Here is a 57,671-nt window from a genome sequence, read left to right as displayed (position 1 = left end):
TTATGCCAAATCTTTCTTAGGCTATGAGGATATCATGTTAGAGCAGCGTGGTCTAACTTTACTTGAGAATTCGGTAGACTTGGATGATGAAGAAAGCATGAGACTATCAAATTTGGTGAGTCATTTCTACACCGAGCACCTTGTCGAAATAGATATAGCCAGCGATGAGCTCGCCAATAATTTTCGCAATAATTATGATTATTGGACACAGCAAGATTGGTTTTTGGAATTCGCATTTGGAGAAAATGATAGAACCGCTTTTTCGGATTTTGCTATTGATAATATGGCATTTAAAAAAAGGGTGGGAGCCTATTATATCCTGTATTCCATATACGTGACTGAACTCATTCGTTTCCGGTCAGAAGCACTTACAATTATCGATGAAATTGATGGATACTTAACCCCCCAGAAATGAAAAGAATCCTCTCTATACTCAAAGAAAAATGGCCAGAATATATCTTGGAGATTCTGGTGATTACCATCGGTATTTTGGGGGCTTTTGCACTGAATAACTGGAATGAAAACTCCAAAAACAGAAGTCTTGTACAGGATTATTATTGCAGATTTTTGGCAGACCTTAAGCAAGATGAAATCCAACTGAATATCCTACTGGAGGAAAGCGAACTCCGATTGACCAAAAGCAATGAATTACTTCGAGAGTTACTTTTAGATTCTCCCGAAAAGGAAAAATCCATCCAGTTAATGCTTCAAGCAACTTCAAAGATAAGTTACGAATTCAACCCGATTTCTGCCGGGTATAGCGACCTTAAGTCTAGTGGAAATCTCAATACATTTACCGATCAAACTATCGTGGATCAGGTAGGGACATATCTCCAAGAAGCAGAAGGTCTGGCAAATAATATCTCCACCAATGGCCGAATTGGCCTTGATGAAATGTTTGAAATCGATGACTTTTATGCCATAGGTTTTATTGATAACACCTTTATGAAAGAAGGACTTGACACGACGATTGTCCAGCAAGAGTTGCTCGACCGAAATCCACTAACCCCTCTTCAACTGAAAGAACTCAAACACGTGGCATCCTTACTGATCGCCGTCAATTATAGAAATAACCTCCACTATGGTTCTATTTTGACCAAGATCAAGGACCTTACTCCACTACTTGAAAACAAGTGCACTTTGTCCCAGAATTGATTTTCCATAGAATATATGATCTAATTTTTTCGTAAAATCCGACAAACCCTCCTATCCCAAAATCGGATCACTCGGTATTTGGTTTATGCTCTTGGAGAAATCCTCTTGGTAACGGTCGGAATATTGATCGCCTTGCAGGTGAATACCTGGAATGAACAACGAAAGGCCAAACACAAAGAGAGCTCCATCCTGCTGGGTCTCTACACCGAATCCATCGGGAACAGGGAAAAATTAAAGACCGTTATCCAGCATCATCAAGCGCTTTTAGAAACCACCAAGGGTATGATGAATCTTTTTTTTCTTCCAGATTCAGGGTTGAATGAGTACAATTTGGATAGTCTGATTGAGAGAACATTAGACTTCAGAGACTTTAGCCCCTCTAAATCTGTAATCCAGGACCTAATCTCATCCGGAAATCTTGGTTTAATCTCCTCAGAAAATCTGCGGGCTTTGATTTTCGAATGGGAAAGAGAAACGGAGGAGTTAAAAGAAAGCTATGAAACCCTGGATGAGGGTGCCGCCCAGTTATTCGTGCCTTATTTGACCAAAAATGCATCAATGAAAAACATTGATCGGTATGGACCTTTAAATTGGGAGGAAAAATCAAGGTTCAATTCACCAACGCATCGCCTGTTTCAGGACTTGGAATTTGAAAACCTCTTGGACAATCATGCTTGGGGGCTCGCCAATTACCTACGGGCTTTAGATAAATTAGAGGAAATCATCGAAAAAATCATTTCTGAAACCAATCTAGACCCTGCTCCTGAAAAATGATCTCCTTCTTCCGAAAAATCCGCCAATCTCTCCTCTCTCAAAATCGAGTCACTCGCTACCTGGTGTATGCATTGGGTGAAATACTCCTCGTTACGATCGGAATCCTGATTGCCTTACAATTCAATACTTGGAAAGAGGAAAGGCGAAATCAAGTAAGCGAACAGACTTTCTACCAGACCATTTTGGATGATTTGGAGAATGATCAAAAAAAGCTGGAGCAGCTTTCCGAGTTTTACGAATCCCGGATCGATAATCTTACCTGGTTGCTTGCTCACGTGAGAAATCCAAGTCTCGGAGTTAGCCCTGCTGAATTTGGAATCCATACCGAACCGCTTTATTACAATGAGTCGGCTATCAGCTTTGATGCAACCTATGAAGCAGCTAAAAGTGGTGGAGCTTTTGAAAATTTTTCCAATAAAGAGCTCCTTAAAAAACTTGTGGAATACTATTCCAATTTTAAGCAAATAGATGATATCCTTACCTCTAGTCTTCGTTTTTTGGAATCATCCTTCGAGCCCCTGATGGCTTCAGTTCCCAATGATTTTTTAAATTCTGCAACATCTGGACAGGTAATTACCAGCGAGGGGAACAAAGGTTTTTATTCCTTGCTCGATTCCGTCCCAGACCAACGGAAACTGGCATCGCAGAAGGAACTCGATGCCTTTTTACAAAAAACTGAGTTTGAGTCCTATCTTATCGGAGATCTCGGCAGGTCTTTCAATATGACCAACGAGTTGGAACTCCGATCCGCCCGAACAAAGTCCCTTCAGGAAGAAATCAAATCCTTTATCCATGATTAGTTTTTTCAGAAAAATCCGCCAAAAGCTCCTCCAGCAAAACCGGGTGACCCAGTACCTGACCTATGCTATAGGTGAGATCGCACTAGTAATGATTGGAATTCTATTGGCGCTGCAGGTTAATAACTGGAATGAAAACCGGAAAGCCAGAACCTTTGAAACCGAAATACTTTCACTGATTGATCAAAATCTAACTCGAGATTCTGTCTTGATCGCTACTGAACTTCAAAATGCCATTCTAGCCGTTCAATTGACAGATTCAATTTTAAATCAGATAGAGCGAGGTATTTATGATGAGCGATTAAATGTCTGGATGGGAAAAGTAGTCACCTTCGAGCGATTCAAGTCTCAATCGAGTGCCTTTGAAGTATTGAAGTCAAAGGGAATTGGAACGATCTCAGACAAGGATCTTCAGTTGAATCTGATCTCCTATTATGACGAAACTTTATTCAGGGTCTATGAGGCATTAAACGATGTAGAAGACTTTTTTAATGGTGATTGGATCCCGGTGATCAAAAATGAATTTAATGATTTCTCCTACAGAGTGCGAATGGAACCTAGAAATCCAATCCTATTTTTTGAAAATCCCAGCAGTATAGTCCTATTTAAACTCTACAAAGATAATCGAGAGCAGGGGTCTGTCCGTCGAATGAAAACTGCACTAGATGAGATTTCTAAGCTGAGAATCTTGATTAAAAAACAGAATCCATGATCTCCTTCCTCCGCAAAATACGCCAGAAACTGCTTTCCCAGAATAGGGTCACTCGATACCTAGCTTATGCTGTAGGGGAAATAGCACTAGTGATGATCGGGATTTTATTGGCACTCCAAGTCAATAACTGGAATGAAGAAAGAAAAGATAAGAAAAAAGAGGAAGCCTTTCTGAATCAAATCCATATCGAGTTTACCGAAAACAAAATCCAATTCGAAAAAGTAAGAGGTTTCCATAGTAAATCTCTGAAGAGTTGCGATTGGATGCTTGCAAATCAACCTTTTAAGTCAGTTTCTCTAGATTCACTACGATACCATTCTCTATGGTCAAGAGTTGCATATACATTTGACCCTTCCCAAAGTAGCATTGAGTCTTTGGTGAATACAGGTAATATAAATCTCATTCAAGACATAGCGCTGCGAAAGGCCTTAATTGGTTGGCAGGACCTTATTATTGATTATTTGGAAGAGGAAAAGGAAATGAGAGAGTTCACCACAACACATGTAATCCCCTTCTCCATGGATAATTTTAAGCTCTATAATGAAGCCGAGCGTTTTGATGCGGTCCTCAGTTTTGATCAAAAACAACTTGATAAATACTTGAATCTGATCGCGAGAAAGAAACGAATTCTTCAAGCTATCTTATATGGATTTGTGGAACAAGACTTAAAGGAAGATAGGCAAACGGAGGTTGAGAAAGTGGTAAAAGCAATGGATTTAATTATTGACCAAACTAAATAAATTTCAATGATTTCCTTCTTTAGAAAAATCCGCCAAAAACTCCTCCAGCAAAACCAGGTGACGAGATACCTAGTCTATGCCTTAGGGGAAATAGTACTGGTAGTGATTGGTATTTTGATAGCCCTACAAGTCAATAATTGGAACATCGAACGAAATGATCGAATCGCAGAAAAAAATGCACTGCAGGATTTGAAAGAGGAATTTTCAGACCAAGCAAAGAAGCTCGCTAATGCCCAGAAAAGACGAGAATTATCCATTGACTTTTTTTCAAGGAAACTGAATTATATGAAATCAGGAATGCTTGATTCCTTGATAGTCTATCATCCAATTCTGAACCTTGGAAATACCACCCTCAATGCACCAAATGGCGTGATCAATAGCCTGATTTCCTCCGGACAGATTAATCTGATTTCCAATGATTCCCTTAAATACCGGCTAGCATCCTGGTCAGAAGCTGTCGAGGATGTCCGAGAGGAAGAGGATAATCATTTTCGGTTTGTTGGAACAGAATTTCTGCCCTATCTCGAACGCAATCTGCCTCTGACCATCGTGAATTTTCAACTAGTGAATGAAAACGGGGAACAACTGTTTTATTCCGAAAATCAAGTGAAAGACTTCTATGCAAAAATGATTCGGGATCTTGAGTATCAAAACCTTTGCATCATGAACAGCAATTGGAATCAGATAGCAATTTTAGAATACAGTGATTTGCAGAAGGACCTAGATCACATTCGGACTTTGATAGAAAATGAACTTGAGAAATAGGTGTATTTTCCAAAAACTATAAGTGACATATGATCTCCTTCTTCCGCAAAATCCGAAAAAAACTTCTCCCACAAAATAGGGTCAGCCGGTATTTGGTCTATGCCTTTGGGTGAAATTTTCCTGGTGGTGATCCAAAAGAGTAGTCCCTTTAGGGACTTGATATTGGTAGAACAAACAAATGACAAAATCCCCTCCCTGCCTTTAGGTACGGGATAAAATTTATAATCATGGCAAATACCTATACACAAATTCAAATTGTATTTGCAGTTCAAAATCGAATATTACTTCCTGATGAAGAATGTGGTACGATGCGCTGGATCGGGATTTTAGAATGAATGCGAGGAGGTAGCTTTTCTATAAGCTTCCTTGGCGCCTACAATTTCTGATTACCTTAACCGTCACGTCACATACAAAAAAATACTAAAATTTAAACCCAATAATCATGATCAAAGTAACGGTCCTTTACGGACACCCCACAGATCCTTCCGCTTTTGAAAGCTACTATGGCACCACACATATGCCTTTGGTAGGCAGAATCAATGGCTTGGCAAAAGCAGAAGTCACCAAATTTTTACCCAATGCGGATGGTTCAAATCCGGAATATTATCGAATGGCTGAGCTCTGGTTTGATACACCTGCTGCGATGGAGGAAGCGCTAGGTTCTCCAGAGGGCAAAACCATCACGGATGACTTGGCAAACTTTGCTAGCGGCGGGGTGAAAATGCTCGTTGGGATGGTTGGATAAATAGTTTTCCTTACCAAAAATAAGGTTATCGCTAGTATAGTGAGTGTCCTGTCGCCTGAGGCTGTGGGAATACTCACTTTTTTTATCCCAAAAATCATGTGTAGCGGTTCCAATACAACTCTCGACCACATCACTTTTTCCCATAGAGGTCTTCCTGCCAGAATAATCCCGTATTATTTTTTACGTTTTTTCCTTACAGGAAAGGAAAAGTAGCAGTTAGGACATTTTTAGGATAGGCTTGTCCTTATCTAATTTTTAGACATGTTAATTAGGTTTATTTTCAGACACTAAAACTATTTTTCTAATCTTTTAACAAATCAAACATGAAAAGTTTAAAACAGAATGCTTTGCTGGCAATGCTAATATTGCTGACTCCTATTCTTTCGATGGCACAAGTAGTGACCCTAGAATTTGCAAATGCAGCTACTGCCCTGGAAGTAGCACAGAATTACAGCAAAGCCTTACAGGCTGGGGATGTTGCTAAAATGGATGCGCAGCTCGCCCCCGGAGCTATGGTTTATGGTTTGAATGGAGCCCTAGACTCCCTTACCAAAGCAGCTCATAAGGAGTATTACACGACGAGTACAGGGACTTACAAACACACGCTCACCAATGAGCTTTTCCTTCCTGTGAAAGTAACTGATAACTGGAATGAAGGTGAGTGGGTACTGAGCTGGGGTATCAATACCATTACGGATAAATCTACTGGCAAAACCCTCAAAGTTCCTTACCATACTGCCTCTTTGATCATGAATGGTAAAGTAGTCAGAATGAATTATTGGTATGATCGGGTAAATATCATGGCTATGCAGGGCTATCAAATGATACCACCTTCCAATTAATTATCGATTTAAAACATTGATATCAAGAGTGAGTGAATTAACGGTTTGAGTTAGTTCACTCACTTTATTTTATGTATGTCTATCTCCTCTAACCTTTTTAAAACCTTTAAAGTCTCTTCAATCAAGCAGCGATAAAAAAAAGCCTCAACTGAATGGTCTCTGAACAATAACTAAATTCTTTTTTAATAACATTTATGAAAATTCTCTTACTACAAATTTTATTATTCGTGATGGTCACGAGTGCTTTTTCCCAGGGAATTATTCAGGGAAAAGTGACAAATCTTCAATCCAATGAAGTTCCCTACGCTAATGTACTATTGCGAAATTTACCCGATTCTACATTAATTAAGGGAGCAATCACAGATGAATCTGGGGTCTTTTCTTTTTCAAATATTCCAAAAGGGGAATATTTTATTGAAACCTCTTTCCTCGGTTATACTAAAGCCTACAGCCCAGTGTTCAATTTTTCGGGAGTGGAAAAGCATGATTTAGACCCAATCACGTTAACTGAGGAAGCAAGTAACCTAGACGAGGTGACTGTAAGCGCCACAAAGCCTCTTTTCGAAATGGAAATGGGGAAAATGGTGGTCAATGTCGCAAATAGCGTGACTTCAGCGGGCTTTTCTGTCATTGACCTGTTGGAAAGATCCCCAGGTGTAATGGTCAACAGACAAAACAATACCATGTCCCTGGCCGGGAAAAACGGGGTGGTGATTCTGATGAACGGGAAACGATTCCGAATGCCTGTGGAAGCTGCGTTTCAGATGTTGGCTGGGCTGAATTCCAGTGATGTGGAAAAACTTGAGATTATAACTGTACCTCCGGCAAACTATGATGCAGATGGCGATGCGGGATTTATCAATGTCGTCATGAAACGAAACAATGGCATGATCGGCACCAATGGTTCGGTCACAGTGGGTCAAGGCTATGGCTCTGGATATCAGGGAAACTTGAGTTTTAATATTAATCATCAGGGACCAAAATTCAGCTGGTTTGCGCTTGTAGCTCCCAGCGTTGTAAATCAGTCACAAATTTGGGAAAGCCAACGAAGTAATAATGATGGATTTCAGGACATTTTTATTAACACTGTCTCGGATGATCGGGCGAGAACTGGAAAAACAATTAACTATCAGGCAGGATTTGACTATTCGATTAGTAAGAATACCACCCTGAGCACATTGGTCAGTGGGTATGAAAATAGATGGAATCAGGTGGTACCCATACTTACAGAAGCCCAGTATTCCATTTCGCCAGATACAACTATAGACATGACCCTGACTGAAAAAAACTACTGGAGTCACATTATGGGCAATATTAACCTCCAACATACTTTTCAAAATGGACAGGTACTCAATGTAGATTTAGATTTTCTCAGATACGATAATGCCAATCCAACCTGGTACACAACCACCTTTTTTGATGAATCGGATAATGTGATTGATTCAGAAGTATTTAGAATCTCAAAAGATACGCCGATTGACATGTGGGTGGGCAGTGTAAATCACTCGATGAAGATCGGAAAATCAGTTAAGGTGGATTCAGGGATCAAGGGCACTTTTTCAGAATTAAGCAATACGGTGGTTTTTGAAGAGCAATTTTGATCAGAATGGATCGTCAATCCCACCTACAGCAGCGACGGGATACTGACAGAGGATATTATGGCAGCCTTCTCTACGGCAGCTGTTGTATTCAATGATAAAACTTCGCTAAATGCAGGACTTCGCTATGAGAACACAAAAACAAATCTTACCTCACTTTCCGGTGAAGAGCTGGTCAATCGTCACTACGGTGATTTCTTCCCCACCGTACAATTAGCCAGAAAAATGGGCGAGAATAGCCAAACTACCTTTAGCTATGGAAGAAGAATCACCCGTCCGACGTTTAACCAAATGGCACCTTTCGTTATTTTTTCGGATCGATATACCCTATTCGCAGGGAATATCAACATTCTTCCAACCTACACCAATAACCTAAAAGTCGACTATTCCTTTAAAAGTTTGATTGTTTCGGCCCAGTATAGTCATGACAAAAATGCAATTGCAGCATTTCAGCCTACTCTGGATGAAGAGACCAATACCACATTCCTGAAAACGGAGAATATTGACCAAATACAAACCATCTCCATCTTGTTTGCTTTTCCGCTACAGCTAACCTCCTGGTGGGAAATGCAAAATAACTTAACTGCCAATTTCCAAAGGGCTAATTCTGTTCTCAATGATGAGGCTTATGAAGTGGATCAAAAAAGCGTACAAGTGATTACGACCAACACGTTTACCCTTCCTAAAAAATACACCATCGAACTGGTCGGGTATTATAATTCCCCAACTATCAACGGATATTTCAATTGGCTTTCAAGAGGATTTGTCAATCTGGGAATCAAGAAAGATTTTGAAAAGGCTGGGGTATTGAGACTTTCTTGCAATGATATTTTTGAAACCACCCAATGGAGGTGGAAGTCCTTTGAAGGTTCCAATATTGGTTTTTCCGGAAGATATAAGTTTGATAAGCGGGTATTCATGGCAACCTATACCTATAAATTCGGAAACAATAAGGTCAAAGGAACGCGAAGCAGATCCGTAGGGTCTCAAGCCGAGCAGCGAAGAGTATCAAATTGATCAGTTGTTTACAATTTATATTTTAATTATCTCCTCTAACCTTTTTTAAACCATGAATACAATTCCTCACAAAACTGAACGATTACATTCTCTGGATTCTTTAAGAGCAATTATGATGCTCTTAGGCTTAGTGATTCATTCTTCTGTTACTTATGGAGCCGTGAATTATGGAGGTGCTTGGTTTCTCAAAGACCCAGGGACAACACACGTATCGAACGATTTCATTGTTTTCTTTATCCACGCATTTAGAATGCAAATATTTTTTATGGTTGCCGGTTTCTTTGGGGCGATGTTATTCTATGAACGGTCACCTATCAAGATGATAAAAAATCGTATTTCAAGAGTTGTTCTCCCATTTATTGTGTTTGTTTTGCTGCTTTACCCTTCAATAAAGTTTGGTATAGCATATACGAATCTTATCTTTCAAGGAGGTGTCAATGCTTTCATGGAAGCGCTTGCTACTTTGTCAAGTTGGGACACTCTTATTCCGTCGAGCACATTTCATTTATGGTTTCTGTATTACCTGGCGCTGATCACTTTTGTATCAGCAGGACTTGCATTCTTTTTTCAAAAGATGAATAAGATTTCAGCCGCCATTTCAGCAACATTCAATTGGTTAATTGTAAGGCCAGTCTTACGAGTCCTCTTTTTTGGTGTAATGACAGCCATGGTTTATTACATCATGGGCACCACTTCGTTAGCCACTCCCTTCTCATTTGTACCAGATGTCAATGCTTTCATTTACTACTTCTCCTTTTACATCGTTGGATGGGTCTTATTTAAGTCCAAACATCAACTAGATCAGATGATGAAGGCCGATTGGCTATGTGTGATTTTGGCTATTTCGTTGTTTTCAATTAATTTTTTCTTCCCTGGCTTTTTTAACTTTTTTGGACTCATAGCCATTAAATCATTGACGGTTTGGTTGTTTATTTTTGGCTTTACTGGACTATTTATTCGGTATGCCAGCAACCACTCTGCGATGATGCGGTATGTTTCAGATGCTTCCTATTGGGTATATCTGGTACATTTATCCATAGTTGTCCTCATTCCCAGCTTCATTGTCAATTGGCCAATCCCACCAACCTTGAAATTTCTTACGGTGCTCTCATTAACTGGCTTAATATGTTTTGTAAGTTATCACTACCTGGTGAGAACAACATTTATTGGCAAGTTTCTGAACGGTAGGAAATACAGCAGAAAACTCTCTGACATCCAAAAGCAAGAAGAACATTCAAAACCAAAAATGGCTCTGGGATGATAGTGGTTTCTCATGTCCTACCTGATATCACTCAGTTTATAATCCTCCTATTAAAAAACAAATCCTGCTTTGTAAGGAGCAGGATTTTGTAACTCTAGGTGCACTCCTCTAACCTTTTTTAAACCATGAACACAATTCCTAATAAAACCGAACGATTACATTCTCTGGATTCTTTAAGAGCAATTATGATGATGCTTGGAATTGTTCTCCATTCAGCGGTCCCTTATATGGTTACTGAATTTGGTTTCAGTAAAGACCCAAATGCGACACATCTATCCATCGATATCATTTTTTCTATAATACACTCCTTTCGCATGCCTACTTTTATGCTTGTAGCGGGCTTTTTTGCAGCAATGCTTTTTTATGAAAGATCACCTTTAAAAATGCTCAAAAACAGAGCTTCAAGGGTGCTTTTTCCCTTTATTGTATTTCTCTTGCTTCTTTATCCAACGCTTAAGTTTTCCAGGATCTATGCCGACGCAACCTTTGCCGGAAGTGATCATGCCCTGGAAGATGCTGCTGCATATTTCTCTGATTTCCTTACTTTTTTACCTAATTCCACATGGCATCTTTGGTTTTTGTACTACCTTATTTTCTTCACAATAATTTCAGTACTATTGGCTTTGGTGTTCCAAAAACTACCAGGTGTCTCCATCAAGATTTCACAGATCTTCAATTGGGTTTTTCAAAAGCCAATTTTAAGAGTTTTTGTTTTTGCGGGAATGACTGCTGTTATCTTTTTATCAATAGGTGATTCAACCCTGCCCCATTCTAATTCTTTAATACCTGATGTAAACGTCTTCATCTTCTATTTTTCTTTTTACATGGTGGGCTGGGTTTTATTCAAGTCCAAACAGCTCTTGGATAGTTTTAAGCAATTCGATTGGACCTGCACGATTTTAGCGCTTGTACTATTTGCTTTAGGCCTAGCTATAGGTCCGTTAAAACTTATAGATACAAATCCATACCAAGACATGGCCAATGCTATCGTTCAATCTCTAGTGATATGGTCCTTCATTTTCGGGATTACCGGATTATTTATTCGGTATACCAGTAGTTACTCTGCCAGAATGAGATACATTTCAGACGCATCATATTGGGTGTATTTGTTGCATTACACCTTAACTATTTTTATTGCCCCATTGCTTTTTGGTTGGGACGTTCACGCCATCATAAAGTTTTTGACTGTAATAATCAGTACAACTATTATATGCTTTGTCACTTATCATTATCTAGTTAGATCTACATTTATTGGGGAATTCTTGAACGGTAGAAAATACAGCCGAAAACTCTCTGACATTCAAAAGCAAGAAGAACTTTCGGAACAAAAAATGGCTCTGGGATGATAGTGGTTTCTCATGTCGTACCTGATATCGCTAAGTTTATAATCCTCCTATTAAAAAAGAAATCCTGCTTCGTAAGAAGCAGGATTTTGTAATTCTAGCTTTTCTTCTCTAATACCTTTTTGCTTAAAACCATTTCAATTCGACCCAATCCCAAAGAGATCCCTCGGATTCCAACTAGGTCTGTTTGGACTTTGTGCAATGGAATAGCTAATCAAGAAATTTAGCTGCACGTAGGTTTTGGCAGCAGCGAAATTGAAAATTCCATCCATGCCATCTGCCTATTGATGATATTACCTCTGTCTCCCAGATTAGTGTCCTCACCAACTACCTTTCTTATTTTTAAAACGAAAAATTCACCTTCAGCAAAAGCTGCCTAGGTCGTAATGGCAATTCTTGAACTCCTAAAATAAAGCCGCTCGAAAAATAACTTCTATAGACGTCCACATCCAAAATATTAGCACAAATAATGCTGAAATCTATTCTAGACTTAGGAGGTGTAAATCGATAACTAAAATCCAAAAAACTAATACGCTGAGGCGAGTTGCTATCCTTAATTTCATTTGAAACGTACTCAAAATCAGCTCTAAATAAATGATTTTGAATTGGAAACACATCGAGACCCATAGCTGTACTTACTTGTTTAATTTGTGCTATCCCACTTTGATTACTCTCCGAATTAATCAGATTAAGACTCGTCTTTATATCAAATCCAATGTAATTTTTTGGTTTAATCGCTATTTCAAAGTAAGATGTATTGATTCTATTGGAATAATCCAGAAGTACGTCATTGGTTACTTGAGGAAACTCTTGAAACTGAATCGTACTGCTGACAGTCAGGGTTGTATAGAGATTACTTAAATACTTACTCCCTCTTAAACTCAATGCTCGTCGAATAGTCTCATTATCAAAATCCACCAATGACCTAGTTGATCCACCAAAATCAGCCAATGAATACTGGGCAATTACATTTTCCGAGGTTTTAGAATAGGAAGCACTCAAGTCAAAAAACAATCCATTTACTGGATTCTTATAATTCAACCCATAGTTAACCCTTGACCTAACAGACTCAGGAAGACGACTGCCATTCACATCTATATTCCGAAAGCTCGTTATTATAGGATTGGGAAAAAAATCTTCACCAGTTCCAAACTCATTTGTTTTCGCAAATGATATAGAAGTTGAAATCTTACCACTAATCTGGTACCTCGCATTAAGGGAAGGTTCAAGATATACGCTTAAAAAACTGGAGGATTGCCTGGTAGAAATACTATTCCGGTCTAGGTATGCAACATAAAATGGTAGATCCGCTTTTAACTGAAAGCCACCCTTCTTGTACTCAACCGAATTTTTGATAAAAGTTGAAAGATTTGTAAAATCTGTCTTATTCCTTTCAACTGCAAACAATTTATTGCTAGATAAAGAATCAATCGAAAGGGTACTAGACAGCTTATCCATTAATGCACTTACCCCAATAGAAGATTGGACAGTTATTGCATTTCTTGTTTTGAATGTCAACCCAATTGAATTAGTTGTAAAGAATCTCTGGAAATCGATGGATTGCATGAGAAAATCGTACGACTGGCCTGGATTGCCTATACCATCATTTACCGAAGAGGTTAAGTTTAACGTTTGTTGTGTTTTCTGAAAAGAAACAGTTGACCGAACATCAAAGAGCCTATTTTTTATGGGAGTTAGCAGCTTCAGCTTATTTTCAATTCGAAGCATAGGCATTGATGCCGTCTCCATGATTGGGTTTTGATTAAAAAATACATTTCCATCAATTTCATTTTTGACCACTGCAAAAGATGTCGTGTTATCAAAATAATTACGCTTTGTGTTTCTATTCCAGTTCAATCCTCCCGATAGTTTTCTCCTAATATTCTCCAGCATGGTATTTTCCGCAAAGGAAATTGTATCAGCACCAGGCATAAAATAAGAAGTAAAACTACTTTTCTCTTGTAGCAAACTCTCTTGGTGAAAATCTATATTTAACCTAAACTCAGTTTCTTTACTATTCTTAGACAACATATTTGCGGATCCAAGGAAGCTCTCGTTAAATCTTGCTCTTTCCTTTGGTAAGCCAGACATCTCCAGCCCTGGAAATGTAAACCACTCTTTTATTGCTCTGTTGTTCAACAAATCCAGTAGGGCATCCATCGTCAAATTTCTCTGTTGATCTTCTAAATTCTCCCCTGCATTATTACCCTGAACAGTAAATAATGCTTGAAAATCGGTTCTAAAGACCATGGGAGAAAATTTAGCATCTAATAGAATTGGACTCCCTCCTACGCCTGCATTTCCAGTTCCAATCCAAGTATTCTTACGTTTTAGATTGATATTCAATGCGGCTCTATCAGAAAAAACCAAGGAATCCAGAATTTTAATAGGTTGATGGTTTTCCAAAAGATCCACTGATTCGATTGCGTCTATCGGTAGATTGTTATTTGCCAGATTATATCGTCCCTGTAATAAATCTAACCCTTCAACATAGAACTTGACCAGAGGTCTCCCCTGATATTGAATCATCCCATTACTCATAACTTCTATTCCAGGAAGACGCTTCAACACATCACTCAGAACTCGATCATTTACTGTAGAAAACCCACTTATATCATACGAAATGGTATCATTTCTTTGGGTTACAGGGTTCTTAATACCTTCAATAGTGAATTCTTTGAGGTCTAACGAGGAACTTGTTACTTCAATGACAACTGGTATTCCATTAGGAGAAAGGACTACTTGTTTCTTTTGGATGGTCATTGAGTTAATTGTCAAAAAAACACTATCCAATTCCGAGTTGAACTCTATCTCAAATTGCCCAGATTCATTGGTAAAGCCAAACGCAATTGTGGTTGAATCGAGTGGACTTTTGACCAATATATTTACTCCAAACACAGGAGTTTTTTTTGAGCCTTCAATAATTTTACCTCGAACTATGGACTGAGAAAAGCAGAACGCTGTTGTCAGCAAAAAAAATAAACTCGAGAATATTACCTTCATTTATCCACCACCAGTTCCAATGGATTATTTGATTTGTCATAACGTTCTTGAACCATCCTAATAGACTCATCAGAAGTAGAACCAGCAGGCTTTCCAAGTAGCGCCTTCCGAACATCTTTGTACAATGCCTTTTTTGTCAAAAAAAACTGGTTTTTGGAGAGCGAAATTGTCTTTGGCAGAACTCGCTTATCCATTTCTACAATAGATTTTTGCACTCCTACCAGTTCAAAACTATAATAATTCTGTGTATCCTTCACTTCTAAAATGAGCCCCGGAAGTCCATTAAAAACATATGGGCCGTCACTCATTGGAATATCTTCAGTAAACCAAGCAATAAAACTACGGCCTGAATAGTCTATGGATGCTTTCTGACATTTCAAACCTAAAATATCTTTGAATTCCTTTTCGATTTTCCACCCATTCATTTTGAGAGGTTGAATAAATACGTAGTTGTCAAAAAACAAATTTTGGTAAAATGTAATCTGCTCATCCTTCCAGGATTTATGAATTCTAAATTTATAGCTAGGTTTTTTCATAGACAAAACAGACCCTATTAAAGCATCCAAATTCACATCTTTCGGATTATTAGTTTTGGATGATGCCGCAGCTTGAACAGAGTCCAATTGGTATCCATAGTAACTCTCAAAAACGCTGTAGTTATCTCCTACCCACAAAACCATATAATCAGTTCCTTTGATAGTTATATTTGTGGAATCAGGCGTAAACGTCGCAGAATAAAAAAAGGCTTGATTGCTTGTTTGCCCATGCAAGCGTATGGATGAAATCAATACGAGGATAAAAGTAAATACAGAAAGATTTTTCATTTTTTTGTATTGAACTTTAAGAGTAGAAAAAAAGAGAGAAAATTCACTTCTATTACTTTTATGGGGCAATCGTTGGGCCACAATGGAATTCTTCCCAACTTATGACATCAGCCATGATTTCCCCAGTGGTACAACCCAAGTCTACTGCATGAGATCCGCAATTAGTATTGAAGGAAACAAAACAATATCCGAGGGATCACATCCTGTTGTTTTAGTTTCCATGTTTTCAGAAACGGAAGTCTCAGCGCCTGCAAATCCTGAAATTAGAAAGCAACCTAAAATCAGCTTTTTCATAATAAAATCCATTACGATTTACGACCAATACTAAAAGATTAAGATAACTTTTTTTACCCTAAAAACAAATTTTACAGTTAGTTTGAACTCAATCCAAACAAATCCCCCGGATTCCAGATCGGTCTGTTTGGACTTTGTGCAATGGAGTAGCTAATCAAGAAATTTAGCTGCACATAAGTTTTGGCAGCGGTGAAATTGAAAATCCCATCCATGCCATCGGCCGCTCGGTGGTAATATTTTGCACGCCATTCCTTGATAAAGGCATCCATATCAAAGCCCGGAATATTGGATTTATTGCCGTATTTGATATGCAGGGCAGGAATTCCACTCACCACAAAGCTGTATTGATCACTTCGTACAAAACGATTTTGCTCAGGCTCAGGGTCTGCTTCTATTTCCAACTTTAGGTAATCAGCAGCGAACCTCACATTGCCTATAATACTCGAATGCTCCGCTCCCAAGGGAACGATGGATAGCAAAGGAGCAATCACGGTAGGCATATCGGTATTCACATTGGCAACAATCGCAGATTTGGGTACTGTCGGATTAGAAGCAAAATAGGAGGAACCTACCAAGCCCATTTCCTCGGCGGTAACCATTACAATAAGAATAGAGCGCTTAGGCTTTGCTCCGCCTTTGGCATAAATTCGGGCAATCTCCAGCAAGGCAGCTACACCCGAGGCATTGTCATGCGCACCGTTGTAGATGGAGTCCCCATTTTCTGCTCTGCCTATTCCCACATGATCCAAATGCGCTGAATGCACCACGTATTCCGACTTCAGTTTCGGATCCGAACCTGGAATCAAACCAATTACATTTTCACTTTCAAACTCTGAAAAAGTATTGGAATAGCTCGCTGAAAGTGAAAAAGGAAACTCAAAGGAGGAATTTTTTCGAGATTTCATCGCTACCAAAGTCTCCTCAAGATTTTTTCCTGAATTCAAAAAGAGTTGGTTCAGGAATGATCGATTTGAAGTCAAAGCAAAATTCAGATTTCCATTGAAGCCTCTTCCATAAGCCACTGTTTTCTCAGGATTCAAAGCCACATTGGACTGAATTACCGGATTAGAATTCGCAAATGAATTCATCGGATACACTAGGATCGCACCAATTGCTCCTTTTTCAAAGGCAATAGTTAGCTTATTTCCCGGACTGGTGAAATGCGAAACCAAGGTGGAGGCAGGGATTCCATCGGGAACACCAGCGACCATAACCACTACTTTACCTGTGACTTCAAGGCCCTCGTAATCGGAATAAAAACCTGGGATATCTACGCCATAGCCCGCAAAAACAACTTTCCCTTCACCTTTAGATTGGGCAGCCATTGGGTTAGCATAGGGAAGAAAATCGGTTCCAAAAACCAGTGAATCTATATTTCCTTGCGCATCTGAAAGGAAAGCTTTGGCGCTGGAATTGTCAACAATGGTATTTCGTAGAATCAGTTTTTGAGTGTATTGACCAGGATCTCCGCCGGGCTGAACACCCATTTTTTTGAATTCATTGACTACATAATCCACTGCTAGCTGATAACCTTCCGTTCCGGGCTTTCTGCCTTTCAATTTATCATCAGCCAGGTAGGCAATGTGATTTCGAATAGTTAGCGTATCGATTTGATTCATGGCTCGCTTTACGGAACCGGGGATTTCTACTTTTTGGGCAAAAGCTCCAAATGAAATTGCCCAGAGAAGGATAAATAAATGTTTTTTCATTTGCTGTTGAGATTGAGTACTTTTTCCATTCTTAGACAATTTATCAAGCTGAACCTGATTATTATTGGTTCCTCAGACATGTTTCGAGGAGTTGAGAACAAGCAATTACTTCTGTCCAATATTGGTATTTTGTTTGAATAGCTAGTTATTCTATTTAAGTAAGTTTTCCTTCGGCAAAAAGTCTTCTGATCTCTTTTTTGTCAAATTTGCCAACGCTTGTTTTTGGGACTTCTTTGATAAAAATATAGTCTTTAGGAATCTGATATTTTACAAAGTCTCTCGATAGAAATTCAATTAATTCTTCCTCTAAAATCTTATCTTCTTCATTCACCAAGACGATGGAAGCCAAAGGTTTTTCTACCCATTTTTCGTCTGGGATTGCGATTACTGCAGCTTCTTTGATTTTAGGATGGGCCATTAGGGCAGATTCTAGCGCTACACTGGAGATCCATTCACCACCACTTTTTATAAGATCTTTGGTTCTATCCTTAATCTCCATATATCCATCTTCGTCAATGGTACTCACGTCACCAGTTTTAAACCAGCCGTCTTCTGTAAAGCTTTCAGAATTATTCGTTTTAAAATAGGAGCTCACGGTCCAAGCACCCTTTATTTGAAGTTCTCCCATGCTTTTGCCATCTGCCGGAGCCATCGTCCCGTCATCTGTTACAATCCGTATTTCTACCCCTGGAAATGCAGTGCCTTGCTTTGCACGAATAGCTAATTGTTCTTCGGCTGATAAGTGATCATGTTTAGGCTGTAATCGACTCACTGTTCCCAGAGGAGAAGTTTCAGTCATTCCCCAAGCTTGAACACCTCTTATTCCGAAATTTTTTTCAAACCCTTCAATCAGGCTCTTTGGTAGTGCAGAACCACCAACAAGGTATTCTTCGAGCGCTAATTTTTCTTTTGGAGGATTCTTTTTCATGGCATGATATACGCCAAGCCAAATGGTAGGAACACCGTTGGCCTTATTCACTTTTTCTGCGATGAGAATCTTAATGATAGCTTCAGGCTGTAAGTTGGAAGAGGGAAGTACCATGTTTGATCCAGACAACAGACACAAGTATGGGAAACCCCAAGCCATGACATGAAATTGTGGTACAATCAATAAAACAGTATCCCGATTGCTAAAATTTCCTGCATTTGGGGATATAATCGTTGTCGCGTGTAAAAAGGTGGACCGGTGGGAATACAAAACTCCTTTTGGCAATCCTGTGGTTCCACTGGTATAACACATACCACTAGCATCATTTTCATTTAACGCAGGCCACTCAAAATCTTCTGATTGGTCAGCCAGTAACTCTTCATAATGCAAGGTATTTGGCAAAGTGGTTGAAAAATCTTTAGGGGCATTTATCAACACATAGTGTGTTACAGTTTCGAGCAGTGGCGCTATTTTTTCTAAAAGGGGCACCAAACTGGCATCCACAAAAATCACTTTGTCCTCCGAGTTATTGATAATGTATTCGATCTGATTGAGTGATAATCGAATATTTATTGTGTGACAAACAGCCCCTACACCAGAAATCCCATAGTATAATTCTACATGAGGACCATGATTCCAGGCAAAAGTCCCCACCATATCGCCCTCTTTGATTCCCAACTTCTGGGTTAATGCATTGGCTAGCTTTTTACAGCGTTTATACATATCGCCAAAACTATACTCATGTCGCGATCCATCCGGTAGATAGGTGATTATCTTTTTGTGATGATAGACGCTGTTCCCATACTCCAGAATAGTAGTGGTCGTGAGTGGATAATTCATCATTAAGCCTTCCATATCTCAAAAATTTAGAGTGTTTTTATTAAATAGTGTTCCGCTTATTCCAGAATACTTCGATTAGTTTCTAGTTGTAAGTTGCTTAAATTTAGACTTTTACAATTAAATGAATTCCTAAATAATGTTTATGATTATCCGCTTTCTTACCAGTAGCTTGATTTAACGGCCTAAAAGGCCGATTGATCTCAGTTTTGGCAAACTTCGGTCTTCGGTCTTCTAGCCCAAAAATCAAATGAAATTTCCCTACTGGGGTAATTTCGGATATATATATATTATTTAATTCTTCCCATTCTTAAAACTCTTATCCGGATACGCTGGAGCTTGTGGAACTGGTCTTGGATCGGCCTTGATCAATGCCTTCAAATGCTCGATTGCTGCTTCCAATTGCGCATCTTTCCCTTCAAATGTCGCCTTCGGCAAATTGATCACCTCAATATCCGGGATAAATCCAACTCCTTCGATCAGCCATTCGCCTTCTTCACCATAGACACCATTCATTGGAGCCCGAGCGATGCCATTATCAGACAAGGTATTGGAACCGGAAAGCCAGACCTCTCCACCCCAAGTTCTACCACCAATGGCTTTGCCCATGCCCAGTCTTCGGAAGCCTTCGGCAAATGCTTCTCCATCGGAAGCGGTAAATTCATCGACCAACAAGACCAAATGACCTCGGAAGGCATACGGCATATTCCAATAAGGTTCGCCAGTTCTGCCTTTCCAATAGAAAAACACCTCACGCATCAGTTTCTCCAGAATAAAGGAATCAATATTCCCTCCCCGGTTTTGGCGCATGTCGATCACTAATCCCTCCTTTTTAAATTGAGGATAAAAGTCCCGATACCACTGCGAAATGTCTGATTCCGTCATCGCCCGAAGGTGTACATAACCCAGCGCTCCGTCGGATTTAGCTTCAGTTTCTAGTCTTCGAGTATATTCCCATTCGTTATAGCGGAGGTTGGACTCAGCTTGTGCAGACATAGGCTTGAGAATCTGATCTGATTTGGCTTTGCCATCAGCAGAAAGTAGGGAGATCCGAACTTGCTTGCCTGCCTTGTCTCTCAATAAATAATAGAGATCCGGTACTTCCATCACCGCTACGCCATCAATATGCGTGATGATATCACCTTCAGAAATAGTCAAATCTGGGTGCGCAAGTGGAGACATCTCATTTGGATAGTCTGGATCAGACAAGTAGATATGATCAATTGAATAGCCTTTCAGTTTTTCGTTTCGACCAAGTTTTGCCCCAAGCATCCCGAAATTAATATTGTCTTCTCCGTCTCTCAAGTCACCACCTCTTACGGAAGTGTGGAGCACGGAAAGTTCGCCTACCAGTTCACCAATCACATCCGAAAGCTCTGCTCGTGTAGTCACCCGATCTACCAAAGGAAGATACTTTTGATACATCGCATCCCAATCCACACCATGCATTCCGGCATCATAGAAATAATCGCGCTCCATTCTCCATGCATCGGTATAGATTTGCTTCCAATCCTCCCGAGGATCTATGGAATAAGTTACTCCACTGAAGTCAACTTTTGTTTTGGACAAGTCAGAAACTGGTGATGTTCCCAATTCCACGACAGAATAATTTGATCCGCTTCGGACCAGAATGTATTTATTATTGAGCGAAACAGTATAGTTTCTGACATTATCGATAAAAGCTTTTGGCTCGGGCTTATTAGAAATCGGTACCATCATAAGTGGTGCTTTGTCATCGCCACTCGCACCTGCACCATAGATTACGCCCATTCCAGGACCGATTTCATGGAAATAGATTGCTTTGTCTGTTACGATAAGATTTGTATAATTTCCAGCTGAAACAGGCACTTCCCGAAGTCGAGCTTGAAGTCCATTTTCCTCGATCGTTACGGTCACTTTTTCGGGAGCTTTTTCTGCTTCCTTTTGCAACTCATTGTTGAAAAAGAAAGGAGAAACCAAGCCAGACTTCAATCCGATTTGATAGATTTTCATCTGCTTCTCCCAGAAAGGCTCCGGCTGACGGGTTCCCCAAGGGCTTCCGATGACAGTTTCAAAATTTCGATCCGAAAGAAAATACAACCAATTACCATCTGTACTCCACTGTGGGCTTAGACTGTTTGCCCGATCGGAAGTCATTGCAATTCGCTTCTTGCTGTCAATGTTGAAAGCATGGATTTGCGAAAAAGTATTGCTTGCCGCTTGTGCATAGGCAAGCCATTTGCCGTCAGGAGACCAAGCCATGCTTGAGGTAATACTTTCATCTGAATCAGTCACTTTGGTTTGAGCTCCAGTGGCTTTATCCATGATCCAAATAGTCTCATTCAAATCTCGATAAGCTATTTTTGATCCGTCCGGAGAAGGACGCATATCAAATTTCAGTGTAGTTCCATTCTTGGAAATTTGCTTTCCTTGATCCATTCCCAGACTGTTGTACTCATGGATTTCAAACTCCGAACTTTCATCAGAGAAGGTTAAAATCGATTTTCCGTCAGGAGAAAAAATAGCATCCCGATAGCGCACGCCGTCTTTACGGCTGAGGCGGACGGTTCGACCATCTTTCACCGGAACAGAAAACACACGGCCACGTGTGGTCATCACCACCCGTTCGCCATCGTTGGACACTGCCATATTTGTAAGATTGGACATGGGATTATCCACCCATTTTTCACGAAGCTGATCAAAGTCTGAGACGAGCTGAATCGCAAGAGTCTTTGCACTAGCAGTTCCTAAGTCCATCAATTTTAAATCTGCTCCGACGCGGTAGACTAGTTGATTTCCGGAAATAGAAAATTCACGTACATCGAAGCTTGGCTCTTTGGTGATTTGGGTAAGGGAACCCCCGTTCTCATCCATACTCCAGACATTTACAATGCCATCGCGAGAGGAGAGAAAGAAAACTTTGCCCTGATGAGGAACAGGGTGATGATCCTCACCTTTATAATCTTTTGTCAATTTTACTGCCTCAGCAGCTCCATCACTGTACTTCCATAGTTGGCGAGCGGTTCCTCCCTCGTAGCGCTTGGTGACATTATTGTGAAACGTCGGGCGAACAAAAAAGTAAGTAGAGCCATCTGCAGAGAAGCTTCCTTCAGCGGCCATTTCCAAAGGGAGAAGTTTTTTCGCTCCATTTGACACATTGACTGTAACTGTGTTGAGTTTTGGCAGAGTAGAATATTGGTTGGTGACATAGGCAATTTCTGTAGCCGATTTCCAAGCAGTGGGAATCGAGGAAGAAGGTTCAAAAGTCAATCGCTTTGGAAGCCCACCTTCGATTGGCATCACATAGACTTCAGTAGGTCCTTCATAACTGGCAGCATAGGCGACCCATTTGCCATCGGGGGAAATCTTTGGATCCGACTCATCACCGGGATGTGAAGTCAATCGTATGGCGTTTCCACCGGAAGTAGGCACTCGCCAGATATCTCCTTCAGCGACAAAGACCAATTGATCTCCTTTGAGATCCGGATGCATAAAATAGCCTCTAGTAGTTTGTGCAATAGAAAAATTGCAAATGAGGAGTAATAGTGGAAGAAAGAATTTTGACATGGTTTCTAGATTTTATCAGAAAAGACTCAATCTAATTGATCTGGTAGAATTCCCCATGCCTTTGGTATAAAATTCAATCTTACTATGATTTACTAGGTCTCGAATAGAGGCTTTAATTCAAGAGTTTAAAAAAAAATGCAAAAAATCGACAGTCGATATACTTAATCCAAGTTCGATCTTGTATTTTGAACATATCAAACATGATTATTTAAGTCTCCAGTTAAGTTAATTTTTTAACCATGATTTCATTTTTCCGGAAAATCCGCAAATCCCTGTTTCAGGCTAACACGGTCACTCGATACCTAGCTTACGTGATTGGAGAGATGCAATTGTTAGTAATAGGAATATTTTGTCCCGTTAGGGACTCACTATGGGTAGCATTTCAACAAGTGTTTTTTTACAATTGTGCCGTTAGGTACAACATATAAAATGGCCATGGCTAATACCTACACACAAATTCACATTCAAGCAGTATTTGCGGTACAAAATTGCCAAAGCCTCATTTCAGAGGAATGGAAAGATCAGCTTTACCGGTACATCTCCGGAATAATCCAGCAAAATGGCCACAAATTGCTTCAAATTAATGGAATGCCGGACCACATTCATGTGCTTTTCGGAATGAGACCCATTCAATCAATGTCGGACTTGATGAAACAGGTAAAACAGGATTCATCTAAATGGATTAACCTTAATAAATTATCAACCGGGAAGTTCTCTTGGCAGGAAGGCTATGGAGAATTTCCTTATTCAAAAAGCCAAGTCCCGAGGATCATCCATTACATTCAGGATCAACAAGAACACCATAAAAAGCAATCCTTTTCAGAAGAATATTTATCTCTGCTAAGAATCCACGATATTGACTATGATGAAAGATTTCTTTTCAAGCCAATTGATCCCTAAAGAAATGGATTATTTCTCCTTTTATATGGCGTACCTACGGCACGACTTGTTATTGTCTCAATGGCTTTTCTACCCATCGGTAATCCCTACGGGATTATTAAGAACACATAAATACTATAGACCTCAATTTTTCCAATACTAATGATCTCCTTTTTCCGCAAAATCCGTCAAAAACTACTTCAACAAAACACGGTTACCCGCTATCTAGCATATGCAGCTGGAGAAATCATTTTAGTTGTTATTGGGATTTTGATTGCACTTCAGGTAAATAATTGGAATGAAGGTAGAAAGCAAAAAAATGAGGAACGTCATTATCTGGCAGCTTTGCGCACTGATTTCAAGTCAGCAGAATCATCATTTCGGTTCATCTTAGGTGCAGTACAGGAGCAACTTGACCACAATGAACGTCTTCTTTCCCTTCTTGCCGAAACCCCTGGCAGCATACCTAGTGACAGCATTGTCGGCATGCTACGCAAGTCGTTCATCGATGTCCCCTTTGGAGTTGAGGTTCCAGCCTATACCGACCTTAATAACTCAGGTAAACTTTCCATTCTTCAAAGTGAACAGCTACGGAGAGCCTTGTCTGAATTCGAGACAGCCAACTCCCTTGCAAACGGGTATGCAGAAAGGGCTGCAGAACAATGGGCTGGGCAGGTAACAGAGTTCTTTATAGCTAGATTCAATGTCAGCTCCATCTATGGTAGCGAATCAGATGTCAATTGGGATTATCCCGGTCTCCCTGGTTCTCCAGGTTATAAAAATACTCCTGTCAACAGGCGCTTCTCATCGGATGAGGAAGCGATTTGGGGACGAGAACTCGCCAATCGGATTGCAATCAAAAACGTGCTACTTGAAGACGCAGCCCACTCGGCAAGATATGTCCTCCAATTCATCGAGAAGATATTCACGCATATTGATGCTTCGCTCGAGCAATCCCCAAAATAAAGTCCCTTATAAGAAGAAAAATACCGAAAGAGAATGATCTCATTTTTCCGCAAAATCCGCCAAAAACTCCTCTTCCAGAACCGGGTCACTAGATACTTGGTCTACGCCTTGAGGGAAATCCTGCTAGTTGTGATTGGGATTTTGATTGCCCTGCAAGTAAATAATTGGAATGAAGGTAGAAAGACCTTGGAGCAAGAAAGACGGATCTTAATCGCCCTGCATAATGAGTTTGACGAAAACCTAAACGAATTAAACAGAGACATCGCTAGGATAGATTCTCAGTTGGTAGCGAGCAGGCAAATATTAGATTTTTTTGGAGAGGCCACGTCTCCTGACGAATTTTTACTCGATAGTCTGATTCTAATGTCTTTTCCCAATTTCACTTGGAACCCAAGTTCATACGTCTTGAATGATTTGAAAAATTCCGGTCAAATTTCCCGGCTTTCAGATGAGAAGGTTCAATTACTTCTTTTTGGATGGGAACGACACTATGAAAATTTGGAGGAATTAAAATCAGAAGGCCAAAAGAGTTCTGATGCCTTTATCGAATACCTTCGCGAATATAGCTCACTCCGAAATATTGATAACACAGGTTCCATAGGCAGTGAATTATTTAATCGATCCAAATTAGGGTTCAGTAATCAAGAATTACTAAAAGATCGCCGTTTTGAAAACATTGTAGATGACAAGCTGGCAACGGCTGCAGTCCTAAAGCTTCAATATGAAATTACCATTGGAAAGATCGAAGAAATCCTCAAAGCAACCCAGAAATTATGATCTCCTTCTTTCGCAAAATCCGCCAAAACTCCTACTGTAAAACTGGGTGACCCGGTACCTGGCCTACGCAATCGGGGAAATATTTTTGGTGGGAATCGGGACTTTGATCGAAGTTGATCTGAAATAATAAATCAAGCTCAACTTCCTTCGAAAACTTTGACTAAAGAGCATTTATAAGAAATCCTTCAAATTGCCTATTAGTGAAACCAATTTGGAATTTTAAAACCTTGAAGATCAAATTGAAAAAATACAATTTTTAGCTAGTCTAAAGCGGAATTTTTGGCATAATCCTTTATTTTGAGGAGAATAAGGTTTATGTTGAAATAGTATTATTTTTAGATATGACTAAAATAACATTTGCTACATTTTTTTCAAGTCTCGATCCTCCAATCAAGCCATTCAAATACTATTTAAGTCTAAATCAATTCTTTTTTAGCATTTTAATAAAGCAACCGCCTGATTACTAATTTCTCTCGATTCCCGACTCAATCTTTTTTAAAATCTTAGATTATATGATATCCACAAAATTAACAGCAAGAGTTAGTCTAGTAAAGTTCCTTCCAATTTTACTCCTTTTCTTCTTTGTGTCGAACCTGAAAGCTCAGGAAATTCAGCTAGAAACCATCTCTATTTCCAATGGCCTTGCCTCGCCTCAGGTAATGGATGTGATGCAGGATAGCTATGGACTTATTTGGATAGGTACCGCCAATGGTTTGCAGCGCTATGATGGCTATACCTGGAAAAACTACCGAAATGTCCTAGGCGATTCGACTAGCCTTCCGCACAATCTCGTGTGGGATATTGTAGAAGATCAAGATCGAAATCTGTGGATTGCTACGGAGCTTGGAGTGTCCTTTTTGGACAGAGCTAAAAATACGTTTAGGAATTACAATTTTTTGGAGCTTTTTGAAATCCCTGGAGGCGGCAGGGTTTTTAATATTCTGAGTGATTCACAGGGGAGAGTCTGGGCATCGACTATTTCGCAGGATATTATTCGCTATGATTCTGAAAATGACACTTGGGTAAGAGCCCCTTTTGCCAATGTCAATGGGGAAAAAGCAATTCATGATGGAATGTCTATGGTGCTCTATGAAGACAAAGCCGGAACGATCTGGGGAGGATCTTCGACTCATGGCCTAATGAGTCTGGCAAAGAATTCTGAAACTTTCATTCCTGTAAAATTCAAAGAAGAAAATGATTTGAATACCCTTGAGAATTCCATATCTGAACTCTACGAAGACAAAGACGGGACAATCTGGATAACTGCTCGACAGGGTATCTACAAATACAGTCCCAAGACGAATGAGCTAAGAACGATTGTTACCTATGACTACAACAATATCGATATCGCGAATTTTTTAAATTCCATCAAAGAGGATAGAGAAGGCAATATCTGGGTCTTGAACAATTTCAGAGGAGTCTTGAAGTTTGAAGGGAATTCAGATAACTATCAGGAAATCATCATCCCAGACAATAGAAAAGTAACAGCAGGAGGTTGGACGATTCGATTTACCGAGTTGATTTTAGATAAAAGTGGGATATTTTGGTTCGGATCTTCCTCTAATGGACTTTTCAAATACGATCCTGTAAATAAACCTTTCAAATATTACAGCCATGACCCTCAAAATCCCAACTCGCTAAGTGAAGGAGGTACATTTGGGCTTTTTGCCTCCAAAATCACCCCGGGAAAAGTCTTCGTCGGAACCCGTGGAAATGGGGTCAATATTCTTAATGAAACTGATCAATCTATTCAAAAAGTAAACTTCGCTTCTTCTGCTGATATGTTTGGTGGATCTGCCAGATCCATGTACGAGCAAAATGACGGGACACTTTGGGTAGGCACTTGGGGAGATGGATTGATCAAAATGGATAAGAATTACAAAGAGGTCAAACGATTTAAACGTGACCCCGATGATAAGAATAGCCTCGTCAATGATCAGGTGCGGGTGATTCGGGAAGATCGGACAGGCAAACTCTGGGTGGGTACCAATGGTGGGCTTACCATTTTGGATCCAAAGAGCGAATCCTTCAATGAACTGGTGAGCAAATATGTCAGAACCTATCCGGATGAAATCCTGGCACAGACCAAAAAATGGCTAGAAAATAAGGAAGCACTCGCCATTATCGAAAAGGTCACCCAAAACCAGGAACTCACTCAAGAATTTCAAATCACCGAAAAAGGTACTTACTATGTAGTCTGGGTAGGAGAAGGAGATCTGGCAAGTATGGTAGATTATGGATGGCTTCAGAATGCTACGGGTGAATCCATCCAGCGGGTAGAGACCATAGATGACACCTTCTGGGCAGGGGGAAGTATCAAAAACCGACTCCAAATTACCCAAACCGAATTGAATCCCGGCACTTATGCACTTCGATATTCTTCAGACGACAGCCATCATTACGATAGCTGGAATGCTCCCGAGCCTGAATTTCTTCCGCTCTATGGTATCGCAATTTTCAAGCAAGAAGACCGGATAGAAAGCCAATCTCTTGTGGTGAATGTCAATGAGCAAAAAGCCGAAATCATTATTCAGGATGGGAATATCTCAGATATCGAGATCGGTAAAAAATACATCTGGGTAGCAAGTGCCAATGCCGGAGTCACCCGGATCGATCCCGAAACCAACGCTGTCCAATATTACATCAGCGACCCTGCTGATCCTGCGACCTTGAGTAGTCCACAAGTCTTGGATGTCCTGGAAGATGAAAATGGATTGCTATGGATGGCTACCTACGGAGGTATTAATGTCTTGGATATCGCCAGTGGTGTGATCACCAAATACACTGAGCAGGATGGCTTGTCTACCAATATTTTAGAAACAGTTTTGCCAGGGGAAAATGGAGAAATGTGGTTTTCTACCCAAAGCGGGTTGATCCAAATGATGCAAAATGATGCATTGGACAAAGTTACTTTCATCAACTACAACGAAGACGATGGATTGGGTGGAGAATCATTTCTTTCGCTTGCTGCAGACAAAACCCCAGACGGCAATTTTTACTTTGGGGGTGATCATGGATTGACCACATTTTCGACTATCGCCTCTAATAAAATCCCGCCTTCTATAATTATTTCCAATCTTTTAATTTCCAATCGCTCAGTCTATGATATGGGTGAGAGTTCGCCATTGGAAGTTGATCTGCTTTCCGCTGATGAAATCACCCTGCGCCATGATCAGAATGATCTGAGCTTTGAATTTGCGGCGCTTCATTATGCAAACCCAACCAAAAATCAATACGCTCATATGCTTGAAGGTTTGGATCAAGACTGGATCTATGACAACCGAAACTTTGCGGCATATACCAATCTCGAGCCTGGAACCTATACCTTCAAAGTGATCGCGTCCAATGCTTATGGCGTATGGAATGACGTTGGAAAATCTCTTTCGGTCGTTGTGCTTCCACCTTGGTGGAAAACTTGGTGGGCTTATACACTTTATTTCTTATTCATCGGATTGATGGTTTTCGTCGGGTACTCTGGTTTGAAAAGACGAATTAAAATGATGGAGCGAGCGAAAAACCTGGAGCGGGAGGTGGCCCAATCCAAAGAAATCGAGAAGGCCTACACGGATTTGAAGGCAACCCAGTCACAACTTATACAGGCAGAGAAAATGGCCTCTCTCGGTGAGCTTACCGCAGGTATAGCCCATGAGATTCAAAACCCGCTGAATTTTGTGAATAACTTCTCCGAAGTAAGTGAAGAACTAATTGATGAAATGAGGGAGGAGATCGAAAAAGGAAATATGAAAATGGTCTTGGAAATATCTGATGACCTGAAAGAGAATCTCTCCAAGATCAAACACCACGGAAGGCGAGCTGATGGTATTGTAAAAGGTATGCTGGAGCATAGCCGAAGTAATGCAAGTGACAAAAAACCGACTAATCTAAATGCCCTTGCCGAGGAGTTTTTACGATTGAGTTATCATGGGCTTCGCGCCAAAGACAAAAGCTTTACCGCTGACTTTGATTCGGAATTAGATTTTAATCTTCCACATGTAAATGTAGTCGCACAGGATGTGGGTCGGGTGATTTTGAACCTGATCAATAATGCCTTTTATGCGGTAGGCAAAAAAGCCAATGACTTAAAAGATGCGGGCAATGTGGATGTGACCTACAAACCAAAAGTGACTATTCAGACTCGACTCGTCGAACTAGCAGGTGATGCAGGAGGAGTAGAAATCTGCATCAAAGACAACGGTGGAGGAATTCCCAAAGCGATCAAAGACAAAATCTTCCAACCTTTTTTTACCACCAAACCCACCGGAAGTGGTACTGGCCTTGGCTTAAGCCTGAGCTATGATATCATCAAAGCACACGGTGGGGATTTAAGAGTGAAGAGTATCGAAGGCGAGGGAACTGAAATGATCATCTTTTTACCGATCAAATAAAGATTTAAATGAAGATTACTGAAGCAATAAAAGCTGAGCTAACCCAATGGCTCGACACTTTCTGGAAGACTTATATCAATGGTGACTATGATCACTGGGCCACCTTTGTTGCGGATGATTACTATAATATCGGTGGGACTAAAGAAGAGATCTGGCATAGCAAACAGGAAATTCTGGAGTATAGCTATGCTATGCAGGATCAAATGGTCGGTCAGGCGGAGTTCCGCAATCGAACGATAGAAGTCCTACCTTATCGTGACTATTTGATGGTCAATGAGTTTACCGATCTCTATGTGAAAATAGAGGGGGAATGGACTTTTTACGGCCCTTTTCGAATGTCTTCCCTTATGTCAAAAACAGATACTGGTTGGATTGCTTTGCATCAGCATGGATCTTATCCAGATATGAAGGCCACTGAAGGAGAAGCATTTGCCGCAGATGCACTCAAAGCTGAAAACAAGCGTCTTCAAGCCGCAGTGGATCAACGGACCTCTGAGCTGCAAGGAAAAAATCAAGAGCTGGCGATTGAAACGGCTCTGGAAAAAGTACGAGCAGTGGCTATGGGCATGAAAACTCCCGATGATATGCTTCAGGTCTGTCGGATTATTGCCGAGCAATTGGAGGCTTTTGGCGTAGGTCAGATCCGAAATTTGCAAACCGCACTCATCGAATCAAAGGAAGAGATTTACCTGTGCTATCAATATTTCCCAAGCTACGACCGAGACATCATCGAGCGAACTGAATACCGCAAAAGCCCCGTGGAGCAGCAAATGGTCGATCAGATGCTTGCCGCTCGCGATAGTCACTTTTTGGGAGCATTGACTGGGAAGGAGCTAGCTGATTTTCGTACGCATCGCAAGCGGGAAAAACATTTGGATGATCCGCTTTTGGATAAGTCAGAGGAGCTGGGGTATTGTTTTCTTTCGATTGGAGAAGGCGGTCTTGGGATCACGCTTTATCGATCCTTGGACGAACAAAGTTTGGCTTTATTCAAGCGTTTCCATCAAGTGTTTTCCTTAGCCTATCAGCGATTTCGGGATATTCAAAAAGCAGAAAAACAAGCAAGGGAATCAGAAATCGAATTGGCACTAGAGCGAGTACGTGCCAGGACTATGGCTATGCATAGCAGTTCTGAACTGGAGGAAGCCTCAATTCTTTTGGATGAGCAAGTGCGAAGTCTAGGGATCCAAACCTGGGGCTGTGCCTTTCATATCTATGCCGAGGATGAGGCAGGCGATTACGAATGGTTTAGCAGTGCAAATGGAAGTTTGCCTTTCTACAAAACTCCCAGAGAACAATTCTTCTTAGATTTTTATGAAAGGGGACAGCAGGGAGAAAAATTCTATGTGAAGGAGTTTGCAGAGGGAGAATGCAAAGCTCATTATGACTATTTGAAAACCATCCCAGTGATGGGAGATTCATTGAAAGCCCTGAAGGAATCCGGGATCGCATTGCCTACTTATCAAATCGATCATATAGCCTTCTTCAACCATGGCTATATCCTTTTTATCACGTATGAGCCAGTCCCTGAAGCCTATGCCATTTTTCAACGCTTCGCCAAAGTTTTTGAACAGACCTACACCCGTTTCTTAGATCTTCAAAAGGCAGAAGCCCAAGCTCGAGAGGCGCAGATTGAGGCAGCGTTAGAAAAAGTACGGAGTCGTTCTTTAGCTATGCACAATAGTAAGGAGCTCAATGAAGTTGTCAAGGTGCTATTCGAAAAGTTAAACGAACTCCAAATTCCATCTACCGCAGTGGCGATTCAGACTTTTACAGATGACTCAAAGGATATGGATGTATTTGTTTGCGGGGATGTGGGAACTGGTCTGGTCATCAATCAGTATCATCTTCCATATTTTGATCATCCCATCATCAATGATTATATCCGTGCCCACGAAGAGAGTCTTGCTTTTTACAAAGGAGAGTACTCCGTAGCCGAAAAAGATAGCTTTTACGATGTTGTGTTAAAGCTTCCAGAATTAACTAACCTACCTTCCGAAGTGGAGCGAATGATTCGCAAAAGTTCCCACTACTCGGTCACGATGGCTCCATCAGGTAAATCTATCGTAGCGGTAAACGATTTTGTGGGAAAGCCACTATCCGAACCTGATATAGCTATATTAAAGCGGTTTTCTAAGGTTTTTGACCAAGCTTACACACGCTTCCTCGATCTTCAAAAAGCCGAAGCCCAGGCTAAGGAAGCACAAATAGAAGCTGCCTTGGAAAAAGTGAGAAGTAGATCATTGGCGATGACCAAAAGTGACCAGCTCAGCGAAGTCATCCTAGAGATTCATAGGAAATTTAATGAACTGGAGGTTTCCATGGAATCTCGTATAGCCATAGTGGTGGTTCTCGATTCAGTGTCAAAGGACTTCAATCAATATATTGCCTCCCAAGACGTTGGTAATATTTACATTTCTACACCCTATTTTCAGCACCCAATACTTGATGATTTTTATGAAGCAAAAGAAGCGGGTGTACAATTCTTCTCCAAGGCGTACAGCGAAGAAGAAAAAAACAGCTACTTCAAAAGATTCTTCGAAACCTCCTTTACCTCTGCTGAGATAGCAGGTTTAGAGGAGCAGGCCAAATGGGTTTTCGCTCAAAAATTCTATACTCACTCGCAGGCTTTTCAGAAAAACTCCTGTATCGGAATGGCTGATTATTCAGGCGTTCCCTTAACTGAATATGAAATTGATATCATCAAACGTTTTTCCAAAGTCTTTGATCAAGCCTACACTCGATTCCTAGATCTTAAGAGAGCTGAAGCACAAACACGAGAAGCGCAGATAGAGGCGGCTCTGGAGCGGGTCAGAGCACAGACTATGGCCATGCATAGCAGTGATGACGTGGGAAAATGTGTGGTCAAAATGTTCTCTGAACTCACAGCATTGGGGGTGGATGAAGGGACCCGATTTGGGATCGGTATCTTAAACCATGAGAATGAAAACAATCAGCTTTGGACGGCCCGCAAAACTGGAGAGGATGTCAACATGCATATTGGAAACATCGATATGGCTTGGCATCCCATGTTACAGAAAGCCCGTCAGGCTTGGCTGGAGCAAGTTCCATTTCACAAGTATGTGTTGGAAGGAGAGGATTTGCCGGATTATTACCGCATGCTGAATAATGCTCCGGATTATAAAATTCAGATCCCGATCGAAAAATTACCCGAAAGAGAGATCCAACACTGTTTCATCTTCGAGCATGGCTTTTTTTATGCCTTTAGTCCCCGGGAATTCCAACCCGAATTGATTCACATTACCCAACGGTTCAGTGCACTTTTTGAACAAACCTATCGACGCTATCTCGATTTGGTAAGAGCAGAAGCACAAGCAAGGGAAGCTCAGATTGAGGCAGCACTCGAACGGATCAGAGGACAAGTCGCATCCATGAGAGAGTCAACAGAGCTTCTGGAAATTGTGGTGACGATGCGAAGTGAGTTTGTCGCTTTGGGACATGAGGCTCACTATTTCTGGCATATGCGATGGCTTCCCGATTCCTATGAAAAAGCCATGACTTCAGGCGATGGTACTCAGATTGGTATGGTGATGAGTTTGCCAAGACGAATTCATGGAGATATCAAGTTGGTAGCTGATTGGGAAAAAGGCTCTGAGCCCATCTTAGTTTTAGCAATGGAGACAGAAACTGCGGTTGACTATGTTGAAAAAATGATCAATTGGGGGGATTTTGAGCGCGTTGATCCACAAGCCCCAACCTTGGATGATATTCGCCATATCGGCGGTTTGACATTTGTCATGGCGCGTACTACTCATGGGGAGATTGGATTTAGCCTCCCGGGATCTGTTCCGAATCCTCCTCAGGAAGCTATGGGTACCTTAGTCCGCTTTGCGAAAGTATTCGATCTGGCATATAAGCGATTTGAGGATTTGAAAAAAGCAGAGCATCAAACCCGAGAAACCCAGATTGAATTGGCATTGGAGCGGGTGAGAAGTCGAAGTATGGCTATGCAAAATTCTTCAGAACTGAAGGATGTTATTCAGGTAGTGTACCAACAATTTGTTGGCTTGGGAATCCCTATAGAGCATACCGGCTTTATCATGGATTATAAAGACCGGGAGGACATGAATATCTGGCTGGCTGATTCTAATCAGTTTCATTCAGAAATTACCTTTCCCTATTTTGATTCACCTCATTGGAACAGCTATCTGGAAGCCAAGGCAAAAGGAGAAAACTTCTTTGCTAACCTGTTAGACTTTGAAACTAAAAACAGATTTTATCAAGACCTCTTTTCCTTAATTCCAGATTTACCTAAAGAAACGCAGGACTTCTATTTTGCCCAAGAAGGTCTTTCGATCTCCACTGTGTTGCTGGATAATGTTGGACTGTATATTGAAAACTATACCACCACAACTTTTACAGATGAAGAAAATCAAGTACTCCTACGATTTGGGAAAGTTTTCCAACAAACCTATACCCGTTTTCTAGACCTACAAAAAGCAGAAGCACAGGCAAGGGAATCTCAGATTGAAGCGGCTTTGGAGAGAGTTCGAAGTCGGTCATTGGCCATGCATAAAAGCGAGGAGTTAGAAGAGGTTATTTTGGTGGTGTCAGAGCAATTGCAACAGTTACAATTCAGATTTCATAATGTCAGCTTTGGACTTGATGCCAAACAAGTGGGTCTTAAGTTCTGGTTGGCCACTCCCGGATTGCCAAAGCCTTTATTCATAAACGTACCCTACTTGGATAATCCAGGTTTTACCAGACCTCTACAAGCCCGCAATGATGGAGTTAATTTTAGTTCCGATATCCTCACCCGTGAAGAAAACAAACAGTTTTTGCAGCACTTGCTTGATCACTCTGAACCAGGAAGCCTTAACCCAGAAAGCATAAACTTTTTGCTGGATTCGCCTGGATTTGCAAGGTCTCAGTGTTTGATGAAAAATACGATACTCACTATTGGCAATTATAATCTTATTCCCTATAGCGAAGACGAGAATGCTATCTTTAAACGATTTGGAAATGTTTTTGAGCAAGCCTACACCAGATTCCTAGACCTTCAAAAAGCAGAAGCGCAGGCACATGAAGCCAAAATAGAAGCAGCCCTCGAAAAAGTCCGCTCCCGAACCATGGGTATGCAAAGCAGTGAGGAATTGCCCGAGGTTGCCAACCTGTTGTTTTTGGAAGTGCAGGGATTAGGAGTACCTGCGTGGAGCAGTGGGTTCAACATTATTGCCCAAGACGGCAAATCTGCTGCCGGTTGGATGAGCAGTGAAGGCGTTCTTCAGGAACCTTTTAAACTTCGCTTATTTGGTGAATCATCCTTTGATGAAATGGGAGCTTTTATTAAGAGCAAAGACACTTTTATGGTGCAAGAGCTTGGGGGAAGTGCGCTTGTAGAACACTATGATCACATGAAATCCTTCCCGGATTTAAAACCCACATTTTCTGCTATTGAGGCACAGGGACTTTCCCTACCCACCTACCAAATCAACCACCTCTGTAAATTCTCTCACGGTTTTCTACTCTTCATCACCTACGAACCTGTACCGGATGCACACGACATTTTCAATCGCTTCGCAAAGGTTTTCGACCAAACCTACACCCGCTTCTTAGACCTTCAAAAAGCAGAAGCACAAGCGCGAAAAGCCCAAATCGAGGCTGCACTTGAGCGCACTCGTACGCAAAGTATGCTGATGAAACATTCAGATGAAATCAAATCGGTTTCGGAAGTCTTTCAAGAACAGTTGCTTCGTCTGGATATCTCATCAGAATTTTCTTATGTATGGTTGCCGGATGAATCCACTAGCTCTCACCAGTTTTGGGCGAGTTGGACTGAGGATCAAAAGGGCAAAACCATATTGAAAAGTAAACAGGTCACTTATCCAATGGATAAATCCGAAGCCTATACTGCTACTTGCTTAAAAGCTTTGGAAACTCCAGAGGTGATCCTGGAAGAGTTTGTCCCTCCCGGAGAAATTGTTGGCTTCTTTGATGTTTGGAAGGAGCTCCTAACAGGAGCCCAAAAACTGAAAGCGGAATCTTTCCCCGATGGAATTTACTATTCTGAGGCATACATGCGATATGGATGTTTTGGGATCAATATCCGGAGGAGGCTTTCTGATGAAGAGAAAACCATCTTAAAACGCTTTTCTATAGAGTTTGAAAGAGCTTACACCCGCTTTTTAGACCTGAAAAAAGCAGAAGCACAAGCCAAGGAAGCACGCATAGAGGCGGCTTTAGAGAGAGTTCGGTCTCGCACTATGGGTATGCAAAAAGCCGAGGAATTGGGTGAAGTTGCTACTGTATTATTCAGTGAGCTTAATACCCTAGTTGACAATCTTTGGACTTGTGGATTTGTGCTTTGTGAAAAAGGCCGAAAAGAAGATGAATGGTGGCTCAGTTTAGACAATGGTTTGATCCAACCTTTTTCCCTTCCAAATGTAGGAGACTTTGCCCATGAAAATCTCTATAAAGGTTGGGAAATGGGCGATGCTTATCGAACTGTCACACTTGAAAACGAGCAGCTCCTCGACCACTATGACTGGCTCATGAACATTCCGATTGCAAAGCAAATTTTTGAAGATATGGAAGGTGCTGGAATCCCGCGTCCTGATTGGCAACGACTACATGCTGCTTATTTCAAGACGGGATACTTGGTCATTATAACAGAAGTGCCATGCGAGGAGGAGGAAATCTTTAAGCGTTTCGCGCAAGTGTTTGACTTGACTTACACTCGTTTCTTAGACCTCACAAAAGCAGAGGCTCAGGCCAAAGAGGCAAAGTTGGAACTTTCTCTCCAACGAATAAGAGCTCAAGTGACGTCTATGACTCATTCCGATGAACTCTTTGACATCGTAGTTTCCATGCGAAAGGAATTTGTCAATCTGGGACATGAAGCGGATTATTTCTGGCATATGAAATGGACTCCAGAAAGCTATGAGATGTCGATGACCTCTGAAGATGGTGAAAGAGTGGGGATGATTATCTCGGTGCCCAAGTTTGTACACGATGAAATTCCCCGTCTAGCCGCATGGGAAAAGAGTGGTTCCCCCACCATTGCATTAGATTTAAATGGACACGAGGCATGGGACTATATCGATAAGATGAATACCTACGGCAAATATGAACAGGCTGACCCTCATGCACCTACTAAAGAAGATATTATGGCCATTGGAGGCCTGACCTTTGTCATCGCACGGACTACTCATGGTGAAATCGGCTTTAGTCTCCCTGGACAAGTGCCTAATCCTCCTGAAGAATCTATGGGCAATTTGGTTCGCTTTGCCAGTGTCTTTGATCTAGCTTATCGACGATTCGAGGATTTACTCACCTCTGAAAAACAGACCAGAAAAGCCAAAATTGAACTTGCTCTGGAGCGGGTTCGGGCTCGGGCAATGGCTATGCAGGAGCCCGAAGAACTCATTGAAGTAGCCCAAGTCATGCGGGAAGAAATGGGATTGTTGGGAGTAGAAGAGCTGGAAACCAGCTCGATCTATATCAATAAAGATATTGCTGGAAAGGCAGAATGCTGGTATTCAATCAAGGATATTCGGGAAGGAACCAAAACCTATGCGGCAGACCATTTTGACCTCAACTACAAAGACACTTGGGTAGGAAGGAAAATGCTAGACTTCTACCAAAGTGATGAGACAAAAACTTCCATTTTAATGAAAGGAGAAAATCGGGTAGAGTGGATCAATTACTGTGCACACCAATCTCCAAAACTCGAGGGATACTACGGAACCGAAATACCGGAACGTACCTATCACTTGACCAAATTTTCGAACGGAGCCATTGGAGCTGCTACTCCGGGAGAGATATCGACCGAAAGTTGGGACCTGTTGCGCCGAGCTGCACTGGTTTTCTCTTTAGCCTATTCACGATTCAAGGATCTCTCACAAGCCAGAGAGGATTTAAAGCGGCTTAAAAAAGCCAAAGCTCGCGCCGAAAAAGCACTCAAGGAATTGAAGTCTGCGCAAGAACAACTTATACAACAAGAAAAACTTGCCAGTCTTGGACAGCTTACTGCCGGCATTGCCCACGAGATTAAAAACCCGCTGAATTTTGTCAACAACTTCTCCGATCTCAGCCGGGAGCTGATCGAAGAGGTCTTTGAAGAACTTGAAAATGTGGAAGATTCAGATGCCAAGGAAGAGATTGTCGCGATTCTAAATGACGTAAAAAGTAACCTCGCCAAAGTTCATGAGCATGGTTCACGGGCCGATAGCATCGTGACTTCGATGTTGCAGCATAGCCGAGCTTCAGGCAGCAAACGAGAGCCGAAAGCTTTCAATCCCCTGGTCAAAGAATTTGTCAATCTATCTTTCCATGGTATGCGAGCTGGCAAAGCTCCGATCAATGTAGATATCGATCTCCAGCTGGATCCGAAAGTAGGAGACGTGACTTTGATCAGCGAGGATTTTTCCAGAGTTATTTTGAATCTCTGCAACAATGCCTTTGATGCCATGCGGGATAAATTGAAGACGGGAGACGGGAGTCGGGAGACCGAAGATGGCAACAGATACTTACCAAAGCTGACCGTGAAAACTTCTTTACAAAAGGATAAAGTCATCTTTTCAATCGCTGATAACGGACCTGGAATCCCGGCTGAGATCAAAGATAAAATTCTTCAACCTTTCTTCACTACCAAAAAAGGCACCGAAGGAACAGGACTGGGACTGAGTATTACACATGATATCATCAAGGCGCATGGGGGGTCCCTTCAGGTCAGTAGTACTGTAGGGGCCGGGACGGAAATGAATATTTTTTTACCAATTGACTAAGACAAGCTATGAAAACCGAGGCCCAATTAACAGCAGAAATACAAAGACTACAACGTTCAGTGGAAGAGCAAGCACTGGAGTTAGAAGCTAAAAACAGAGAACTGGAGATTGAGGCGGCGCTGGAAAGAGTGAGAGCAAGGGCAATGTCCATGCAGAAAAGCGAAGAACTTCGCGAGTTGGTTTTTGAATTTTATAAACAAATTCATCCTTTTGGAATTGCAAAATGGGGCTTTGAGATAAAAATTGCTAAGGAAGATAAGTCTGGTTTTTATTGCTGGATTTCTCCACCTGGAGCGAGGATTCAACCAGAGGGATTCGAAATCCCTACACTGGATCATTGGGTGTTAAAAAAGTATTGGTCCACTTTCGAACAACAGACACCTAGCGTTTCTATTGAGGTTTCCGGAGATGATAAGCGCAAATTAGGCGTCCTACTTTTAGGGCAAAGTGACATGAAAAATTTGCCTGAAGACGTCAAGACAAATATTAAGGAGACTGAGTACGTTCACTTTTCTGTTGCAGCAATGCGGTTTGGACTCCTAAAAGCAGTTGACATGGAGCCCGTTCTTGAAAAAGATTTCTTTATCCTGCAGCGTTTCGCCAAAGTTTTTGAACAAACCTACACCCGCTTCCTAGATCTCCAAAAAGCTGAAGCTCAGGCACGAGAAGCTGAAATTGAACTGGCATTGGAGCGAGTCCGATCCAGAACCATGGCCATGCACAAAAGCGAGGAATTGGCTGAGGTTGCAGCACTATTGTTTGATCAGTTAAAAATCCTTGGTGCTCAACTTTGGACTGCCGGATTTGCGATTTGCAAAAAGGAGGAAGTTTTGGTAGAAAAATGGATGAGTAGTCCCATTCCGGGCCAGATGTTCAACCACCTTTTTGTCCCTTACAATGCAGATCATGGCGAGCAACGAATGTATGATACCTGGAAAAATCAGGAAGCACTTCATTCGTATGCGCAGGGAGGAAAAGAACTTAAGGATATCTATGATCATTTGATGGAGATCCCAAGCTTCAAAGCCAATTTCCAAAAAGTAATAGACTTTGGAAGACCGCTTCCAGTCTGGCAAAAAAACCATGTTTCTGCCTATAAATACGGTTACCTCCTAATCATCACGGAAGAGGAGTTTGAAGAAGAAAATATCTTCCCGCGATTTGCCAAAGTATTTGAACAGACCTATACGCGTTTTCTCGATTTGGAAAAAGCAGAAGCACAAGCACGAGAAGCACAGATTGAAGTAGCTCTAGAAAAGGTGCGTTCTGCTTCCATGGCGATGCATAAAAGCGAGGAACTAGTCCAAGTTGTTCGAGTTATTGACAAAGAAATACTAGGATTGGGAATTGAAACAGATGGCACGCAAATATTCACTGATTTTTCGTATAAAGAAAAAGGGTTAAATGACTGGTTTGCTAAAGAAGGCCATGATTTCTTAGAAAAATTTCATGTTCCGTATTTAGAACATTCCCTTACAAAAAGACTCTATGATGCCTTGGCAAAAGGAGTCGATTTTTATTCAGATAGTTATTCGAAAGATGAAAAAAACGAATTTTTAAAACTTATATTCACTTACTCCGATTTTAGAACTTACCCTAAAGAAAGCCAGGATTTAATTTATAATGCTCCCGGATTGGTCAGGGCTTCAGTGCTTTCTAAAAATTCCATCTTGATTTTTCAACATTACGATCTAAAGGAATTTTCTAAGGAAGAAGAGGACATCTTCAAGCGATTCGGAAAAGTATTCGAACAAGCCTATACCCGCTTCCTTGACTTACAAAAGGCAGAAGCACAAGCAAGAGAAGCACAGATTGAAGTAGCTCTGGAAAAGGTGCGATCTGCTTCCATGGCGATGCATAAAAGTGAGGAATTAGTCCAGGTCGTTCGAATTCTCGATAAGCAAATACTGGGATTGGGAATTGAAGCTTGGGCCACAAATATTCTAACTGATTTTGCTAATCCCGAGAAGGGGTCTAATACCTGGTTGGCTGTGGAAGGACAGGATTACCTGGAAAAATTTCATGTTCCCTTTATCAAGCATCCAATTTTCAAGAAGTTATTGACAGCCGTTCGGAAAGGCGTTGATTTTTATACCGAGACCTATTCCAAAGCAGATAAAGACGAGTTCTTCAAGCTTTTATTCAAATTCTCTGATTTTAAATCTATCCCTAAAGAAAGACAGAATTTTGCCTACAGTTCGCCGGGGATGGTGAGGGTCCATGTTCTTTTTAAAAATTCCATTTTAACTTTTCAACGACTCGATCTCAAGGAATTTTCGAAGGAAGAAGAGGAAATATTCAAGCGCTTCGGGAAAGTCTTTGAGCAGGCCTACACCCGCTTCCTTGATCTCGAAAAAGCCGAAGCTCAAGCTAGAGAAGCAAAGATTGAGGCAGGATTGGAAAAAGTTAGAGCTGCTTCCATGGCGATGCATAAAAGTGAGGAACTCGGTTCAGTAGCAAGCGCGCTTTATGTTGAGCTCCAAAACTTAGAAATGTCATTTGATACCATGGGCGTCTTATTAAAATCAGACAAGCCAAAGGATTTATATTTATGGGTAACTTCTATAGATGGATCATACGATAACCTGATTTTTTGGCCCTATGTCGACATGCCAAGTCATAACGTGATAGCACAATCTTGGGGGAAAGGGAAAGTTGAAGAAATAAGTTTTTCCAAACCTGAAACACGTCAATTTTTTAGTGAGTATTTCAAACTTGATGGTGTTCCCCAAGAGCGAAAAAAGGCCTTAAAATCTGTAGAGGTGATGGAATGGATCATTTCAGTGAACAAGCTGTCCGGTCTCAACCTAGTTCGACTCTCCACCAAGCCCTTTGACCATGACGAAAAAGATATAATTCAACGTTTTTCACGGGTCTTCGAACAATCTTACACCCGTTTCCTTGACCTGCAAAAAGCAGAAGCTCAGGCTAGAGAAGCACAGATTGAAGTGGCATTGGAAAGAGTGCGATCTGCTTCGATGGCGATGCAAAAACAGGAGGACTTGTTAGAGGTCATCAATTTGCTGAGCGAACAACTCGTTAAGCTTGGTGTCCAAATGGAATTTGCCAATTTCAGCAATGGAAACCAGTTGAGCGAGTGGAATTTGTGGATATACACGGTCACCGGAGATGAAAGTGCCTTTACAGATTACATTCATTTTCCGGAGGTTAACCATCCTCTTTTCAACCGAACTAAAGAATGTATTCAAGACTTTAAAAATGGCAAAGCGGATTTTTCTAAAGATGTCTATGACAAAGAAGAAAAAGATACGTTTTTGGATTATTCATTGACCAAAACTGTTTACAAGGATTTACCTTCAGAGGCAAAAGACTATTTGTATAACAAACCTGGTCTTACACGATCAATTATCTTTTTTAAAGATACGTCGGTAGGTATTGGAAGATACAACACAATTCCCTTTAGTGATGAGGAGGATGAATTGTTAAAAAGATTTGCCAATGCATTCAACCTGGCCTACACCCGCTTCCTCGATCTACAAAAAGCAGAAGCACAGGCAAGAGAAGCACAGATTGAAGTGGCATTGGAAAGAGTGCGATCTGCTTCTATGGCGATGCATAGGAGTGATGACCTTTTATTTGTGATTAGGGCAGTTCACGAACAAATCTCAGAACTCGGCATTAAAGTAGACGCCAGTAACTTTCTAACTTTCATTGAAAATTCTCGAGATCTTTATCTGTGGGCAATCACCAATACGCATACCTATCAGCAAAAACTAAGGGTCACTTACATAGATTTTGGTATCACCAAAAAAATGTGGGATGCCTGGGAAAAGGGGGATTCTTTTGTGGAATTTCAGGCTGACGCTGATGAAATGCATCGTTGGTGGAATACAGCATTTGAAGTATCAGAGCTCAGTCACACACCACCAAACCGAAGAGAAATAATCCTATCTGCTCCTGGCCACACTTCAATTGTGGCGAAGGGAAAAACCTGTGCTTTACAACTCCACCGTTACAATCTTGAAATCTTTACAACTCAAGAACATGATATTTTACGCCGATTAGCTACAGTTTTCGAACAATCCTATACCCGCTTTCTTGATCTTCAAAAAGCAGAAGCTCAGGCAAGAGAATCGCAGATAGAGGCATCACTAGAGCGAGTACGGGCAAGTATGATGGCCATGCATAGAAGTGATGAGCTTTTATCTATATCAACTCTAATTTCTGAAGAAATGATGAAAATGGGCGTGATTGATGAATACAACAGGGTTGCATTTGCGCTATTTGATGATGAAAAAGAAGAATTGACTCTTTGGATCACTGAATTAGGCGGCGATAGGATGAATAAGAGTTTTGTTTTGCCAAATGATTTTGAACCTTCCTTTGTAAAAACCTTTGAAATATTCCACAAATTAAAGCCCCTAGAAAGGAAAGAACACAACCATATAAGGACTTATATAGGTGAGGAACTCATTGCTTATACAAATAGATTTATTAAAGCAGGTGTTGTCAGCCCTGAGATAATGACGGCCATCGAAAATGGTTCATTACCAAACTCTTGGTATGACCTCGTTTCTTTTTTCGCTTTTGGGTCATTAACCATAGGGAGCTTTCAAAAAATCACTGACGAACAAAAAGACGTAGCCAAACGCTTCGCAAGGGTCTTCGAACAAACCTATACCCGCTTCCTCGATCTCCAAAAAGCAGAAGCACAAGCACGAGAAGCCATCAAGCAATCTTCATTGGATCGCGTTCGCGGAGAAATAGCTTCCATGCGGGACGCCAAAGACCTCGAACGAATCACCCCATTAGTTTGGTCTGAGTTGAAGTCTTTGGGTGTTCCGTTTTTTCGTTGCGGGGTGATGCTAGTCAATGAAGACGAAGAGATGCTGGACTTTTACCTCTCCAATCCTCAAGGAGAAGCTTTGGCAGCCTTGCGCTTAGATTTCGACAATTCAGAAATAACCCGCAAAGGGGTGGCTCATTGGCGAAAGAAGGAAACTTATATCGAACACTGGAATCAGGAGCAGTTCCTCACCTTTATGAGGAGCCTTATGGACCAAGGGCAAATTTCAAATCCCACTACCTATCAAGGTGGAGAAAAACCACCCACGGCGCTAACGCTTCAATTTGTCCCCTTCGCCCAGGGAATGCTCTATGTGGGATCTGAAATAGATTTAAATGCCGAAGAACTGGACTTGGTCAAAGCGCTGGGAAAATCACTTTCTGTGGCCTATGCACGATACGAGGATTTTACCAAGCTTGATTTGGCAAAAGCTAAAGCTGAAAAAGCACTAAATGATCTGAAAGCGGCCCAGGAGCAATTGGTGCAGCAAGAAAAACTCGCCAGTCTTGGACAGCTTACTGCCGGTATCGCTCATGAGATCAAGAACCCGCTGAACTTCGTCAACAACTTCTCTGACCTCAGTCGGGAGCTGATCGAAGAGGTTTTTGCCGAATTAGAAAATTTGGAAGCTTCAGCTACCAAAGAAGAGATCATCGCCATCCTCCAAGATGTCCAAAGCAATCTGACCAAAGTCCACGAACACGGCACCCGGGCGGATAGCATTGTGACTTCCATGCTCCAACACAGTCGGGCGTCTGGAAGCAAACGAGAGCCGAAAGCTTTCAATCCCCTGGTCAAAGAATTTGTCAATCTATCTTTCCATGGCATGCGGGCAGGAAAGTATCCAATCAATGTAGATATAGACCTTCAGCTGGATCCGAAAGTTGGGGACGTGACGTTGATCTCTGAGGATTTTTCAAGAGTGATTCTCAACCTCTGCAACAATGCATTTGACGCCATGCGGGATAAATTGAAGACCGAAGACGGGAGACGGGAGACAGGAGATGGGAATAGTTACTTGCCAAAGCTGACCGTGAAAACAGCTTTGCAAAAAGACAAGGTGCTCCTTTCTATAGCCGATAATGGAGGTGGAATCCCCGAAGAGATCAAGGACAAAATTCTTCAGCCCTTCTTCACCACCAAGAAAGGAACGGAGGGAACAGGGCTGGGGCTGAGCATTACGAATGATATTGTCAAGGCGCATGGGGGTGAGTTGAAGTTGGAGACTCAAGAAGGAGTTGGAAGTACTTTTATGATGTTAATACCAGTCAATAATTCTTAGCTATGAAACAATTTTACGCTCTAATCTTTCTACTTCTTCCGCTGACACTTTTTGGTCAGTCAGAAAAAGTGTTTGTGATCTCAGACACTACTTTTTCAGAGGGTTGGAAGAATTTAACAGAGGACTGGCGTTATCAAAAAGGGGATGATCCAGCCTGGGCCAGTCCGGATTTTGATGACGCTTCATGGAGCGAAGTCAGTGCTTACAATCTAAACATGCCTGATGGTGAACATGTCCTCGCCGAGCGCGGTGAAATTGTTTGGTTCAGAAAACGCATTAAAGCAGATAGCAGCTTAACACAGACTATCGTGTTAAATATCCGGCAGCTAGGAGCCTCGGAGATTTATTTAGATGGGAAGCTGATTCACCAACTGGGGAAAGTAAGTGCAAATCAAGACGAGGTCATTTATAATAATCCTTGGAGGCAAATACTTCAATTGCCACTGGAAAAAGGAAAGGAACAGGTATTGGCGGTACGTTATGTCAACGCACAATATAAATTTCCCCTGTATACGAATACCAATGGGGACATTGGACTTTCAGTTTCAACCCTTAGCCATGCCACCTCCACCGATATAGTAAAAAATAGACGAATCGCTGGCTTTCAACAGTTTGACAAAAATTATCACATCGCTTTAGGCATTGCGCTCTTGATGTTTATCATATTCATATCCTTTTTCTTGGTTTTCCCCAATGAAAAAATCAATGGATACTTCGCCATTTCTAATCTTTTTTTGAGTCTGTTTTACGCTGGAGTAATCTGGTCGAATGGTTATACTGGAGATCAGTTTTGGATTTCCTTCCTAATTGCGACCTGTATTGTATTTTCCTTTTCAATCTCACTGTATTGCCTGTACAGCATTATGGAGAAGACCATAGATTTTGGGTATAAAGCAGTAACATTTTTAGGCCTTATCGCCATTGGTTGTTCCTTTTTATACGAACCTCTTATATTAACAACCGCTTGGGCGCTTCTATTATTGGTTGCCGTTATACGAATAGCTTTAAAATCCTGGAACAAAAATAGAGTGGCTAGTATCTTATTTCTGAGTTCTAGTATTATTGCAATAGTATTCTGGGCGATAATTATTTTAACCGATATTGGTTTAATACAGACCGATATTGGGATAACAGATTTTTATATAAAAGATTATGTTCCATTTGCCCAAATGCTCAACTCGGTTGTTTTAGCTATTTACTTAGGTTACGCCTTTGGGAAGCGAAGTCAGGAATTAAGGTTAAACCTGGACAGGGTTCGGAAACTCTCAAAAGAAAAAGAGTCCATTTTATATTCACAAAATGAAACTCTCGAAAAAAAGGTAAAAGAGCGCACCAGGGAACTGAATCAATCCTTAGAAAACCTCAAATCCACCCAAGCCCAGCTTATCCAATCCGAAAAGATGGCTTCACTCGGCGAACTCACCGCCGGCATCGCCCATGAGATCCAGAACCCGCTAAACTTCGTGAATAATTTCTCGGAGTTGAATAGGGAACTTGTTGGAGAGGCTATAGAGGAATTGGGGAAAGGGGATATCGAGGAGACAAAATCCATTCTAAAAGATCTGGGTGAAAACTCAGAAAAAATCGCCCACCACGGCAAGCGGGCAGATGCCATCGTGAAGGGAATGCTCGAGCATAGCCGGGCAAATAAAAGTGAAAAATCGCTGACTAATCTCAATGCTTTGGCTGAGGAATTTTTAAAGCTTTCCTATCACGGGCTTCGGGCGAAAGACAAGAGCTTTAACGCTGACTTTAAATTGGATCTTGATCCGAACTTGCCAAAAGTAAATGTGGTGGCTTCCGATATAGGAAGAGTCATTCTGAACTTGGTGAATAATGGGTTTTACGCCGTCAACGATAAAGCCAAATCTACCCCTCAGCCATCTGAAGGGGAAGAAGGCTACAAGCCTTTAGTAATAATAAAAACAACGGCAGCAAAGTCCCCTTCAGGGGATTTAGGGGTAAAAATCTCCGTCCAGGACAACGGCCCAGGAATCCCCGACTCCATCAAAGAAAAGATCTTCCAGCCCTTCTTTACGACCAAGCCGACCGGGTCGGGAACAGGACTAGGCTTGTCTTTGAGCTATGATTTCGTCAAGGCGCATGGAGGGGAGTTGAAGGTTGAGTCGAAAGGTGAGGAAGGAGCCATATTTTTAATCACATTACCCTTATCCTAAGCATCAAATGGAAAAAGCGAAGAAAGAACTTTTAGAAAACACCTATCAGAAATTTATGAAAGTCGGTTTAGAATCCGATGATCCTAATTTATTGGAAGGCCTGGTGGATCAGGATGTCACTGGGTTTGGAACCGCCATAGATGAAAAAATCTTGGGGATCGAAGACTTTAAGCAACTGATGGTCAATCAAAAAAACCAAAGCGAGGGTATTGACCTCACATGGCGAAATGAGCCGGTACATTGCTTTATTGCTGAAGATGAAAATACAGCAGTCTTTGCAGAGGATATATACTTTAACATCAATACAGGAGAGGAAAACCTGGAAATGTACCTGCGCTTTTCAATTGTTTTGACTTATAGTAAGAAACAGTGGAAAGTTGTTCACTGGCATGGCTCCAAGCCCGAGCAGGTAGAGAGCGAAAAAGACACTTGGGGCATAGAAAGTTACAAGCAAAAAGCAGAGGAACTACAAAAACTCGTAGATGAAAAAACTGCAGATCTGTTGGGGAAAAATCGGGAGCTGGAAATAGAAGCTGCGCTCGAACGGGTAAGAGCCAAGGCTATGGCTATGGAAAAGAGCGACGAACTTGCACCGACCGCTTCTGTACTATTTCAACAACTAAAAACCTTAGGTATCACTACTTATAGTAGTGGATTTACGATTTGGGACGAAAAGCAAAACCAGCTTATTTCTTGGATGTGCAATGCTGATGGTTCAATTAACCCTCCGTTCATCATGCCTATTGCTGAAAATGAATGGCATCAAAACCAATTTGAATCTTGGCAAAGGGAAGAGCGTTTTTTGGTCAAAGACTTCTCAGGGGAAGAGTTGCAATCCTATTTCAAGTATTTGCAATCCTTTCCCATGCTTGGCCTAGCATTTCAAAAATCAATGGATGCGGGATTTCCAATGCCCAAAAGGCAGATCCACCACGTGGCAAATTTTGCTTCTGGTAATCTATTGTTCATTACACTGGAACCTATGCCGGAGGTGCATGGTATATTCCAGCGTTTTGCTAAGGTCTTCGAACAAACCTACACCCGTTTTCTAGATCTCCAAAAAGCAGAGGCACAGGCAAGAGAAGCCCAGGTTGAAGCTGCCTTGGAAAGAGTCAGGGCACAGACCATGGCTATGCACAGCAGTGAGGACGTGGGTAAGTGCATCATCAAAATGTTCAGTGAATTAACAGCCTTAGGCGTTGATGAGGGAACCAGGTTTGGGATTGGCATACTAAACCACAACAACGAAAACAACCAACTTTGGACTGCTCGTAGGGATGGGGAAGAAGTCAAAATGCATATTGGCAATTTGGATATGACTTCGCATCCTTTATTGAAAAAGGCTAGAAAGGCTTGGAAGGAGCAGGTTGCTTTTCATCAATATATTTTGGAGGGACAAGATTTGCTGGATTATTACCAGATGCTCAATAATGCACCTGACTATAAAATCCATATTCCTCTGGAAAAATTACCCAAAAAAGAAATCCAGCATTGTTTCATATTCGAGCATGGGTTCTTTTATGCCTTCAGCCCGCAAGAATTCCAATATGAATTAATTCAAATTACCCAACGATTCAGTTCGCAGTTTGCCCAAACCTACCGAAGATATCTTGATTTGAAAAAAGCGGAGGAACAAGCTCGGGAGGCACAAATTGAGACAGTATTGGAAAGAATACGTTCAAAATCCCTAGCAATGTATAAAACCGATGACTTGGGAGAGGTAGTCAAGGTTGTATTTGAGCAAATGCAAGGGCTAAGTGCGGATATGGGCTTTGCCTCGGTAAGCATTTTTATTTTCCAGGAAGGTTCGAGGGATATCCGGCAATGGATTCCCATATCTGATGGCGTTTCCTCTTTGAGTATTCCCTATTTTGATCATCCAATTTCCTCCGACTTGTTTGATAATAAGGATAATGGGGCTGATTATTTTGCCAAAGTATATACGTTCGAAGAAAAAAATACTTGGCTAAAAAACGGTTTTGAACAAACGGACTATAAACATCTTCCCGAAGAATTTAAAGCCTCCTTGCTAAATTCCCCTGGCTATGCGATGGCAATCGCACTAGCCAAAAATTCAGGAATTTGTATCCCAAGCTTTGCCGGAAAGCTCCCTTCATCCGAAGATGTGGAGATTATGAAACGGGTGGGAAATGTCTTCGAGCAGACCTACACCCGTTTTCTCGATCTTCAAAAAGCCGAAGCTCAGGCTAGAGAAGCTCGAATAGAAGCAGCATTAGAAAAAGTCCGGTCCCGAACCATGGGGATGCAAAGTAGTGCCGAGCTGCCAGAAGTAGCCAACCTGCTCTTTTTGGAAGTGCAAGGATTGGGTGTCCCATCTTGGAGCAGTGGATTTAATGTATTGCTCGAGGATAAGAAATCTGCCGATGCCTGGATGAGTAGCGAGGGTACAATTCAGGAACCCTTCGTCCTACGCTTATGGGGAGAGGCATCCTTTGACGAAATGGGAGCCTTTATCAGGAGCAAAGAAACCTTTATGGTACAGGAGCTTGGGGGAAAAGAGTTAGAAGAACACTATAATTTTATGAAGTCCTTTCCTGACCTAAAGCCCACATTTGAAAAACTTGAGGTGCTGGGTCTTTCGCTTCCCACCTACCAGATCAATCACCTCTGCAAGTTCTCAAACGGATTCCTATTGTTCATCACTTACGAGCCGGTTCAGGATTTCCATGATATTTTCAAGCGGTTTACCAAAGTTTTTGACCAGACTTACACTCGATTTTTAGATCTGCAAAAAGCAGAAGCCCAAGCTCGGGAAGCCAAGATTGAAGCGGCATTGGAGCGAGTCAGATCACATTCCATAGGCATGCAGAGTGCAGCAGATTTTGGAGTGGTGACTAACGAGATGTTTGAGCAGCTCAGGAATTTTGGCGAAGACCTTTATGCGGCAGGAATTGTTTTTTGTGATAAACACGAGGGTCACGTAGAACAGTGGCATAGTATTCCAGGCGGTGGAATGCTGAGCCCTTTCATCGTCCCAATCGATTTGGATTATATCCACCAATACCGGTATGATCAATGGAAAGAAGGGAAAGAACTATTCTCAATAGAAATACCAAGCGATTTTATTGAACAGCATTTTAAGGACATTTTCGATCTGCCCTCAGCTCAAATAGCCCTTCAGGATCTCGAGTCCAGGAATGCGCCCATGCCGGCAACACCGACTTGGGAGATTGATTATGGTGCTTCCTTTAAAAACGGATACATTTTAATATCCTCACTCAAGTATCTGGAAACTACTGACATTCTCCCTCGCTTTGCCCAAGTGTTCGACCTGACCTATACTCGATTCCTGGATCTTCAAAAAGCTGAAAATCAAGCACGGGAATCACAAATCGAAGCATCTCTGGAACGGGTACGGGCTAAGGCTCTAGCAATGCATAGTTCGATAGATCTAAGACAGACTATTACTGTAATTTTTGAGGAACTGAAGGCATTGAATATTAAAACAATCCGCTTAGGGCTAGGATTGGTTGATCCGGATAAGCCTGAAGGAGAAATCGTCACGTCTCGAATTGACGAGAAAGACAATATTCTTGAAGTGAGCGGAAAGTTCAGATTAGAAGGTGACCCAGTCCTTGACAGTGTATACGCTCACTTTAAGCAGCAAAAGGATTATTTCCCCATTCTCGAAGGGGAGGAAATAAACAGTTATTATGCGGCTCTTCAGGGATACGTGAATGTGCAGGGAGAGGGCACTGATATAAAACACTATGGATGCTTCCTTTATTTTAAAGAGGGTTGTCTCTACGCTTGGGCAGCAGAACCACATTCTGAAGGACAGATCAGTATTTTGAAGAAGTTTTCTCGGGTGGTAGAGATCACCTACCGCCGCTACAAAGATCTCATAGAGTCAGAATACCGCGAAAAAGAAGCAGTCAAGCAAGCTTCCCTAGACCGGGTTCGGGCGGAAATCGCCTCGATGCGTACCCCCGAAGATCTTGAACGAATTACACCACTCATCTGGAAAGAATTAACCATCCTAAGCATCCCATTCATCCGTTGCGGGGTATTCATTATTGATCAAAAAGAAGAATATATCGAGGCTTACTTGTCTTCACCGGACGGCCAATCTTTGGGAGTCTTGCGCCTTCCTTTCGATTCAAGCGAACTCACTGACCAAATCGTCCAGGCTTGGAGAAAGGGACAAGTCTACAAGCGGCATTGGGACAAGGAGGATTTCGTACGCTGGATCAACTTGATGATGGAGCAGGATCAGATTCAAGATAGCAGTACCTACCAAGGAGATGCCGCACCACCCGAATCCCTGGATTTGCATTTTGTCCCTTTTGGACAGGGGATGCTTTACGTGGGAGCGGTCAGTCCATTAGATGAAACGGAATTGGAAACGGTCAAGTCTCTGGCAAAAGCCTTTGCCATTGCGTTTTCCCGTTATGAGGACTTTGTCAAATTGGAGCAGGCTAAAGCAGAGATTGAGTCTGCTATGAATGAGCTCAAATCAACCCAAGCCCAGCTCATCCAATCCGAAAAAATGGCTTCCCTCGGAGAGCTTACCGCAGGCATCGCCCATGAGATTCAGAATCCGCTGAATTTTGTGAATAATTTCTCTGAAGTGAGCGCTGAACTGGTAGATGAGATGAATGAGGAACTTGAAAAAGGAGATATTGAAGAAGCCAAATTCATCGGAAAAGACCTCAAAGAAAACCTCTCCAAAATCAATCATCATGGCAAGCGGGCGGATGCGATCGTCAAAGGAATGCTAGAGCATAGCCGAGCGAATAAAGGCGAAAAAGCTCCGACCGATCTGAATGCATTAGCTGATGAGTTTGTCCGTCTTTCTTACCATGGGTTAAGAGCGAAAGACAAAAGCTTTAATGCAGACTTTAAACTAGAACTTGACCCAGATCTACCAAAGGTAAATGTGGTCGCTTCGGATATCGGGCGAGTGATTCTGAACTTGGTGAACAATGGGTTCTACGCCGTCAACGATAAAGCCAAATCAGGAAACGTAGATCCCGATTATAAACCTACTGTATCGGTTAGCAGCGTCTACTCCCCCCTAGCAGGGGGGCAAGGGGGGGTTATTCAACTCAGCGTCCAAGACAACGGCCCCGGCATCCCCGATTCCATCAAAGAAAAGATCTTCCAGCCTTTCTTTACAACCAAGCCGACGGGTTCTGGGACAGGATTGGGTTTATCACTATCTTATGATATAGTGAAGGCGCATGGAGGGGAGTTGAGGGTGAAGTCGAAAGAGGGCGAAGGAACAGTTTTTAATATCAAATTACCTATTGTCTGAATCACAGATTAAGGGGATAAAAAGATTCCACTGAAAATAAGCTATGAGTACGATGCGATCAAAATCCCTGAATTCATTTAAATCCCTGCCTACCGTCCTTTAGGTTTGCAAAGGATAATTTATAAGGAAATTTAAATCTTTTTGATTTATAGGTAACTCAGATATTCAATAAATTAAAAAAGAATGGGGTGAACTTTCCTGCCGCATAGGTTCGAGGCCTATTGCCTGTATCAGTCCCCATTCTTAATTGAGTTGCCAGTAACCAGTTAGAATTTTAGGCTTTAAGGCCTGTTAAAGGTTTTAGTTTCCGCAACTCTCATTTGTTAAACTATAACATCTAAATTATGAAATTCAACTCACTTATCGGAATCGATGTAAGTAAATCTACCCTTGATGCTTATCTGAAAATCAACCAATGCCATGCTATCTTCGATAATAATGAACAGGGTTATCAGGAGCTGGTGGAATGGGTTATGGATAATTCCGGATTGGTTCTCGCTGAAGAATTGCTTTTCGGATTCGAATCCACAGGAATTTATTCTTCAGAACTTGCTTTGTTTCTTAAGAAGCACTCACTCTCATTTTATATTATCTCAGGACTGGAATTAAAGCGATCCCTGGGGATAAGAAGAGGCAAGTCAGACAAGGCAGATTCAAAGGATATAGCTGAATATCTCTATGAAAAGCAGGAGAAGATTATACCTACCGTTCTTCCAACAAAGACCATTCAAGATCTGAAAAAGCTGTTTAATTATAGAGAGCGGCTCGTAAAAGACAGAGCGGCATATATAACCCGTATCAAGGAATATGAAACTGTCGTCTCGAGGAACAAAATAAAAGTCTACCAAAAATCTCATACCGCGGTGATCGCATGTTTGGACAAGCAGATTGAAACAGTTGAAAGAGAAATAGACAGACTTTTACACAAAGAAGAATTGTTACTGAATCAGTATAAACTGATTAACTCTATTAAAGGTATAGGACCTCAAACAGCTCTTGCCCTTATCGTATTAACGGAAGGTTTTACCTTATTTGATACCTGGAGGAGGTTTGCCAGCTACGCCGGGACTGCGCCTTTCCCGAATCAGTCTGGCACATTTAGGGGAAGGACGAAAACGAGTAAACTGGCCAACAAGAGAATAAAAACACTATTGACCCTATGTGCAGGTACAGCAATTCAATACAGTACCGAAATGAGAGTTTACTACCAGAGGAGGATAGATGAGGGGAAAAGTAAAATGAGTACGCTTAACATTATCAGAAACAAACTTCTTGCTAGGGCTTTTGCTGTTGTCAACCGAAATTCCAGCTATGTAGACACCTTAAAATATGCCGCATAAAAAATCTTAAATTCTTCTTGCTTTAACCTTAGAATACAGGCAGGAGTGATTCTGACAAATTATGATATTGCGAAGGCGCATGGGGGGGGCCAATAGCTACAGGGACAGGATGAAAGTTGTTAAAAAGGAAAAAGGAGGAGCTGAGTTTATAATTCAACTCCCGAAATAAAAATCTTATGATAAAGAAACTCGTCACCATCATTCTTCTTGCCCTTACTGCAAACCATGCATTTGCCCAGCAGGATCAAATCTTCTTCAAAGAGTATGGAGTCAAGGAAGGCCTGCCTGAAGAGTTAGCATTTAGTTTCCTGGAAGATAAGCAGGGATTTATCTGGATCGGCACCCAAAATGGCCTAGTCAAATTTGACGGCTATGAAATGAAATCCTTTGGGATCAATCAGCAGCAGGGCAAGTCGAACTCTTTGCTACAAAGAAACCTCTATCTCGGAGTGATGAAGTCCCGTGATGGCAGGCTGTGGCTTGGGGGTGCCGATCCAATGAACTCCGGCTTGTCCATTTACAATCCGGAAGAGCAGTCCTTTACCAATTACCTTTATCACCCGGACTCGACCTTGCTTCCTTTTTCGAGTTCCCTCCCCATACTTGAAGATTATAATCAGAATATATGGTTTTTCAATTTTTCATTGGATCAAGACACCACTGTACTTGGGAGGTTTGATCAACGTACGGAGTCCATCAGCTACTATCCGGAAAGGACTGGAACTGAGAGGTTCAATGATTTAATTCTGACTGGATATATAGCTCAATCCAAGGTGGATAGCTCCTTGTGGATCCTTCAGGACAGACCTCCTTATCAAATCAAGAAATTCAATGCGAAAGCGGATTCCTTTCAGACGATATTCAAAGCTGGTGATCAGGTGCTGAATACCGTGTTGCCCGACACGCTGAATTATTTGATCCAATCTGAAAAATACTTCATCACTGGAAATAACAACAGAGCATTTCTGATCGATCCTGTGCAAAAAAAAGTGATCAGCTATTACGATTTTAAGTTAAGTCAGAACAAAAGCGTGATGGCTTTTATTGATAAGAGGGAGTATCTATGGCTTGGCTCTGGAAAAAATCTCTCCATGGTCAACCTCAAGGACAATACTCGGAAGGATTATGAGTTTGGCGCATCAATACCTTATCCCAATCCGGGAGAAATAGACCTTCTCTTGCAACAATATATCACAGACGCGGACATTTATTTCGAATTATATCAGTCCATCAAGCCCAGTACCTACCTGAGGTACCATTACGAAACCGAAACGTTTTATGTCTATGATCAGCGGTTTAATGTGGAGCAGAATCCTGTCGTGAATAAAGCAGCTGGTTACACACGATTTCATAAAGATTTTTCGGATACCCGCTGGATCGGAACCCGGCCTAATATCTTTAAAGAAGACGTAAAAAGGATCAAATCGATCCGGAAATTTGGAGAGACTCAGGTCGCTATCGATTCGCTAATAAACCTATTTGAGGATAGTCGGGGAAGAGTCTGGGTAAGCTATTACGGGGGAGTGATGGTCCGAAAAAAAATGGATGAACCATTTCAATTATTTGATGCCGATCAGGGAGATTTTCCATTCAGGGAGGCCCCTATTTTTTTAGAAGATTCTAAAGGTCAGATCTGGATGAAATCAAGTTTTCTTTCCAAAAAAGGCATAGCCAGATACGATGAGAAATCAGGTCGGTTCTGGCATTATTTGAAGGGCACTCAGGTGTTGGACTTATTTTTTGATCGGGTAAGAAACCAGCTGTGGATGACCAAAAGTGAAGGAATTTTTGCGGTCAGCCTGGAAGGTAAGGTCCTTTATCAGCTGGCACCTGCCAAAACCAAAGGATTTTCTGCCATTAATAATTTTCAAGACTCCAAAGGTGCGATTTGGTTCAATGATTATGGTGACAATGAGCATGGGCTCATCCGGCTGGAAGTAAATGATAGCCTGTCGGTATTGAATCGAATACCCGGTGATGAAAATTCACTTAGCTCCAATGAAGTTATTTTTGTCATTGAGGACAATTTCCATAACATTTGGATAGGCACAGATGGCGGGCTTAATAAATTCAGCAATGGAAAGTTTGAGCGGATTAATCTGAATTCAATTCAAAGCTATTCCATTGGCAAAAACAATGAATTATGGTTTACGACCTATTCGGGTGAAGGATTGCTCCAAGTAGACCCAGAATCTCGTAGGGTAACCGCATTTGGGATGCAAAAAGGACTCCTCCATAATGACAATCAAATAGCCAATAGATCCCAAAATAAGGTGATATCAACCGACTCAGAAGGAAGAATATACATTCCCACAGTAAGGGGCCTCTCTGTTTTTGACCCTCGGGACAAAACGTTCAGCAACTTTACCGGAGAGCAGGGATTAACTTATACCGAGCTTGCTTATCAAACGCTGACGCTTTCCAACGGAGAAGTGTGGTTTTTGAGTCCTGACGCGATCGACATCATCGATCCTAATGTATTATTTGGTGAGAAAAACACGATCCCACCCAAGGTATGGATTACTTCCATGACCATCATGGACAGTGTCTACGCTGCACCTGACGGAGAAATTTTTACCAAGGCTGTTGACTTCACAGATAAGATCGAGCTTTCCCATTGGCAAAAAGACCTCTCGTTTGATTTTGTCGCATTGCATTACATGAGACCGGAGGATAATCTATATTCCTGGAAACTTGAGGGCTATGACGATGAGTGGTCCGAACCTTCGAGACAAAGAAAGGCCATCTATACCAACCTCTCTCCTGGGACCTACACCTTTCGGGTCAAAGGCTCGAATGCCGATGGAGTATGGAACGAAGTAGGTGATTTTATCACCATCACGATCAAGCCCCCGCTATGGCTGACTACAGGCGCATTTATCCTCTATGGTCTTTTGTTTATTGCCGCAGTAGTTGCCGCCAATCGGTACCAGCAAAATCGTACTATTCTAAAGGAGCGCGAACGTCAAAAAGATGAAAAGCTAGCGCAAGCCAAACAAGTCGAAGAGGCATATCATCAACTTAAATCCACCCAAGCCCAACTCATACAATCCGAAAAGATGGCTTCCCTCGGAGAACTCACCGCGGGCATCGCCGATGAGATCCAAAATCCTTTGAATTTTGTGAATAACTTCTCGGAAGTAAGTGGGGAACTAATCGATGAAATGAATGAGGAAATCGAGAAGGGCGATTTTGAGGAAGTGAAGTTTATCGCCAGCGATCTTAAAGAAAATCTCTCCAAGATCAACCACCACGGCAAACGGGCGGATGCTATCGTCAAGGGAATGTTGGAGCATAGCCGAGCCAATAAAGGCGAAAAAGCTCCGACCGACCTAAACACCTTAGCAGATGAATTTGTGCGTCTTTCCTACCATGGATTAAGAGCTAAAGACAAATCATTCAATGCAGACTTTAATTTGGAACTTGATCCGAATCTACCTAAGGTAAATGTGGTGTCTTCAGATATCGGAAGAGTGATTTTGAATCTGGTGAACAATGCATTTTATGCAGTCAACGATAAAGCTAAATCTACTCCCCAACCCTCCCGAAATATCGGGACAGGCTCTGAAGGGGGAGAAACCTACAAGCCTCTAGTAACAATCAAAACAACGGTGTTGAAGTCCCCTTCAGGGGATTTAGGGGTAGAGATTTCCGTCCAAGACAACGGCTCCGGCATCCCTGAACACATCAAAGAAAAGATTTTCCAGCCCTTCTTTACCACCAAGCCTACGGGTTCAGGAACAGGTTTGGGGTTATCGCTAAGCTATGACATTGTGAAGGTGCATGGAGGGGAGTTGAGAGTAGATAGCAAGGAAGGAGAAGGGACTGAGTTTATGATCTATTTCCCCTTGAAGGATCTATAAATTGAATATAAAAAAATCATCTTTCTATAGCTCTGAGTCAATTCCTTGATAATGAATTGACAATTGGTATTTAAAAAAAAATGAGCCCAGAAAGAATAAACTCCTGAGCCCATTTTTTTGAAGATTATTACTCCCCTCTAGTTCTTGCTGGATCTACTCCCTGACTTGTCCTAGAATGAGTTTACGTAAACCGTAAACTATGAGTAGAGAAAAAACAAGAACAGGCGGTTCTTTAAGCCTTTCAGAGAGAGAGTCAATGATTAAAGAATTTTTGACAGGT

General features: G+C 41.5%; 27 protein-coding genes and 1 pseudogene (1 of these 28 running past the window's edge). 22 read left to right on the top strand and 6 right to left on the bottom strand.

Translation table 11 applies throughout. From position 1 onward, the window contains the following. The 12 genes and pseudogenes from P8O16_RS11220 to P8O16_RS11160 form a co-directional block, all read left to right on the top strand. On the top strand, nucleotides 1-415 hold the 3' portion of the coding sequence (locus tag P8O16_RS11220) for a hypothetical protein (RefSeq protein ID WP_300314683.1). The gene continues 284 nt to the left of window position 1, outside the view; the window shows 415 of its 699 coding nt (coding positions 285-699); its start codon lies beyond the left edge, outside the window; the stop codon is at nucleotides 413-415. After that, nucleotides 412-1,155 carry a DUF6090 family protein gene (locus P8O16_RS11215; RefSeq protein ID WP_300314680.1) on the top strand — a complete coding sequence of 248 codons (744 nt, stop codon included), beginning with the start codon at nucleotides 412-414 and terminating at the stop codon, nucleotides 1,153-1,155. Before P8O16_RS11220 ends, P8O16_RS11215 begins: the two co-directional genes overlap by 4 nt. Before the next feature lie 78 nt (nucleotides 1,156-1,233). Further along, nucleotides 1,234-1,929, top strand: a complete 696-nt coding sequence (locus P8O16_RS11210) for a hypothetical protein (RefSeq protein ID WP_300314677.1) — start codon at nucleotides 1,234-1,236, stop codon at nucleotides 1,927-1,929. Continuing rightward, a complete protein-coding gene (locus P8O16_RS11205; RefSeq protein ID WP_300314674.1) occupies nucleotides 1,926-2,729 on the top strand; it encodes a DUF6090 family protein in 804 nt (267 codons plus the stop codon). The genes P8O16_RS11210 and P8O16_RS11205 overlap by 4 nt, the downstream gene beginning before the upstream one ends. After that, complete coding sequence (locus P8O16_RS11200; protein WP_300314671.1) at nucleotides 2,722-3,438, top strand: hypothetical protein; 717 nt, start codon at nucleotides 2,722-2,724, stop codon at nucleotides 3,436-3,438. Before P8O16_RS11205 ends, P8O16_RS11200 begins: the two co-directional genes overlap by 8 nt. Then, on the top strand, nucleotides 3,435-4,178 hold the full coding sequence (locus P8O16_RS11195; protein WP_300314668.1) for a DUF6090 family protein: 744 nt from the start codon (nucleotides 3,435-3,437) through the stop codon (nucleotides 4,176-4,178). Before P8O16_RS11200 ends, P8O16_RS11195 begins: the two co-directional genes overlap by 4 nt. 6 nt (nucleotides 4,179-4,184) lie before the next feature. Continuing rightward, on the top strand, nucleotides 4,185-4,943 hold the full coding sequence (locus tag P8O16_RS11190) for a DUF6090 family protein (protein ID WP_300314665.1): 759 nt from the start codon (nucleotides 4,185-4,187) through the stop codon (nucleotides 4,941-4,943). A 442-nt stretch (nucleotides 4,944-5,385) separates the two neighbouring features. Next, the gene (locus P8O16_RS11185; protein ID WP_300314662.1) at nucleotides 5,386-5,688 is read left to right on the top strand and encodes an EthD family reductase; all 303 of its coding nucleotides are present in this window, start codon (nucleotides 5,386-5,388) and stop codon (nucleotides 5,686-5,688) included. Nucleotides 5,689-6,011: 323 nt separating this feature from the next. After that, nucleotides 6,012-6,530, top strand: coding sequence for a nuclear transport factor 2 family protein (locus P8O16_RS11180; protein ID WP_300314660.1), 519 nt, complete (start codon nucleotides 6,012-6,014; stop codon nucleotides 6,528-6,530). Nucleotides 6,531-6,724: 194 nt separating this feature from the next. Beyond that, nucleotides 6,725-9,145 (top strand): annotated as a pseudogene (locus P8O16_RS20550) (outer membrane beta-barrel protein). Nucleotides 9,146-9,197: 52 nt separating this feature from the next. Then, on the top strand, nucleotides 9,198-10,406 hold the full coding sequence (locus tag P8O16_RS11165; RefSeq protein ID WP_300314654.1) for an acyltransferase family protein: 1,209 nt from the start codon (nucleotides 9,198-9,200) through the stop codon (nucleotides 10,404-10,406). A 125-nt stretch (nucleotides 10,407-10,531) separates the two neighbouring features. Beyond that, a complete protein-coding gene (locus P8O16_RS11160; RefSeq protein WP_300314651.1) occupies nucleotides 10,532-11,752 on the top strand; it encodes an acyltransferase family protein in 1,221 nt (406 codons plus the stop codon). A 339-nt stretch (nucleotides 11,753-12,091) separates the two neighbouring features. Here the strand turns inward: P8O16_RS11160 and P8O16_RS11155 are convergent, their stop codons facing one another. The 6 genes from P8O16_RS11155 to P8O16_RS11130 form a co-directional block, all read right to left on the bottom strand. Then, complete coding sequence (locus tag P8O16_RS11155) at nucleotides 12,092-14,647, bottom strand: hypothetical protein (RefSeq protein ID WP_300314648.1); 2,556 nt, start codon at nucleotides 14,645-14,647, stop codon at nucleotides 12,092-12,094. Between the two features lie 101 nt (nucleotides 14,648-14,748). Further along, nucleotides 14,749-15,576, bottom strand: a complete 828-nt coding sequence (locus tag P8O16_RS11150; RefSeq protein ID WP_300314644.1) for a GLPGLI family protein — start codon at nucleotides 15,574-15,576, stop codon at nucleotides 14,749-14,751. A 141-nt stretch (nucleotides 15,577-15,717) separates the two neighbouring features. Beyond that, complete coding sequence (locus tag P8O16_RS11145) at nucleotides 15,718-15,882, bottom strand: hypothetical protein (RefSeq protein ID WP_300314641.1); 165 nt, start codon at nucleotides 15,880-15,882, stop codon at nucleotides 15,718-15,720. Between the two features lie 65 nt (nucleotides 15,883-15,947). Continuing rightward, nucleotides 15,948-17,579, bottom strand: coding sequence for a M28 family peptidase (locus P8O16_RS11140; RefSeq protein ID WP_300314638.1), 1,632 nt, complete (start codon nucleotides 17,577-17,579; stop codon nucleotides 15,948-15,950). Nucleotides 17,580-17,733: 154 nt separating this feature from the next. Beyond that, nucleotides 17,734-19,362, bottom strand: a complete 1,629-nt coding sequence (locus P8O16_RS11135) for a long-chain fatty acid--CoA ligase (RefSeq protein ID WP_300314635.1) — start codon at nucleotides 19,360-19,362, stop codon at nucleotides 17,734-17,736. 276 nt (nucleotides 19,363-19,638) lie between these two features. Further along, entirely contained in the window at nucleotides 19,639-22,890 is a 3,252-nt protein-coding gene (locus P8O16_RS11130) for a S41 family peptidase (protein WP_300314632.1), read from the bottom strand. A gap of 435 nt (nucleotides 22,891-23,325) precedes the next feature. On the opposite strand from P8O16_RS11130, the gene tnpA reads away from it, so the two are divergent. The 10 genes from tnpA to P8O16_RS11075 all read left to right on the top strand — a co-directional run bounded on the left by tnpA (nucleotide 23,326) and on the right by P8O16_RS11075 (nucleotide 57,391). Continuing rightward, nucleotides 23,326-23,790 carry an IS200/IS605 family transposase gene (gene tnpA / locus P8O16_RS11125; protein ID WP_300314629.1) on the top strand — a complete coding sequence of 155 codons (465 nt, stop codon included), beginning with the start codon at nucleotides 23,326-23,328 and terminating at the stop codon, nucleotides 23,788-23,790. Nucleotides 23,791-23,931: 141 nt separating this feature from the next. Beyond that, the gene (locus tag P8O16_RS11120) at nucleotides 23,932-24,735 is read left to right on the top strand and encodes a DUF6090 family protein (RefSeq protein WP_300314627.1); all 804 of its coding nucleotides are present in this window, start codon (nucleotides 23,932-23,934) and stop codon (nucleotides 24,733-24,735) included. A 33-nt stretch (nucleotides 24,736-24,768) separates the two neighbouring features. Then, nucleotides 24,769-25,512, top strand: coding sequence for a DUF6090 family protein (locus P8O16_RS11115; protein ID WP_300314624.1), 744 nt, complete (start codon nucleotides 24,769-24,771; stop codon nucleotides 25,510-25,512). A 512-nt stretch (nucleotides 25,513-26,024) separates the two neighbouring features. Continuing rightward, nucleotides 26,025-29,897, top strand: coding sequence for a sensor histidine kinase (locus P8O16_RS11110; protein ID WP_300314621.1), 3,873 nt, complete (start codon nucleotides 26,025-26,027; stop codon nucleotides 29,895-29,897). 8 nt (nucleotides 29,898-29,905) lie between these two features. Then, the gene (locus tag P8O16_RS11105) at nucleotides 29,906-38,644 is read left to right on the top strand and encodes an ATP-binding protein (RefSeq protein WP_300314619.1); all 8,739 of its coding nucleotides are present in this window, start codon (nucleotides 29,906-29,908) and stop codon (nucleotides 38,642-38,644) included. Nucleotides 38,645-38,652: 8 nt separating this feature from the next. Next, entirely contained in the window at nucleotides 38,653-44,733 is a 6,081-nt protein-coding gene (locus tag P8O16_RS11100; RefSeq protein WP_300314616.1) for an ATP-binding protein, read from the top strand. Nucleotides 44,734-44,735: 2 nt separating this feature from the next. After that, nucleotides 44,736-46,910 (top strand): ATP-binding protein, encoded by a 2,175-nt coding sequence (locus P8O16_RS11095; protein ID WP_300314613.1) that lies wholly within the window; start codon nucleotides 44,736-44,738, stop codon nucleotides 46,908-46,910. Nucleotides 46,911-46,917: 7 nt separating this feature from the next. Next, the gene (locus P8O16_RS20545; RefSeq protein WP_367182809.1) at nucleotides 46,918-52,188 is read left to right on the top strand and encodes an ATP-binding protein; all 5,271 of its coding nucleotides are present in this window, start codon (nucleotides 46,918-46,920) and stop codon (nucleotides 52,186-52,188) included. A gap of 344 nt (nucleotides 52,189-52,532) precedes the next feature. Continuing rightward, on the top strand, nucleotides 52,533-53,528 hold the full coding sequence (locus tag P8O16_RS11080; protein ID WP_300314609.1) for an IS110 family transposase: 996 nt from the start codon (nucleotides 52,533-52,535) through the stop codon (nucleotides 53,526-53,528). A 176-nt stretch (nucleotides 53,529-53,704) separates the two neighbouring features. Continuing rightward, on the top strand, nucleotides 53,705-57,391 hold the full coding sequence (locus P8O16_RS11075; RefSeq protein ID WP_300314606.1) for an ATP-binding protein: 3,687 nt from the start codon (nucleotides 53,705-53,707) through the stop codon (nucleotides 57,389-57,391). Nucleotides 57,392-57,671 lie beyond the last annotated feature (280 nt).

The sequence above is a fragment of the Algoriphagus sp. genome (assembly GCF_029254265.1).
Lineage (GTDB): Bacteria > Bacteroidota > Bacteroidia > Cytophagales > Cyclobacteriaceae > Algoriphagus.
The sequence above is the reverse complement of the archived record's forward strand: the minus strand, read 5'-3'. Positions and strand labels throughout refer to the sequence as shown.

Bases quoted from the DNA above. Each gene is read 5' to 3' on its own strand.
- P8O16_RS11215 (WP_300314680.1), top strand. From the start codon at position 412: ATGAAAAGAATCCTCTCTATACTCAAAGAAAAATGGCCAGAATATATC.
- P8O16_RS11205 (WP_300314674.1), top strand. From the start codon at position 1,926: ATGATCTCCTTCTTCCGAAAAATCCGCCAATCTCTCCTCTCTCAAAAT.
- P8O16_RS11200 (WP_300314671.1), top strand. From the start codon at position 2,722: ATGATTAGTTTTTTCAGAAAAATCCGCCAAAAGCTCCTCCAGCAAAAC.
- P8O16_RS11195 (WP_300314668.1), top strand. From the start codon at position 3,435: ATGATCTCCTTCCTCCGCAAAATACGCCAGAAACTGCTTTCCCAGAAT.
- P8O16_RS11190 (WP_300314665.1), top strand. From the start codon at position 4,185: ATGATTTCCTTCTTTAGAAAAATCCGCCAAAAACTCCTCCAGCAAAAC.
- P8O16_RS11185 (WP_300314662.1), top strand. From the start codon at position 5,386: ATGATCAAAGTAACGGTCCTTTACGGACACCCCACAGATCCTTCCGCT.
- P8O16_RS11180 (WP_300314660.1), top strand. From the start codon at position 6,012: ATGAAAAGTTTAAAACAGAATGCTTTGCTGGCAATGCTAATATTGCTG.
- P8O16_RS11165 (WP_300314654.1), top strand. From the start codon at position 9,198: ATGAATACAATTCCTCACAAAACTGAACGATTACATTCTCTGGATTCT.
- P8O16_RS11160 (WP_300314651.1), top strand. From the start codon at position 10,532: ATGAACACAATTCCTAATAAAACCGAACGATTACATTCTCTGGATTCT.
- P8O16_RS11150 (WP_300314644.1), bottom strand. From the start codon at position 15,576: ATGAAAAATCTTTCTGTATTTACTTTTATCCTCGTATTGATTTCATCC.
- P8O16_RS11145 (WP_300314641.1), bottom strand. From the start codon at position 15,882: ATGGATTTTATTATGAAAAAGCTGATTTTAGGTTGCTTTCTAATTTCA.
- P8O16_RS11140 (WP_300314638.1), bottom strand. From the start codon at position 17,579: ATGAAAAAACATTTATTTATCCTTCTCTGGGCAATTTCATTTGGAGCT.
- P8O16_RS11135 (WP_300314635.1), bottom strand. From the start codon at position 19,362: ATGGAAGGCTTAATGATGAATTATCCACTCACGACCACTACTATTCTG.
- P8O16_RS11130 (WP_300314632.1), bottom strand. From the start codon at position 22,890: ATGTCAAAATTCTTTCTTCCACTATTACTCCTCATTTGCAATTTTTCT.
- tnpA (WP_300314629.1), top strand. From the start codon at position 23,326: ATGGCTAATACCTACACACAAATTCACATTCAAGCAGTATTTGCGGTA.
- P8O16_RS11120 (WP_300314627.1), top strand. From the start codon at position 23,932: ATGATCTCCTTTTTCCGCAAAATCCGTCAAAAACTACTTCAACAAAAC.
- P8O16_RS11115 (WP_300314624.1), top strand. From the start codon at position 24,769: ATGATCTCATTTTTCCGCAAAATCCGCCAAAAACTCCTCTTCCAGAAC.
- P8O16_RS11110 (WP_300314621.1), top strand. From the start codon at position 26,025: ATGATATCCACAAAATTAACAGCAAGAGTTAGTCTAGTAAAGTTCCTT.
- P8O16_RS11105 (WP_300314619.1), top strand. From the start codon at position 29,906: ATGAAGATTACTGAAGCAATAAAAGCTGAGCTAACCCAATGGCTCGAC.
- P8O16_RS11100 (WP_300314616.1), top strand. From the start codon at position 38,653: ATGAAAACCGAGGCCCAATTAACAGCAGAAATACAAAGACTACAACGT.
- P8O16_RS11095 (WP_300314613.1), top strand. From the start codon at position 44,736: ATGAAACAATTTTACGCTCTAATCTTTCTACTTCTTCCGCTGACACTT.
- P8O16_RS20545 (WP_367182809.1), top strand. From the start codon at position 46,918: ATGGAAAAAGCGAAGAAAGAACTTTTAGAAAACACCTATCAGAAATTT.
- P8O16_RS11080 (WP_300314609.1), top strand. From the start codon at position 52,533: ATGAAATTCAACTCACTTATCGGAATCGATGTAAGTAAATCTACCCTT.
- P8O16_RS11075 (WP_300314606.1), top strand. From the start codon at position 53,705: ATGATAAAGAAACTCGTCACCATCATTCTTCTTGCCCTTACTGCAAAC.